59 protein-coding genes (2 of these 59 running past the window's edge) are annotated in these 56,403 nt (G+C 66.5%); 23 read left to right on the top strand and 36 right to left on the bottom strand.

The genetic code is table 11. The annotated features are described in order from the left end of the window. A protein-coding gene (locus AAHH99_RS18905; protein WP_418770053.1) for an MFS transporter crosses the window boundary here: on the top strand, positions 1–15 show its final stretch. 1,269 nt of this gene lie to the left of the window's left edge; 15 of the gene's 1,284 nt are visible here — the last part of the coding sequence; its start codon lies off the left edge, out of view; it ends in the stop codon at positions 13–15. A 13-nt stretch (positions 16–28) separates the two neighbouring features. Here AAHH99_RS18905 and AAHH99_RS18900 read toward each other — a convergent pair whose 3' ends face one another. Next, complete coding sequence (locus AAHH99_RS18900; protein WP_418770052.1) at positions 29–448, bottom strand: ChaB family protein; 420 nt, start codon at positions 446–448, stop codon at positions 29–31. Between the two features lie 57 nt (positions 449–505). On the opposite strand from AAHH99_RS18900, the gene AAHH99_RS18895 reads away from it, so the two are divergent. Continuing rightward, on the top strand, positions 506–1,237 hold the full coding sequence (locus AAHH99_RS18895; RefSeq protein WP_418770051.1) for an IspD/TarI family cytidylyltransferase: 732 nt from the start codon (positions 506–508) through the stop codon (positions 1,235–1,237). Here the strand turns inward: AAHH99_RS18895 and AAHH99_RS18890 are convergent. From AAHH99_RS18890 to AAHH99_RS18865, 6 genes are all read right to left on the bottom strand, one after another. Next, on the bottom strand, positions 1,215–1,904 hold the full coding sequence (locus AAHH99_RS18890) for an IspD/TarI family cytidylyltransferase (RefSeq protein ID WP_418770050.1): 690 nt from the start codon (positions 1,902–1,904) through the stop codon (positions 1,215–1,217). The two genes, AAHH99_RS18895 and AAHH99_RS18890, sit on opposite strands and share 23 nt — an antisense overlap. A 10-nt stretch (positions 1,905–1,914) precedes the next feature. Beyond that, positions 1,915–2,580, bottom strand: coding sequence for a hypothetical protein (locus tag AAHH99_RS18885; RefSeq protein WP_418770049.1), 666 nt, complete (start codon positions 2,578–2,580; stop codon positions 1,915–1,917). After that, complete coding sequence (locus tag AAHH99_RS18880) at positions 2,577–3,506, bottom strand: hypothetical protein (protein WP_418770048.1); 930 nt, start codon at positions 3,504–3,506, stop codon at positions 2,577–2,579. The genes AAHH99_RS18885 and AAHH99_RS18880 overlap by 4 nt, the downstream gene beginning before the upstream one ends. 139 nt (positions 3,507–3,645) lie before the next feature. Next, entirely contained in the window at positions 3,646–5,121 is a 1,476-nt protein-coding gene (locus AAHH99_RS18875; protein WP_418770047.1) for a FadD3 family acyl-CoA ligase, read from the bottom strand. Positions 5,122–5,224: 103 nt separating this feature from the next. Continuing rightward, complete coding sequence (locus tag AAHH99_RS18870) at positions 5,225–6,415, bottom strand: amidohydrolase family protein (RefSeq protein WP_418770046.1); 1,191 nt, start codon at positions 6,413–6,415, stop codon at positions 5,225–5,227. An 81-nt stretch (positions 6,416–6,496) separates the two neighbouring features. Continuing rightward, on the bottom strand, positions 6,497–8,077 hold the full coding sequence (locus tag AAHH99_RS18865; RefSeq protein WP_418770045.1) for an AMP-binding protein: 1,581 nt from the start codon (positions 8,075–8,077) through the stop codon (positions 6,497–6,499). Between the two features lie 90 nt (positions 8,078–8,167). Here AAHH99_RS18865 and AAHH99_RS18860 point away from each other — a divergent pair, with 90 nt between their 5' ends. After that, positions 8,168–8,884, top strand: a complete 717-nt coding sequence (locus AAHH99_RS18860; RefSeq protein ID WP_418770044.1) for an enoyl-CoA hydratase/isomerase family protein — start codon at positions 8,168–8,170, stop codon at positions 8,882–8,884. 17 nt (positions 8,885–8,901) lie between these two features. Here AAHH99_RS18860 and AAHH99_RS18855 read toward each other — a convergent pair whose 3' ends face one another. The 4 genes from AAHH99_RS18855 to AAHH99_RS18840 are packed head-to-tail and all read right to left on the bottom strand — an operon-like array spanning position 8,902 to position 11,672. Then, complete coding sequence (locus tag AAHH99_RS18855) at positions 8,902–9,432, bottom strand: VOC family protein (RefSeq protein ID WP_418770043.1); 531 nt, start codon at positions 9,430–9,432, stop codon at positions 8,902–8,904. Beyond that, a complete protein-coding gene (locus tag AAHH99_RS18850) occupies positions 9,432–10,451 on the bottom strand; it encodes a zinc-binding dehydrogenase (protein ID WP_418770042.1) in 1,020 nt (339 codons plus the stop codon). The genes AAHH99_RS18855 and AAHH99_RS18850 overlap by 1 nt, the downstream gene beginning before the upstream one ends. A 1-nt stretch (position 10,452) precedes the next feature. Then, positions 10,453–11,256, bottom strand: a complete 804-nt coding sequence (locus AAHH99_RS18845) for an SDR family NAD(P)-dependent oxidoreductase (RefSeq protein ID WP_418770041.1) — start codon at positions 11,254–11,256, stop codon at positions 10,453–10,455. Beyond that, positions 11,253–11,672, bottom strand: coding sequence for a nuclear transport factor 2 family protein (locus AAHH99_RS18840; RefSeq protein WP_064414693.1), 420 nt, complete (start codon positions 11,670–11,672; stop codon positions 11,253–11,255). Before AAHH99_RS18840 ends, AAHH99_RS18845 begins: the two co-directional genes overlap by 4 nt. Before the next feature lie 84 nt (positions 11,673–11,756). Between AAHH99_RS18840 and AAHH99_RS18835 the strand changes: the two genes are divergently transcribed. Genes AAHH99_RS18835 through AAHH99_RS18825 form a run of 3 tightly spaced genes read left to right on the top strand, consistent with a single transcriptional unit; the run spans position 11,757 to position 13,840 of the window. Continuing rightward, a complete protein-coding gene (locus tag AAHH99_RS18835) occupies positions 11,757–12,179 on the top strand; it encodes a Zn-ribbon domain-containing OB-fold protein (RefSeq protein ID WP_064414694.1) in 423 nt (140 codons plus the stop codon). A 16-nt stretch (positions 12,180–12,195) separates the two neighbouring features. Continuing rightward, positions 12,196–13,341: a thiolase family protein gene (locus tag AAHH99_RS18830; protein WP_064414695.1), complete on the top strand. Its 1,146-nt coding sequence runs from the start codon at positions 12,196–12,198 to the stop codon at positions 13,339–13,341. A gap of 52 nt (positions 13,342–13,393) precedes the next feature. After that, positions 13,394–13,840, top strand: a complete 447-nt coding sequence (locus AAHH99_RS18825) for a hypothetical protein (protein ID WP_064414696.1) — start codon at positions 13,394–13,396, stop codon at positions 13,838–13,840. 9 nt (positions 13,841–13,849) lie between these two features. On the opposite strand, the gene AAHH99_RS18820 is transcribed toward AAHH99_RS18825, so the two are convergent. Then, positions 13,850–14,458, bottom strand: a complete 609-nt coding sequence (locus AAHH99_RS18820) for a TetR/AcrR family transcriptional regulator (RefSeq protein WP_064414697.1) — start codon at positions 14,456–14,458, stop codon at positions 13,850–13,852. Positions 14,459–14,640: 182 nt separating this feature from the next. Between AAHH99_RS18820 and AAHH99_RS18815 the strand changes: the two genes are divergently transcribed. After that, positions 14,641–15,921 carry a cytochrome P450 gene (locus AAHH99_RS18815; protein WP_064414698.1) on the top strand — a complete coding sequence of 427 codons (1,281 nt, stop codon included), beginning with the start codon at positions 14,641–14,643 and terminating at the stop codon, positions 15,919–15,921. 90 nt (positions 15,922–16,011) lie between these two features. On the opposite strand, the gene AAHH99_RS18810 is transcribed toward AAHH99_RS18815, so the two are convergent. Then, the gene (locus AAHH99_RS18810; RefSeq protein ID WP_064414715.1) at positions 16,012–16,419 is read right to left on the bottom strand and encodes a hypothetical protein; all 408 of its coding nucleotides are present in this window, start codon (positions 16,417–16,419) and stop codon (positions 16,012–16,014) included. Between the two features lie 93 nt (positions 16,420–16,512). Here AAHH99_RS18810 and AAHH99_RS18805 point away from each other — a divergent pair, with 93 nt between their 5' ends. Beyond that, the gene (locus tag AAHH99_RS18805; RefSeq protein ID WP_231967455.1) at positions 16,513–17,037 is read left to right on the top strand and encodes a hypothetical protein; all 525 of its coding nucleotides are present in this window, start codon (positions 16,513–16,515) and stop codon (positions 17,035–17,037) included. 46 nt (positions 17,038–17,083) lie between these two features. Here AAHH99_RS18805 and AAHH99_RS18800 read toward each other — a convergent pair whose 3' ends face one another. Genes AAHH99_RS18800 through AAHH99_RS18745 form a run of 12 tightly spaced genes read right to left on the bottom strand, consistent with a single transcriptional unit; the run spans position 17,084 to position 31,673 of the window. Further along, positions 17,084–18,766: an MCE family protein gene (locus AAHH99_RS18800; protein WP_418770040.1), complete on the bottom strand. Its 1,683-nt coding sequence runs from the start codon at positions 18,764–18,766 to the stop codon at positions 17,084–17,086. After that, complete coding sequence (locus AAHH99_RS18795; RefSeq protein WP_067083614.1) at positions 18,766–20,100, bottom strand: MCE family protein; 1,335 nt, start codon at positions 20,098–20,100, stop codon at positions 18,766–18,768. The genes AAHH99_RS18800 and AAHH99_RS18795 overlap by 1 nt, the downstream gene beginning before the upstream one ends. Then, entirely contained in the window at positions 20,097–21,593 is a 1,497-nt protein-coding gene (locus tag AAHH99_RS18790; RefSeq protein ID WP_067083615.1) for an MCE family protein, read from the bottom strand. Before AAHH99_RS18790 ends, AAHH99_RS18795 begins: the two co-directional genes overlap by 4 nt. Beyond that, on the bottom strand, positions 21,577–22,680 hold the full coding sequence (locus AAHH99_RS18785; RefSeq protein ID WP_064414703.1) for an MCE family protein: 1,104 nt from the start codon (positions 22,678–22,680) through the stop codon (positions 21,577–21,579). Before AAHH99_RS18785 ends, AAHH99_RS18790 begins: the two co-directional genes overlap by 17 nt. Then, on the bottom strand, positions 22,680–23,705 hold the full coding sequence (locus tag AAHH99_RS18780; RefSeq protein ID WP_067083617.1) for an MCE family protein: 1,026 nt from the start codon (positions 23,703–23,705) through the stop codon (positions 22,680–22,682). Before AAHH99_RS18780 ends, AAHH99_RS18785 begins: the two co-directional genes overlap by 1 nt. Then, positions 23,702–24,898: an MCE family protein gene (locus AAHH99_RS18775; protein ID WP_067083619.1), complete on the bottom strand. Its 1,197-nt coding sequence runs from the start codon at positions 24,896–24,898 to the stop codon at positions 23,702–23,704. The genes AAHH99_RS18780 and AAHH99_RS18775 overlap by 4 nt, the downstream gene beginning before the upstream one ends. 10 nt (positions 24,899–24,908) lie before the next feature. Beyond that, a complete protein-coding gene (locus AAHH99_RS18770; RefSeq protein WP_064416749.1) occupies positions 24,909–25,766 on the bottom strand; it encodes an MlaE family ABC transporter permease in 858 nt (285 codons plus the stop codon). Between the two features lie 12 nt (positions 25,767–25,778). Further along, positions 25,779–26,591, bottom strand: coding sequence for an MlaE family ABC transporter permease (locus tag AAHH99_RS18765; RefSeq protein ID WP_064350307.1), 813 nt, complete (start codon positions 26,589–26,591; stop codon positions 25,779–25,781). Then, complete coding sequence (locus tag AAHH99_RS18760; RefSeq protein WP_064414652.1) at positions 26,578–27,747, bottom strand: thiolase C-terminal domain-containing protein; 1,170 nt, start codon at positions 27,745–27,747, stop codon at positions 26,578–26,580. Before AAHH99_RS18760 ends, AAHH99_RS18765 begins: the two co-directional genes overlap by 14 nt. Next, positions 27,744–28,922, bottom strand: a complete 1,179-nt coding sequence (locus AAHH99_RS18755; protein WP_064414651.1) for a Zn-ribbon domain-containing OB-fold protein — start codon at positions 28,920–28,922, stop codon at positions 27,744–27,746. The genes AAHH99_RS18760 and AAHH99_RS18755 overlap by 4 nt, the downstream gene beginning before the upstream one ends. Before the next feature lie 17 nt (positions 28,923–28,939). Next, positions 28,940–30,148, bottom strand: coding sequence for a CaiB/BaiF CoA transferase family protein (locus tag AAHH99_RS18750; RefSeq protein WP_418770039.1), 1,209 nt, complete (start codon positions 30,146–30,148; stop codon positions 28,940–28,942). 28 nt (positions 30,149–30,176) lie between these two features. Further along, a complete protein-coding gene (locus AAHH99_RS18745) occupies positions 30,177–31,673 on the bottom strand; it encodes an aldehyde dehydrogenase family protein (protein ID WP_418770038.1) in 1,497 nt (498 codons plus the stop codon). A gap of 290 nt (positions 31,674–31,963) precedes the next feature. Here AAHH99_RS18745 and AAHH99_RS18740 point away from each other — a divergent pair, with 290 nt between their 5' ends. From AAHH99_RS18740 to AAHH99_RS18720, 5 genes are all read left to right on the top strand, one after another. Then, complete coding sequence (locus tag AAHH99_RS18740) at positions 31,964–32,662, top strand: SDR family NAD(P)-dependent oxidoreductase (protein WP_064405178.1); 699 nt, start codon at positions 31,964–31,966, stop codon at positions 32,660–32,662. Between the two features lie 30 nt (positions 32,663–32,692). Next, positions 32,693–33,553, top strand: a complete 861-nt coding sequence (locus tag AAHH99_RS18735; RefSeq protein WP_418770037.1) for a mycofactocin-coupled SDR family oxidoreductase — start codon at positions 32,693–32,695, stop codon at positions 33,551–33,553. 17 nt (positions 33,554–33,570) lie between these two features. Then, positions 33,571–33,762 carry a ferredoxin gene (locus AAHH99_RS18730; RefSeq protein WP_064405182.1) on the top strand — a complete coding sequence of 64 codons (192 nt, stop codon included), beginning with the start codon at positions 33,571–33,573 and terminating at the stop codon, positions 33,760–33,762. A gap of 43 nt (positions 33,763–33,805) precedes the next feature. After that, the gene (locus AAHH99_RS18725; protein WP_235629935.1) at positions 33,806–35,188 is read left to right on the top strand and encodes a cytochrome P450; all 1,383 of its coding nucleotides are present in this window, start codon (positions 33,806–33,808) and stop codon (positions 35,186–35,188) included. 65 nt (positions 35,189–35,253) lie between these two features. Then, the gene (locus AAHH99_RS18720) at positions 35,254–35,694 is read left to right on the top strand and encodes a hypothetical protein (RefSeq protein WP_064414647.1); all 441 of its coding nucleotides are present in this window, start codon (positions 35,254–35,256) and stop codon (positions 35,692–35,694) included. 8 nt (positions 35,695–35,702) lie between these two features. On the opposite strand, the gene AAHH99_RS18715 is transcribed toward AAHH99_RS18720, so the two are convergent. From AAHH99_RS18715 to AAHH99_RS18670, 10 genes are all read right to left on the bottom strand, one after another. After that, positions 35,703–36,911, bottom strand: a complete 1,209-nt coding sequence (locus tag AAHH99_RS18715) for a DUF1214 domain-containing protein (protein ID WP_418770036.1) — start codon at positions 36,909–36,911, stop codon at positions 35,703–35,705. 9 nt (positions 36,912–36,920) lie between these two features. After that, positions 36,921–37,688, bottom strand: a complete 768-nt coding sequence (locus tag AAHH99_RS18710) for a sugar phosphate isomerase/epimerase family protein (RefSeq protein ID WP_418770035.1) — start codon at positions 37,686–37,688, stop codon at positions 36,921–36,923. Between the two features lies 1 nt (position 37,689). Next, on the bottom strand, positions 37,690–38,832 hold the full coding sequence (locus AAHH99_RS18705) for a sulfotransferase family protein (protein ID WP_418770273.1): 1,143 nt from the start codon (positions 38,830–38,832) through the stop codon (positions 37,690–37,692). A 23-nt stretch (positions 38,833–38,855) separates the two neighbouring features. Beyond that, entirely contained in the window at positions 38,856–39,983 is a 1,128-nt protein-coding gene (locus AAHH99_RS18700) for an LLM class flavin-dependent oxidoreductase (protein ID WP_418770034.1), read from the bottom strand. Positions 39,984–40,089: 106 nt separating this feature from the next. Next, positions 40,090–40,866 (bottom strand): SDR family NAD(P)-dependent oxidoreductase, encoded by a 777-nt coding sequence (locus AAHH99_RS18695; RefSeq protein ID WP_418770033.1) that lies wholly within the window; start codon positions 40,864–40,866, stop codon positions 40,090–40,092. Positions 40,867–40,883: 17 nt separating this feature from the next. Beyond that, complete coding sequence (locus AAHH99_RS18690) at positions 40,884–42,182, bottom strand: acyl-CoA dehydrogenase family protein (RefSeq protein WP_418770032.1); 1,299 nt, start codon at positions 42,180–42,182, stop codon at positions 40,884–40,886. Positions 42,183–42,204: 22 nt separating this feature from the next. Further along, positions 42,205–42,981 (bottom strand): enoyl-CoA hydratase/isomerase family protein, encoded by a 777-nt coding sequence (locus AAHH99_RS18685; RefSeq protein WP_418770031.1) that lies wholly within the window; start codon positions 42,979–42,981, stop codon positions 42,205–42,207. A gap of 1 nt (position 42,982) precedes the next feature. Next, on the bottom strand, positions 42,983–44,209 hold the full coding sequence (locus tag AAHH99_RS18680) for an acetyl-CoA C-acetyltransferase (protein ID WP_418770030.1): 1,227 nt from the start codon (positions 44,207–44,209) through the stop codon (positions 42,983–42,985). A 1-nt stretch (position 44,210) separates the two neighbouring features. Next, on the bottom strand, positions 44,211–45,386 hold the full coding sequence (locus AAHH99_RS18675) for an acyl-CoA dehydrogenase family protein (protein ID WP_418770029.1): 1,176 nt from the start codon (positions 45,384–45,386) through the stop codon (positions 44,211–44,213). Further along, positions 45,386–46,378, bottom strand: coding sequence for an acyl-CoA dehydrogenase family protein (locus tag AAHH99_RS18670; protein ID WP_418770028.1), 993 nt, complete (start codon positions 46,376–46,378; stop codon positions 45,386–45,388). Before AAHH99_RS18670 ends, AAHH99_RS18675 begins: the two co-directional genes overlap by 1 nt. 281 nt (positions 46,379–46,659) lie before the next feature. Here AAHH99_RS18670 and AAHH99_RS18665 point away from each other — a divergent pair, with 281 nt between their 5' ends. From AAHH99_RS18665 to AAHH99_RS18650, 4 genes are all read left to right on the top strand, one after another. Then, positions 46,660–47,742, top strand: a complete 1,083-nt coding sequence (locus AAHH99_RS18665) for an amidohydrolase family protein (RefSeq protein WP_418770272.1) — start codon at positions 46,660–46,662, stop codon at positions 47,740–47,742. 37 nt (positions 47,743–47,779) lie between these two features. Then, entirely contained in the window at positions 47,780–48,922 is a 1,143-nt protein-coding gene (locus AAHH99_RS18660) for an amidohydrolase family protein (protein WP_064414637.1), read from the top strand. A 1-nt stretch (position 48,923) separates the two neighbouring features. Continuing rightward, positions 48,924–49,316 carry a Rieske (2Fe-2S) protein gene (locus tag AAHH99_RS18655; RefSeq protein WP_064350287.1) on the top strand — a complete coding sequence of 131 codons (393 nt, stop codon included), beginning with the start codon at positions 48,924–48,926 and terminating at the stop codon, positions 49,314–49,316. Positions 49,317–49,407: 91 nt separating this feature from the next. Next, positions 49,408–50,316 carry an alpha/beta fold hydrolase gene (locus tag AAHH99_RS18650; RefSeq protein WP_418770027.1) on the top strand — a complete coding sequence of 303 codons (909 nt, stop codon included), beginning with the start codon at positions 49,408–49,410 and terminating at the stop codon, positions 50,314–50,316. A 109-nt stretch (positions 50,317–50,425) separates the two neighbouring features. Here the strand turns inward: AAHH99_RS18650 and AAHH99_RS18645 are convergent, their stop codons facing one another. Continuing rightward, positions 50,426–50,899 carry a hypothetical protein gene (locus AAHH99_RS18645; RefSeq protein WP_418770026.1) on the bottom strand — a complete coding sequence of 158 codons (474 nt, stop codon included), beginning with the start codon at positions 50,897–50,899 and terminating at the stop codon, positions 50,426–50,428. A gap of 36 nt (positions 50,900–50,935) precedes the next feature. Here AAHH99_RS18645 and AAHH99_RS18640 point away from each other — a divergent pair, with 36 nt between their 5' ends. The 6 genes from AAHH99_RS18640 to AAHH99_RS18615 form a co-directional block, all read left to right on the top strand. Further along, the gene (locus AAHH99_RS18640) at positions 50,936–52,237 is read left to right on the top strand and encodes an NADH-ubiquinone oxidoreductase-F iron-sulfur binding region domain-containing protein (RefSeq protein ID WP_418770025.1); all 1,302 of its coding nucleotides are present in this window, start codon (positions 50,936–50,938) and stop codon (positions 52,235–52,237) included. A gap of 8 nt (positions 52,238–52,245) precedes the next feature. After that, positions 52,246–52,545, top strand: a complete 300-nt coding sequence (locus tag AAHH99_RS18635) for a ferredoxin (protein WP_235629939.1) — start codon at positions 52,246–52,248, stop codon at positions 52,543–52,545. Then, complete coding sequence (locus tag AAHH99_RS18630) at positions 52,542–54,185, top strand: thiolase C-terminal domain-containing protein (RefSeq protein ID WP_418770024.1); 1,644 nt, start codon at positions 52,542–52,544, stop codon at positions 54,183–54,185. The genes AAHH99_RS18635 and AAHH99_RS18630 overlap by 4 nt, the downstream gene beginning before the upstream one ends. A 77-nt stretch (positions 54,186–54,262) precedes the next feature. Further along, positions 54,263–55,120, top strand: coding sequence for an alpha/beta fold hydrolase (locus AAHH99_RS18625; protein WP_418770271.1), 858 nt, complete (start codon positions 54,263–54,265; stop codon positions 55,118–55,120). Next, positions 55,120–55,938, top strand: coding sequence for an NAD(P)-dependent oxidoreductase (locus AAHH99_RS18620; RefSeq protein WP_418770023.1), 819 nt, complete (start codon positions 55,120–55,122; stop codon positions 55,936–55,938). The genes AAHH99_RS18625 and AAHH99_RS18620 overlap by 1 nt, the downstream gene beginning before the upstream one ends. Next, positions 55,935–56,403, top strand: partial view of an NAD(P)-dependent oxidoreductase gene (locus AAHH99_RS18615; protein ID WP_418770022.1) — the 5' portion only. The gene runs 326 nt beyond the window's last position; 469 of the gene's 795 nt are visible here — the first part of the coding sequence; the start codon lies at positions 55,935–55,937; its stop codon lies beyond the right edge, outside the window. The genes AAHH99_RS18620 and AAHH99_RS18615 overlap by 4 nt, the downstream gene beginning before the upstream one ends.

Below are 56,403 nucleotides of genomic sequence, written 5' to 3'. Positions count from 1 at the left end.
GGCGCAGGCGACTGAGCGAACCGATCCGTCAGCGGTTGCGGGCGGTCTCGCGGCGGTTGGCCTTCTTGATCGCCGAGACCAGCTCGTCCTTGTTCATCGACGACCGACCCGAAATATCAAGGTGTCGCGCGATTTCCATGAGGTGCTTCTTTGAGGAATTGGCATCCACGCCCTCGGCGGTGTCGCCCTTGGCGTTCGGGCCGCCGCTGCGCGCGCGCTCATCGGACGGACCCTTCTCGGACTTCGCCTCCCAGTGGTCGCCGACCTTCTCGTAGCTGTGCTTGAGCGCGCTGTAGGCGACGCGGTGCGCGCGCTCGCCCTCGCCGTACTCTTCGGCAGCGGCGTCATGGGCCTTGGCGAAGGTCCGCTGGGCCTTGGCGTCCGACTTCTGCAGTGTGCTGGGCAGTTCGCTCTTCCGGGCGCTGCCGCTCTTCGATGTCTTCGGCATGCAAAATGGCGTACCCGGGCCGTGGGGTGTCGAAACGGTCGGTGCCAAGATACGAGGGTGACCGTCGAGGAGCCCGAGACACCGCCGTGCGCCGTGGCCGTCGTGCTCGCGGCGGGCTTGGGCACCAGGGTCGGCGCCGACGGCAACAAGGCCTACCTCCCTGTCGCGGGTCGACCAATGGCGGTGTGGTCGCTGGAAACCCTGACGACGGTGCCAGACGTCGACCGCATCGTGCTGGTGCACCGAAAGGGTGAGTGGGCGCTGGCGCGGGACATGCTTGCACACGAATTGCCCACCGCCGATGTGGAACTCGTCGAGGGCGGCCACACCCGGCACGGTTCCGAACTCAACGTCCTACGCCATCTGCAAACCGACATCGAGTCCGGGCGCATCGACGTCGTGCTCATCCACGACGCCGCGCGACCGATGGCCAGCGCCGAGATGTTCAACCGCGCCCTCGCGCTCGCCCGCGAATCCGGTGGTGCGATACCGGCATTGCCCCTTCGCGACGTGGTGACCACCGCCCTGCGGCTGCCGGCCGACGGGTCCGCGCTGGTTCGGGTGCAGACACCGCAGGCCTTCCGTGCCGCACCACTGCTCGCCGCGTACCGCAGCTCGGAACGTCACCGCTTCGAGGGCACCGATACGTCGTCGTGCGTCGAGGCGTTCGCCGACGTTGCGGTGCAGACCTTTCCGGGCGAACCGCACAACATCAAGGTGACGTACGCCCGCGACATCGCGACCGCCGAACGTCTGTTGACACCACTCACCGGGCGCGGCTCGCGATGATGGCCTCGAGGAGCGTTCCGTCGTGCGGGAGGTCGACCGTGACGGCCTCCGCGTCACCGTCGACCGTGACAACCGGCACCGCCGAGCGGATGGCCTCGACGGCCTCGTCGAACTCCCCGCCCGACTCGGCGATCAGCCGGCCGAGGTGGTCGGCGGCGAAACCGCGGGGATATTGCACCGTCTGAAGCGTCGACCGATCCAGTGAGGCCGTGACGACACCGCGCTGGTCGACGACCTTCACACTGTCGGTGACCGGCAGGACAGGCAACACGACGGAAGCTCCCTGCCTCAGGCGCTCGACGACCCGAGCCTGCAGCTCCGACGGGGTCAGGGGCTGCGTGACGTCGTAGACGAGCACGTGTGATGCCGAAACAGGCTCGGCCGCAACCTTTTCGAGTGCGGCAGTCAGGCACTGTGCCCGTGTGGCGGTCCCGGCGACCACCACGAGGCCGACGGGTAATCGGTCGCCGGCGAGTAGCGCACGCGCGTCGTCGGCGAGCTGTTCGGCGACCGCCACCACGGCCCTGGCGGGATCGGTGACCGCTTTCAGACAGTCGTGCACGACGCGCGACAGGGGCGATCGGCCCGCCACCGGTTCGAGGGCAGCGCTTTCGGCGGCAGGCACCGTCACGACCGCCGCTAGGGATTGGCCGGTAAGCGCCGTCACGGCGGCGACGCTACACGGGGTCGAACTTGTTGATCAGCCAGCGGCCGTCGGACTTGGTCAAGCCGACCTTGACCGCGCTCGCCGCGAAAGCCCCGTCCGGATTCTCCTTGCTGACCGTCGTCTGGTTGACGAAGACCAACACCACGGCGGTGTCGGGCTGCATCTCGGCCACGCCGGCCTCCACCACAGCAGCGCTGGTCTTGACCTGCTTCTCCTTGACCGCCGGGGTCACGATCTGCTCGGTGAACTGCGTGTAGTAGTTCAGGAAGTCCCCCGTCAGATGCGACTTCGCGTTCGTGAAGTCCTGCTCCATCGAGTCAGGGGCATACGACAAGAGCGCCACGGTGCCCGACTTCGCCGCTTCCAGGGCGACCCTTTGGGCGTCGGGGTTGGTCTGCTGGTCGGCCCGGAACTGGAAGAAGTAAAGCCAGGCCGCTACACCCGCCGATATAACCAGCAGAATTGTCAGCAGAATCGCACCGAGATGCCTCCGCACGGCACTCAGGGATTTCGGCCTGCTCTTCTCGGCCGCTTCCGAGTTGTCGGCCGCTTCCGAGTTGTCGGCCGCTTGCGCCTCCTCGGCCGTCGTCGACTCCGGTTCGACGGCTGTCGATTCCGGTTCGTCGGAGGCCGCGGTCTTCACATTGGCCTCGTCGGGTTTGGTTTCGGCGCTCACGGTACGAACTCGACTTTCGACATTTTGATCTGATCACCCTCGCGGACCAGATCCACCTTCAACCGCCATGAGCGAGGCTCCTGATTGGCACCTGCGGTGTTGGTGACCCGCGAGGTGGCCGACACCAGCGCGGTGGCGTTGGTGTCGGTCATCGACGTCAGCGCGGCAGTGTTCACGGTGACCTCGGTGACCACCTTGGATTCCTTGGCGACCTGGGTGAAGTCCTCGGCCTGGGCCTCGAAGTCCTCCTTGAACTGACCCGTCGAGTTGTCGATGATGCGCTGCACATCTTCCTGGGCCCTGTTGAAGTCCAGCGACATCAGGGTCACGACGCTCTGCCGCGCGGCGGCGGTGAATTCGGCGGTGCGCTGCTGCTCCTCCTGGGCCAGCCGGTGCTGCCACACCATGTATGCGCTCGCGGCGCCGAACGCCAGGATCAGGACGACAGCCACCGCCGCGGCGACGATCTTCCACCTGATTCGCGGCATTCGCAGGCGACGGGACCGCTTCGTCGCCTCAGCGTTGTCGGGCTTCGCTGAGTCGTCGACCACGTCGGTGTCGGCCGCTTCATCGGTCTCGGCTGCCGACGCGTCGTCGGCCTCTGGCTGGGTGGCGTCGTCGGCCACGGTGTCGGTGGGGTCCGCCCCGGGCACCGTCTCCTCGACCGGCTCGGGAACCTCGTCGGCCTCCGAGTTCGGCGCCTTGGAGCCTTTGGCCTCGTCAGCCTGCCTGCGCAACCGGATGGCCTTCGCGCGAGCGCGGGCGGCGGCGGCCAGCGCCTCCGCCTCGGCCGCTTCGGCCTCCGCCTCCTCGGCAAGGCGAAGCGCCTCGTCCGAGTCCGCCGACCGCTGCTCAGGGTCGTCCTGCGACGGCTTTTCGACGCGGTCCGCGTCGATCACCGACTCGCGGCGCCTGAATGACGGCACAGCGCCCTCCTTGTCTGTTTCACCACTAGTGAGAATGCCATTATCGATTTTTGAGTATCGCCGCGACGATACCTGCGCAGGCATCGCCCGGCAAACACTGTCTTCCTGCGGAAATGCTATTTACGCGCTACGCATACGCTCAGCGGCGATTGTCCATAAGGCGGTCCTTCATCACCTTGCCGGTGGCGTTCAACGGCAGGCTGTCGAGGAACTCTACAGAGCGTGGCACCTTGAAACCCGCCATTCGTTCCCGGCTCCACGAAATGAGGTCCTCACCCGTGACGCCGTCGTGGCCGGCGCTGCGCACGATGAATGCCTTGCCCACCTGGCCCAACCTGTCGTCCGGAATCCCGATGACCGCGGCCTGAGCCACCGCGGGGTGTTCGAGCAGAAAGCCTTCGATCTCGGCGGGATAGGCGTTGAATCCGCCGACGATGAACATGTCCTTCTTACGCCCGACGATCCGCAGCCGGCCCGACTCGGTGAACTCGCCGAGATCACCGGTGTGCAGGAAGCCCTCGGAGTCGATCGCGTCGGCGGTCGCAGCGGGGTCGTCGAGATAGCCCTGCATCACGTTGTAGCCGCGCACCAACACCTCGCCGTCGTCGGCGATGCGGACCTCGACGTCCTCGCACGGCAGGCCCGCGGTCGTCGCGACGTCCTCGGGGGTGTCGCCCGGGCGGGACAACGTCACGTTGCCGGCTTCGGTGAGCCCGTAGCCGGTCATCAAGCTCTGAAACGGCAGCTCGTCGCGGATGCGGCGGATCAGCTCCACCGGGATGTCGGCCGCGCCGGTCACACCTGCCCGCAGGGATGCGAGCCGGTCCTTGTCGGCCACGGTCAGCAGCGAGTGGTACAGCGTGGGCGGGCCGGGCAACATCGTGATGCGCTCCCGCTCGACGAGGTCGACCACCGTATCGACGTCGAACGCGGCCACCGGAAGCATCGTGGCGCCCCGTAAGAACGAGGCGATGAGTCCGGCCTTGAGCCCGAACGTGTGGAAATAAGGGTTGATCATCAGGTAGCGATCACCCTCGCGGAGGTCGGCGAGCGTCGCCCACTCCTCGTATGCGCGCAGCGTCTGGAGGTGATTCATCATCGCGCCCTTGGGTCTGCCGGTGGTGCCCGAGGTGAAGATGACGTCGGCGATGTCGGTACCCGTCAGGTCGCCGACGCGGTCGTCGAACGGGGCGCCGGCGGACAGGAACCCCGAACCGAGGTCGATCACCGGCACATCGGTGCTCACCGAATAGTCCAGGCCGAGGAAGTCCTTCTGCACCAGTACGGCCTTCGCCCCGCTGCGGCCGATGACGTCGGCCGCCTCCTCCGGTTTGAACCGGGTGTTGACCGGAACGAGCACACCACCGGCGACCAGCAGACCAAACGCGGCGACGATCCAGTCGGCGGAGTTCGGCGCCCAGATCGCCAGCCGATCACCTTTGGCGATCCCAAAGTCGGCGAACGCGCCTGCCGCGCAACGTATCCGCTCGATCAGCTCGCCGAAGGACAAGCGCAACGGACCGTCGACGACCGCTTCTGCGTCGCCGAAACGGTCCGCTACGCTCAAGACCATCTCGGGGATGGTCTCCCAGGTGTTGATGGCGCTACTCCTCATCGGGCGCGGGGCGCCCTTGATCGTCGCAGCGCCCGTTTATGGCGCTACTCCTCATCGGGCGCGGGGCGCCCTTGATCGTCGCAGCGCGGGGCGTTTCGGTACGTCACACGGTGACGAGGCGACCCAGGTTGCCGCCCATGATCTTCGCCTGATCCTCGACCGAGAGGTGTTCGAGCGCGGTCACGTAGTGCGTCGGTTCGGCCAGGCCCTCGGGGTGCGGCCAGTCCGAGCCGTAGAGCACCTGATCCACGCCGATGAGGTTGATCAGGTCGTCGATGCCCTCCTCGTAGAACGGGCTGACGAAGATGCGGTTCTTGATCTCCTCGATCGGGTTGCCCATGAACGCCTCAGGGGCCTTCTTGTAGACCTCGGCCATCGAGTCCAGCAACGGGAACATCCACTTCGAACCGGCCTCGACGATGCCGACCTTGAGCTTCGGGTGCCGGAACAGCGCACCGTGGATGACCCACGACGCCACGGCGTCCTGGATCGGGCGCCACTCGTTGAGGATCGACATCGCGTTGGTCTGGAACGGCAGCATCTCCTGCGCGACGCCGTCCCACTCCGAGGTGTAGCGCGAGTAGCCGCTGTCCGAGGAGTGCATGCCGACGAAGATGTCGTGGTGGACGACGCGCTCCCAGAACGGGTCGAACTCCGGCAGTGCGAACGAACGCGGGCCGCGGAAACCGGGGACCGGCGCCGGACGGATCAGGATGGCGCGGGCGCCGCGCTCGACCGCCCACTCAAGCTCTTCGATCGCCTTCTCGACGATGGGCAGCGTGATCACCGGGGTGACGAAGATGCGGTTCTGGTAGTTGAAGCCCCACACCTCGTCCAGCCACTGGTTCAGCGAGTGGATGATCACGTGTATGGCGACCGGATCGTCGCGCAGGCGCTCCTCGATCAGGCTGGCCAGCGTCGGGAACATCAGCGACCGGTCCACACCCAGTTCGTTCATCAGCTCCAGCCGCGGAGCCGGTTCGAAGAACGCCGGGATCGAGCGCATCGGCTCACCGAACAGTTCGCGCTTGCTCTTGCCGTCGGGGTTGCCGAACTTGAAGTACTCCTCCCACGCGCCGGGCTTGGCGACGTGCGAGAAGGTCGGGTTCGGGATGTAGTTGCTGATCTGGCCCTTGATCGCGATCTTCGTGCGGCCGTTGACCTCGACGTACTGAACGATGTCCTTGTACTCCTTCGGGAGGTACTTGGTCATCGCCTCGGGTGGCTCGTAGAGATGGTTGTCCGCATCGAACAGCGGAAACGGGATGTCGACCCGGTGTGAAAGTTGTCCCATGGAACACTCCTTTTCTTCTCGCGAGAATCCTATTCTCATTGGTGTCCGGTTCGCAATGTGCTGACGGTCGTGCCGACGGACTTACCCCCGCGCCATGGTTCGCACCTGCTCCCGCAGGACGAACTTCTGAACCTTTCCGCTCGCCGTGCGCGGATAGTCCTCGCCCTCGGGCACCTCGTGCAGTTCCTCGGGCCACTTCTGGACCGCGACACCCGCGTGCTTGAAGTGGGCGCGCACCTCATCAAGCGATGGCATCGTGCTGCCCGGCCGGATGCGAAGCACCGCTGCGGTGCGCTCACCGAGCCGGTTGTCGGGCGCAGCGACCACGACGGCCTCGGCCACTCCGGGCATACCGAGCAGCACCTCCTCGACTTCGAGGGCGGAGATGTTCTCTCCCCCACGGATGATCACGTCGGCCTTGCGGTCGGTGATGGTGAGGTAGCCGTCCTCGTCGAGCACTCCGACGTCGCCGGTGTGGTACCAACCGTCGTCGTCGAACGCCCGCTCGGTCAACTCGTCGTCGGTGTAGCCCAGGCACAAATCCGGTCCGCGCGAGAGGATCTCACCGTCCTCGGTGAGCTTGATCTCCACGCCGGGACGCGGGTCGCCGTCGGTGTAGAGCCGTTTGTCCTCCGGCGCGCTGGGCCGCGAGCCCGTGATGGACGGATGCTCGGTGCTGCCGTAGGAGCGGAACACGAAGAACCCCATGTCGGCGAGCCGGCGCGTCACCGCCGCGGGGACGGTCGACCCGCCGAGACCAACGGTGGTGAACCGGGAACGGTGCGCGTCGGTGCAGTCCGGATGGTCGAGCAGGCTGGTGACGAAGTACGGCGGCCCGCCGCCGATCGACATCCCTTCGGTCTCCATGAGTTTGAGCACCTTGCCGGGATCCCACACGTCGCACAGATCGATCGGGGCGCCCTCGAGCACCGGGATCAGAAACGCACCGACCATGCCGATAAAATGACCGATCGGCGTTGCGGTCAACTGGCGGCCGCGGTCCTTCGGATAGTTCTCGAGCAGCTGACGGGTTTCGAAGCCCAGCGTCTGATGGCTGTGCACAACGCCTTTCGGGTTGCTCGTCGTCCCCGAGGTGAATGCGATCAGCGCCGGGCCCGCCGGATCGGTGGCCAATGTGCCCGCCATCGGGTCGTCGTCGAGGAGCTCGTCGAAACTGTAGACATGCTCCTCGCACAAGCGCTCGTCGGCGCCCACGAGCGCCACGATCGGGACGTCGGCGGCCAGGTCGGGCTGGAATTTCATCCGGCCGAATTCGCGCGTGGTGATGAAGACCTTCGGCCGCGCGGTGGGCAGGATGTGGGCGAGTTCCTTGCGACCATAGAAGTGCACGATCGGCACCACGACCGCACCCAGGAAGGTGGAGGCCCAGAACGCGACCGCGGCCTCCATCCAATTCGGCAGCTGCAGCGCGACGACGTCCCCGGGACCGACCCCGCGCTTGTGCAGGCCGGCCGCGAGGCGACGGGCCTGCAGTTCCACTTCGGCGAATGTGCCCGCGAACGGACGCACATCTGAGTGCACCCAGAAACCGGTATCCGGATTGGCCACCAGGTGCCGGGCCAACAGCTCACCGAGCGTGTCCCGGGTCCACCAGCCTTCCTCCTCGTAGCGTTTGGTCAGCTCGACCGGGATATTGCGCATGGACTCCCCACACTCAGGCGGCTGCTCCGACTCGAGGCGATGCTATTCTCTCAAACCGAGAATGCCAATATCGCAAATGGAGAACGATCGATGGTAGACCTCGAGTTGGAGGACGGCTTGGCGGTCGTCACCATCGACCGGCCGCAAGCGCGGAACGCCATCGCGCCGGAGACCATGGAGCAACTCGACGCCGCGCTCGACGGCGCAGAAGGCGCGACCGCGCTCGTGGTCAGGGGCGCAGGCGACCGGGCGTTCGTGTCCGGCGGCGACCTCAAACAACTGGCCACGCTGCGCACCGAGGCCGACGCGGCCGCCATGGCCAGGCGTATGCGTGCGGTGTGTGATCGCATCGCGTCCTTCCCCGGCGTCACCATCGCCGTGCTCAACGGCCATGCGCTGGGCGGCGGTGCCGAGTTCGCGGTCTCGGCCGACATCCGGCTGGCCGCCTCCGACATCAGGATCGGTTTCAACCAGGTGGCGCTGGAGATCATGCCCGCCTGGGGCGGCGCTGAGCGGTTGGTCGAAATCGTCGGATACAGCAAGGCACTGCTGCTGGCCGGCACCGGCACCATCCTCTCGGCCGAGGAGGCCGAACGCGTCGGCCTGGTCGATCAGGTATTGGCGCGGGAGTCGTTCGACGACGACTGGCGCGCGATCGCCCGCAAGCTCGCCCACCGACCGGCCGGCGAGATCAAGCGCGTGATGAAGGGCGCCTCGACCGACGAGGCCGTCGACGCATTCGCGCGGCTGTGGGTGTCCGACGAGCACTGGGCAGCCGCCGACAAGGCGATGAACCGCGCCAAGTAGTCCGGCGCCCGTCGCGACTACCCGCCCAGCACGCGGATCGGGTCGCTGCCGTCCCAGTTCGCGGCGGCGTCGCGGACGAACGCCGCCATACCGCTGGTGATCTCGGTCAGTTCCATGATCTCGATGATCTGTGCGACATGACCGGGAACGCCCGGTGGTTCGACGTAAGCGAAGCGGGTGCCGACGTCCTCGCCGCCCGACCACACCACCGGCCATCCCGCGTCAGCCACACTGCGCATGGTGGCATCGAAATCGCTTGCCCAGTACGCGAACTGGTGGAAGCCCTCGCCGTGGGCGTCGAGGAACTCGGTGAAGACGCTCGGCGCCTCGCTGTGCTGCTGGATCAGCTCCATCTGCATATCGCCGCTGTTGCTCAGCGCCAGCGACTGGGTGATCTCACACGGCTCGCCGCGGTAGCGGGCGCTCAGCGCCAGATTCCGCATGACGAACCAGGGCCCGACACCGAGCTCGAGCCAACTCGCGATCGCTCGGTCGATATCGGTGACGACATAACCGATCTGACGGATCGGACCGGGAAGAATCCTCATCACACCTCCGGATGAACCACAATGCGCGGCGGCCCGAGCCCTTTGCGCACCTGATCGATGGCCTCGGGCACCTCGTCGAGACCGATCGTCGCCCCGATGCTCGGCGATGGGTCGAGGCGGCCGTCGACGACCGCGTCGAGCGTGCCGTACCAGTCCTGCGGGTGGGGTCCCCCGCCGAACTGGATCGTCACGCCCTTGTGCGTGGCAGCGGTGCAGTCGATGGTGCCCGCGTCGTACCACCCGCCCGCGGCGTGCACTCGCGCCAGGAATTCGCAGTTGTCGACAATCGTCTGCATCAACCCGTGGGCGCCCACACACTCGAGGATCACCTGTGTGGTCTGAAAACTGTTGGCGCGAAACGTCTCCCGCCACACCTCGTAGGGGTCGCGCTGCGCCGGGTTGACGAGCACGTCGGCGCCGAATTCGGCGGCGTAGCGCAGACGGTCGTCGATGTAGTCCGACACCACGATCGGGGCGACGCCGCGCGCCTTGAGCGCGGCGACCGTGGACAGGCCGATGGCGCCCGCGCCGATGACCAGGGGAAGATCGCCCGGCCCCACACCCGAGCACCGTACGTAGTACTCCCCGACCGCGAACGCGTCGACCAGCGCGACCGCGTCGTTCGGCGCGCCGTCGGGCACGCGTCGCGACATCATCTCCGACACCACCATCAGCTCTCCGAACGCGCCGTGGGCGTCGGGATGGTGACCGATCACCAGTGGCTCCTGGCCCGCGCGGATCAGGATCGGCATGCTGGTGACCCGTGTTCCGACCGGGAAGTCGCCCGAGCAGTCGGGTCCGTGACCCACCACTTCACCGACGAATTCGTGGCCCATCACGGTGTCGCGGTCCGGATCCCATAGGAACCGGGGCGACGAATTCGGATGGTCCATGTAGTGCACATCCGAAGCGCAGATCGCCGCCGCCAGCGGTTTGATCAGCAGCTCCCCAGGGCCGGGTTCGGGATCGGCCGTCTCGCGGACGTCGAGCTTTCCGTCGCGCAACACCACCGCTCGCATCTCAGCCCTTTCTCTTGGCGGCGAAATCGGTTGAGGCCGCGCTGATCATCTCGACCAGAGTGCGCCGGTCGACCGTCCAGACCTGAGATGCCATGGCGCGGTTGTTCTCGCCGACGACGTAGGTGGGCCCGTTGCCGATGTTCGCGATGATCTCGGCGGCGACGTCCTGCGAGCGCATCTGCGTCTGCGGGTCGTACTCGACACCCATCCGGGCCAGCGCCGGGGTGTAGGTCATGCCGAGCGGCGTGCAGCAGACGTCCACGCCGTGCGGCCCCAGCTCCGCCCACAGTCCCTCGGCGAAGGTGTGTTGGAACGCCTTCACCGCCGAATACACGGCCAGCGTCGCCGATCCGGCCAGGCAGGCCAGTGACGCGACGATCACGATGCCGCCGCGGCCGCGCTCGGTCATGGCGGGTCCGAAGTGGCGGGCCAGCGCCATCGGCCCGACGCAGTCCAGCGCGACCTGTTTGAGCGAGTACTCGAGGTCGTTCTCCAGGAACGTCGTCGTGCGGTCCGAGGCGCCGGCGTTGTAGACGACCAGCCCCACCTCGAGGCCAGCGGTTGCGGTGGCGACCTTGGCCACCATGTCGGGGGCGGTCAGATCCTGCACGAGAACATGCACCTGGACGCCGTGCCGATCACGCGTCGCCGCGGCGACCTGGTCGAGCAGAGCCCCGTTGCGCGCGATCACGACGAGATTGAGCCCGCGCGAAGCCAATTGGTCCGCCATCTCGGCGCCGATGCCCTCCGACGCCCCCGCGATCACCGCCCACGGCCCATACCGCGCGGCGAACCCGGTGCTCACTGCGCCACGCCGGCCGCGCTCATCACTCGCGCGATGTTGGTGGTCCGCTTCACGATCCGCCAACCGTCCGGAGTCTGAACGAGCTCGTCGTCGTAGTGACCGAGCGCGTCTATCCAACTCCCGTCGTCGTCGGGCACGGCCTTGAGCACGGCGTGCACATAGGACCGCGCCGTGGCCCGGTCGGCCTTGATGTCGACGACGATGTTGGAGATGCGGTGATACGTCTGCCCCATGCCGCCGTGGATCTGCTCCATCAGCGTGGTGAAGGCGTCGGCGTCGGTGAAAGTCCCCAGATCGCCGTAGTCGATGTTGACCTCATCGGCCCAGCACGTGCGGAACAGCTTCCAGTCTTTGAAGTCGATTCCGGTGGCGTAACGAATCAGGATCTCGGCGATCTGCGCTTTGTCGGCGTCCACATCGGGGAGGCTAGCAGCGAGTTGACCGCTTGACGACCCCGGTTCTCTCTAGACGAGAACGTCATTTCCAGTTATCGTCGGCGCGTGCCGACACAGCAAGTGGCGCTCGCGCCCGAAATCTCGACCTGGCCCGATGACAACCCGCAGCTGATCGGAAGCCGGTGCGGCGCGTGCGGCGCCACCGCCTTCCCGGTTCAGCAGCGCTGCCCCAGGTGCAGTGCCGGCGACATGTCCGAGCTCAAGCTGCCCCGGCGCGGCACGCTCGTCGCGTGGACGACGCAGGGGTTCCCGCCCGGCGCGCCGTACAAGGGCCCCACGGGCAACGACTTCGTGCCGTTCGGCGTCGGGTTGGTCCAGCTCGAGGACGTCATCCGCGTCGAGGGCCGTCTCACCGAGAACGACCCCGCCAAGCTCGAGTTCGGCATGGAGGTCGAGCTGACGATGGTGCCGTTCACCACCGACGACGACGGCAACGAGGTCGTCACCTTCGCCTTCAAGCCCGTCTAGACACAGGAGCACCGGAATGACAAACGACGTGGCGATCATCGGCGTGGGACTGCACCCGTTCGGCCGATTCCCGAAGACCGCGATGGAGATGGGCGCTGAGGCGATCCAGTCCGCACTCACCGACGCCGGCGTGGAATGGAAGGACATCCAGTTCGGCTTCGGCGGCAGTTACGAGGTGTCCAACCCCGACGCGGTGACCCGGCTCGTCGGGCTGACGGGCATCACCTTCACCAACGTCTTCAACGCGTGCGCCACCGCCGCCAGTGCGATCCAGCAGACCGCGGACACCATTCGCCTCGGCAAGTACGACATCGGGATCGCGATCGGCCTGGACAAGCACCCGCGCGGTGCGTTCACCGACGATCCCGCGAAACTCGCGCTGCCGCAGTGGTATGCCGAGAACGGCCAGTTCGTCACCACCAAGTTCTTCGGGATGAAGGCCAACCACTACCTTCACAAGCACGGCATCTCGCAGGCCACCCTGGCCAAGGTCGCGGCCAAGAACTTCCGCAACGGCGCGTTGAACCCGAACGCGTTCCGACGCAAGCCGATCCCCGAAGAGGAGATCCTCAGCTCGACGGTGCTGAACTATCCGCTGACGCAATACATGTTCTGTGCGCCCGACGAGGGCGCCGCGGCGGTGATCATGTGCCGCGGCGACATCGCGCACCGCTTCACCAAGAAGCCGGTCTACGTGCGCGCCACCGAGATTCGCACCCGACGCTTCGGCGCCTACGAGGTTCACGCGACGTCGGCGCCGCTCGACGAGGATGCCTCCCCGACCGTTTATGCCGCCAAGGCGGCGTATGAGGCGGCGGGCCTGGGACCGGAGGACGTCGACGTCGCACAGCTTCAGGACACCGACGCGGGTGCCGAGGTCATCCACATGGCCGAGACCGGCCTGTGCGCCGACGGCGAGCAGGAGAAGCTGCTCGCCGACGGCGCCACCGAGATCCACGGTTCGATACCGATCAACACCGACGGCGGGCTCATCGCCAACGGTGAGCCGATCGGGGCCTCCGGGTTGCGGCAGGTGCATGAACTGGTCCGGCAGTTGCGCGGCGAGGCCGGCGACCGTCAGGTCCCCGGCGAGCCGAAAGTGGGCCTGGCGCAGGTGTATGGCGCACCGGGCACCGCATCGGCGACGATCCTGTCGGTCTGATGCGGTTGGCGATTCGCGACCTGGGTCGCGCTCATCGTTCTAAGATCCGGAAATGATCTTCGGTCGCTCGGCCCGTATCGCTTTGCCGGCCCTCGTGGCGGCAACCGTGGTGACCGCCGGTGGCGTGCTGTCGGTCAGCGCGCCCGCGGTGGCGCAGGATCCCCCACCGCCGGTGCTGCACAACGTCAAGTACTCGGTGTTCTCCGAGCAGCCGTTCTACGTCGACATCTACTACCGCGACGTCGATCCGCCGAACTGGGCCGCCTACAGCCACAACCCGTACCAGTTCAGCCCGAAGGTCGAGGCGCAGGTCGGCCCGGACCAGCAGTGGAACCTCGACGTCCAGCTCGCCGATCCCGACCGGTGGGCGATGGTCGCAGCGACCAGCGGTGCCGGCGAGGCGAGGCCGAACGTCCACTGCGTGCTCGCGGTGGACGGCGTGGTGGTCGCCACCCATCAAGGACCCAAGGGTGCGCTCTGCTCGATCCGGAACTGGTGAGCCTCGTTCTCACCCCGCCGTGAGCGGTTCGCCCTCCAGGCGGCGAATCCACTTCTCGCAGAAGGCGAATGTCTCCGCGTGCCCGGTGGTCATGCCGAGTGCCCGCTCGACCACCAGCGCTTGGGACACGCTCGTCGCGAACACCGTCCACACCACCGGCGGAACCTCCTCGGCGTCGGCGCCGTAGCGTTCGAGGACCGACGCGATGGCCTTGTTCTGCTCCTCGCGGAAACGTTCGGCGTAGTAGATGATCTCGGCCCGTAGCGCCTTGCGGTGATTGGCCAGGCCCATGAACTCCATCGTGAGCCGGGTGGCCTCCGGTTGCGTGCTGAACCGCCACAGCGCCCACAGCGGCTGGGGCGACGCGAGTGCCTCGGTGAGCGCCTTCAGACCCGCCTCGGCCATGCGCCGGAAGACGGCGAGGAAGAGGTCCTCCATTGTCCGGAAGTAGTAGTGCACGAGCTGCGGCTTGAGCCCCGCCTTGTCGGCGACGCGTCGCGATGTCACCGCGGCGTAGCCCTCCTCGAGCAGCAATTGCTCGGCGGCATCCAGCAGCACGCCCCGGTTTTTCGCGTCTGGGGCCCCGATACGCCGCGTGGGCCCAGAAACGCCAGTCATTCGATCACTTCTCTTCCCGCCCTTCCGACACGCCGATCGTAGTGGCGCCCCGCCGTCCGATCTTGACCACGACCTTAACCCCATGCTAAGCAAGTGCTCAGCATATTCAGCCAGATTCACGAGCGGCAGCGTCCGCTCTCCATCACGCGGGACAGCGTCGACCCCTGGAGGGCTCACACACCATGACCACAGATTTCGATTCGGTTGACTACTTCACCGATCCCTCCCTCATCCCTGACCCGCACCCGTACTACGACCACATCCGCTCGAAGGATCCCGTCTGTTGTCCGATCAACAACGGCGTGCTCGCCGTCACCGGTTGGGAGGCCGCGAACAGCGTCTACAAGGACAGCGAGAACTATTCGTCCTGCGTCGCGGTCATGGGTCCGTTCACGCCGATACCGTTCACGCCCGAGGGCGACGACATCTGCGAACAACTCGAGAAGCACCGCACCGAGATTCCGTTGTTCGAGCACATGGTCACGATGGACCCGCCGCAGCACACCGATGCGCGCTCGATCCTGGCCCGGCTGCTGACCCCCAAGCGCCTCAAGGAGAACGAGGACTTCATGTGGCGGCTGGCCGACCGCCACATCGACGAATTCATCGCCGACGGCAAGTGTGAGTTCCTCGCCGCGTACGCAAAGCCGTTCTCGCTGTTGGTGGTTGCCGACCTGCTCGGCGTTCCCGAGGAGGACCACGACGACTTCCGCGAGGCATTCGGCGCCGAGCGCCCGGGTACGAACATCGGCGGACTCGACCACGAGGTGATCGCGACCAATCCGCTCGAGTGGGCGGATGAGAAGTTCGCGCGCTACATCGAGGAACGTCGTGAGAACCCACGCGACGATGTGCTCACCTCGATCGCCATCGCGAAGTATCCGGACGGCTCCACGCCCGAGGTCGTCGATGTGGTGCGTACAGCGACCTTCCTGTTCGCCGCCGGCCAGGAGACCACCGCGAAGCTGCTCGGCGCCGCGATGCGGGTGCTGTCCGACCGGCCCGACATCCAGCAGCAGTTGCGCGACGACCGAAGCCTGATCCCGGTGTTCATCGAGGAGTGCCTGCGGATGGACAGCCCGGTCAAGAGCGTGTTCCGGATGGCCCGCAAGACAACAACACTCGGCGACACCCCGGTGCCGGCGGGCACGACTGTGATGGTCAGCCCCGGGGCGGCCAACCGCGATCCCGAGCGGTTCGACAATCCCCACGAGTTCCAGTTGGACCGCAAGAACGTCCGCGAGCACATCGCGTTCAGCCGCGGTATCCATTCCTGCCCTGGTGCACCGCTGGCGCGTGTGGAGGGCCGCGTCTCGATCGAACGACTCCTCGACCGGTTGGGCGACATCACGGTCGACGAGGAGAAGCACGGATCGATCGACGACCGCCGGTACGTCTATGAGCCGACATTCATCCTGCGCGGGCTCACCGAGATCAACATCGAGTTCAAGCCGATCGGCTGAGCGTCACCACGGTCGCCGAAACTGCGGAGCGATCACACGATCCGCAGGTTCGGCGTTCCGTGTGCAGTCTCGGGCAGTCGGCGCGAGACTCTACAGATCCCCGCGCTCCCAGTAGCTGCGCCCGTCCTTGGAGACGCAGGTGAGGAAGAGACCGTCCGGCGCCTGAGCGACCTCGCCGTCCATCGACGGGCACAGATCGTTCTCGAGCTTGACGCCGTGCATCTCCGGCGAGCGGAACCAGCGCGGCTCGTAGCGGCGCGGAGAACCGCAGAACACCAGCCGGCCCCACGACGTCACGCCGAACGCGTAGTACGTCGTGTTGTTGCAGTAGGACCCCAGCACGACGCCCGGCTGGATACCCGGTGTGCAGTTGGGGCTGTTGCATTCGGCGCCCGGCGGCGGCAGCGGCGGCAACGGCGGCTGCGCCTCGGCGGTCGGCGCCGTGAGCATCAACGCGGGGGTAGCCAGGGCAGCAAACACTGCGGCGAGGGAACGCACGGGCACATTGTTCCATACGCGCACAAGGAAATTCTCCCTTTCGGAGAGGGCGGCTACCGACCGCGATAAGCTGCATTCATGCGTGGATTTGGCGTGGCCGCCGGAGCGGTCGCAATCGCTGTGGCCGGAAGTCTGAGCACCGCGACAGCGGCGCACGCCGACGATTTCGCCGACGACTATCAAGTCGCGCTCAACGGCACCTTTCGGGTGATGTCGGACGGGCAATGGGCGAAACGCGGTATGCGACCTGGTGGCGCCGACGTCTTCATCAAGCAGCAGACGGTCGAGCAGACCTGGACGATCAGCACGAGTTGTATCAGCCCGATCGAATGCAGCGGCACCGTGCAGAGTGATCTCGGCTGGACCGCTCCGATCCGGCTCGACGACCTCTGGTACGTCGACCACGATATCCCCAACTGGTTGCCGTGCCCCGACGGCAGCTTCGCACCTGGTCACCAGAAATTCATTCTGGTGGGCTGGGACCCCACCATCAATCAGCGGGTCAACCATAACGCCACCTTCCTGATGGGCCGCGATCAGACAAAGAGCCCGAGCGGTGCGTGCGGCGCCAATCAGCCCCTCGTGATCGAGATGCCTGTCAAGGTCCAGAAAATCTGACGTCCACCCACCTTCACGGAGCTTCCTGACCGGGGCGCTCCCCCGGTCAGGTCGGCATCAGGTCCTTCCACGACTTCGGCTCGTTGCTGGCAAGATTCGTCTGCCGCGGCAGCAAGCCATCGGGTGTCATGTACTGACCCGTCTCCGGATCGTAGTGGGCGACGGCCACCGACGGTCCCCCGGAAGCGTTGCCGCTGTGCGCACTTGGCGCAACGGGGGTCGCCCCACCCGCTGCAGGCGGCGCCGGGATCGGTGTGCCGTTGATCGAGTTGCCGGGCGGCGGAGGCGGTGCCACCGGATCCTGGATCGGTGCCGGCGCAGCAGCGGGTGCCGACGCCGAGCCATGTGGGGTCCCGCCGGCCACCGGCAGCGGTGGCGGCGGCATACCCGGTGGCGTTCCCGCGGGGGCCGCACCGGGAGGCAGCGGAGTGCCCTCCACCGGTGCGTAAAGCCGCTCGGAGAAGTCCACCCGGTCGTCGGGCGGGATCCCCTGGGATATCAAATTCGGGTCGATCGGGTACGCACCGAGGGTGTGCTGACGCAAGGCCAACGGCTGATAGCCCTTGGGGTCGTTGCACAATTCGACGGTCGGCGCCCGTTTACCCGGATGCTCCATGCACGGGTAGTTGCGCGCACCACGCACCGCGATCGGCGAATCCTGCGGCAACTTGCAGTAGAGCCCGTCTGGGGTGTCGATGGACGTGGTGTCCTCCGGCGAGCGCCAACTCGACGGAGGCAGGAACCCGACGGTGCAGGGCGTTGGGTCGCTGATGGTGAGCGCGAAGTCGCCCATCGGGAGGCCGGTGGGGTTGTTCTGCGGAAGCCCGAACGACTGCTGTGCGGCGATGATGCCCGGGAAGATGACCAGCAATTGCTCCAGCGACGGATTGTAGGTGAGCAGAGTCTGGCCCACCGTGGTGAGATTCGCCAGCAGGATCGGCAGCGTCGGCTTGATCTGGTTCAGCAGCGTCGAAACCTCCTGCGCGAAGCCGGGCCCCTGCTGAAGCAGCGTCCGGATCTGCGGATCGTTCTGCTGAAGCTGACCGGTCACTCCCGCAAGGCTTTTCGCCCAGGTGCGGATCTGCTCGGTGGTCTCGGCCTGCGATTCCAGTAGCGGCCCGCTGTCATCGATGAGCCCGCGGGTCTGGTCGGAGACGGTGTTGGCCTCGGCGCTGATCTTGGCCGCAGAGTCCACCAGGGATTGGAAATCGGGACCGGCCCCGTTGAACGCCTTGAACGACTCGTCGAGCAGGTCGGCGATCCGGTCTGACGGGATGCTGCCGATCAGTCGGTTGAGTCCCTCCAGTACCGGGCCGATCTCTTGCGGAATGATGGTGTCCGCGACAGGAATTCGCGACCCGTTCTGCAAGTAAGGCCCGGAGTCGGTACGCGGCCGCAGGTCGACGTATTGCTCGCCGACGGCGGAGACACTGCGCACTTCGGCCTGTAAATCTGCGGGAACCTTCGGCGATGTGTCGAGCGACAGCGTGGCCTCGGCCCCGTTTTCGGTCAGGGCCACGTCGGTGACCTTGCCGATCTGCACACCGCGGTACGTGACGTTGCCGAAGCGATAGAGGCCACCCGCGGCGGGCAGTTCCATCTTCACCGTCAACCGGCCGACGCCGAGCAAGGTCGGCACCTGCATGTAGACGAACAGCATCACCGTCACACCCACGATCGACGCGATCGTGAAGATGATCAACTGGTTTCGTACGAAGCGCGTCAGCATCAGCCACCCCCTCCCGGGGTCGGTTGGGGTTGCACGGGCGGCGCCGCTGGGACCGGTGGCGTCGGGGCTTCAGCCCCGTACGGACCCGCGAAGACCTCCGATGTGGTGGTCGCCTGCGACAGCCACGGCGCTGCCGGCGGTGGCGGCGCCACCGGCAACAGCGGTTGCGCCACCGGAGGCGGCGCCGCGGGCGCGGGCGTGCCTTCGGCAGGCGGCCCGGTCGGCGGCGGGGCAACCCCGAGCGACATCGGGCTGTAGGAGTAATTGAGGTAGTACGGGTCCCCGGGGGCCGGTATCAATCTCGCGTTCTCGTCGCCCCACCGGGTGCCGAGCAGAAGCGTCCGCTTGAGCCGGGGGTACGTGAGATCGAAGCTCGCATAGAGGTTGATGTAATCCCCGCGGGTGATCCGATCGGCGAAGGTCGGACCGTACGGGAACGCGGTCGCCCACAGCAGTGCGAGATTCAGGTCGGGTCCGATGTCGGCAAGCGCGCCGAGCGCGGGCCCGAGGTTCTCCAGATCCTTGACCAGGTCGTCGCCGGCATCGTTGACCAGGCCGGCCGCGGTGTCCCCGAACTGGCCGAGCTTCTCCAGCGCGGCGGTCAGATTCGGCCGTTCCTTGATAAGGACGTCGAGCGCCGGCGGAATCTCTTTGAGTGCGCGGTCGATCTTGTCCCGCTGACCGGCGAATGTGCCCGCGACGCGGTTGAGTTGCTGGATCGAGGCGATGATGTTGTCGCGCTGGCTGTCGAGCACGCCGACGAAATTGTCGAGCCTGGTCAGCAATTCGCGAATCTGCGGTTCACGTCCGTTCAAGGCGGTGTTGAAGTTGTGGATGACGTCGCCGATCTGCCCGAGTCCGCCGCCGTTGACCACGGTGGCCAACGAGGACAGTGTCCGCTCGGTCGACGGATAGGTCGACGAGTCGCTCAGCGGGATCGTGGCACCGGCTGCGAGCCGGCCCTCCGGCTTTTCGCCCAGCGGCGGATTGAGGGCCAGGTGCATCGAGCCGAGCAGGCTTGTCTGCCCGACGGTGGCGACCGCGTTGGCCGGCACCGTCACGTCGGGTTTGACCGAGATCTCGACGTCGGCATGCCAGTTGTCGACCGTCATTTTGCGGACGCTGCCGACCACGACGTCGTCGATCAGCACCGGCGAGTTCGCCTCCAGCGTCGCGACATTCGCTACCTGGACATGGTAGGTAGCGGCGTCCGGGCCGCGGCCGACCGCGCCGGGCAGCGGCAGTGAATTCACACCTTGGAACGAGCAGCCGGTCACCAGTAGCGCCAGGGCGGACCCGGCGACCGACCATCTCTTCACGGTTCGGCGGATCATCGTGGCGGCGCCCCTTCTGCAGGCAACAGGGGTGTGTTCGGCGCGACCGGCGCGGGTGACGGCGGAAGCAGCATGCCCTCCACGGACTTCGGCGGTTCCGGTTGCGCGGGCAGGTTGCTCAACACGTTGGGCGGCCCGGGTATCGGCGCGCCGGGGAAAAGCGCCGGGGACGGGATCGCGGGCGCATCGGGCCCACCGCCGGTGTACAACCCCGGCGGGCCGGGCGGTTGGTTCCAGCCGGGAGGCGGCGGTACATCGCCCACACCGGTGTAGGCCGACACTGTGGGGGGCGGTTCTGGCGGGTCACCCGGGCCGGCGCCCCCTGGCGCGAGTTTCGGATCGGTGATGATCTGCCGGTCCGGGGTGACCGCGGGCCGCAGGTAGGCATTGATCGGCAATGGAACGTTGTTGACGTTGAGCAGTCGCAGCGCCGGGCCGAGGTATTGCGCGCACAGCTTCGCGGTCTCGGGTGCGGTGACGTTCGCGACTGCCCCGACCATGCCGCAGATCATCTGCACCGGGTTGTTGAAGTTGACCAACGCGAATGCACCGGTGACCGATCCGCCGTTGGGATAGAAGATGTTCTGGAAGTTCGCGATCGCGTTCGGTGTGATGTGCAGGACATTCTCGAACGCCAACTTGTGGTCGACCAGGATCTGAGTGAGGCTGCCGAGTCGCTGAATCTGCTCGGATGTCTGGTCCCGGGTGCCGACGACGAAGCGCTGCACCTCTCCGATCGCCGTCGAGAGATTCGACAGCGCCGCATCCAGGTCGGACCTACTGTTGTCGAGGACGCTGGAAAGCGTCGCCAACCGGTTCTCGAACATCACGATCTGCTGCTTGCTGTCGCGCAGCGCTGAGACGAAGGTCTGCAGATTCTTGATGATGTCGACGATGTTCCCGCTGCCTTCGGCGAAAGTCCTTGCCACACCAGATAGTTGGGCCAGCGTCTGACGCAGCTTGTCGCCGTTGCCGCCCATCGCGTTCGCCGCGCTGTCGATGAACCGCGACACCGAGGTATCCGACACACCGGTCTGCGGTCCCAATTCATCGGAAAGCCGCATCAACTGGGTCTTGACCTCGTCCCACTCCACGGGCACCGCGGTCCGGTCACTGGGGATGACCGCCCCGTTCTTCATCGTCGGCCCGTCGCCGTTGCGGTACGCCGGAGTGAGTTGCACGTAACGTGCCGCCACCAGATTCTGCGCAACGATCACGGCCTTGGCGTCGGCCGGAACCGGCACGCCACGATCGACTTTGAGGGTCATCTTGGTTTGGGTGCCCTCGGGTGTGATCGACTCGATGGTGCCGACCTGGACACCGGACACCCGCACCTCGTCGCCGGGGTAGATGGCGGTCGCGGTCGGAAAGTACGCGGTGATCGTGGTCGGCCCGAAGAACACCTGGCGCACCAGGAAGGCCGCGCCGGCGATCAGACCGATGGCCAGCAGGATCGCTGTGCTGACCACCAGGCGCTTACGGGTTGCCATCATCGGGAAGATCTCCTGGCTGCGGAATTCCGTTGAACGGGAACGGCAATTCGGCCCGCGGGCCGGCCTGGTCCGGCGGTTGGCCTGCATTCATGCCGCGCCGGAACCCGAATGCGTAATCGAGGAACGGCTGCAGAATCTGACCGAAGATCAGGTTGGGCACGAGCGCGTTGTAGTAGGCGCCGTTGGCGACGATCTCGCCCTGCGTGAGGTAGTACTTGGCCGCGCCGGGCAACATCTTGGCGAGGTTGTCTCGGTTCTTCTCCAGCATCGCTATGACCGTGTTCAAGTCCTTCAGCGCCGGCGCGAGTTCCGCCTCGTTGTCGGCCACGATGCCGGTCAGCTCCTGCGACACCGCCGAGGTGGCGCGCAGCAGGCTGGTGATCGCGTAGCGGCGCTCGTTGAGCACGGCGAGCAGATCGTTGGAGTTGAGGATCAGCTCGTTGACCTGCCGACTGCGCTCGGCGAAGATACCGGTGACGTCGCCGGCGGTCCGAAGGAGTTCGGCCAGGCTTTCGTTGCGGTTGTTCAACGACTTGGACACCCGTGACAGGCCGTCGAACGTCGGACCCAATTGCGGCGCAACCTGATCCAGGGTGGCCGCAAGGGTGTCCAACGACTGGTTGAGAGTCTGGGTGTTCGTGTCGGCGGTGTTGGCGGTCAGCTCGCTGACCGCGTCGGTCAACGAATACGGCGACGACGTTCGCGATGTGGGGATCGGCTTGGTGCGGTCCAGGTTGCCGCTTCCGTCGGACTCCAGCGCCAGCACGCGCTCACCGAGCAACGTCCCGGTGCGGATGTGGGCGGTGGTGTCGGAACCGAGCGCGTACTTCCCGTCGATGGTGAAGCCGACCAGCGCATCGCCGTTCACCAACTCCACCGACGAGACCGAACCCACCTTGATACCGGACACCGTGACGTCGTTACCGGTCGTGATCCCGCCCGCCTCGGTGAACAGCGCCTCGTAGCGCAGCGAGGTCGCCCAGGAGATGAGCCGTTCCGGCTGCAGGCCGATCGTGATGACGAGGACGATGAGGACAACGCCGATGAAACCCGCCCTCATCAGCTGCGCACCGCGGTACTTGAGCATTACTCGTCCACGCACCTTCCCGTTTCTTGGCGGATCCACGGGAACACCACGGTGCGGCCCTCCAGGTCGCTCGCCCGGAACGTGACACCGCAGATGTAGTACGGGAAGAACGCCCCGTACGAGCCGACGCGCGCGAGCTTGCGGTAGATCTCGGGCAGGCGCTGGATCGTCGCGTCGAGGCGATCCAGGTCGTTGTTGACGAACGGGGCCAACCGGGCCAACTGGTCGACCGTGTTGTTCAACGGTGCCCGCCCGCGGCTGAGAAGGTCTGCGAGCGAGGTGGTTCCGTTGTCCAGGGATTCGATCGCGGTGCCGATCGGGTCACGGTCGGCGGACAGTCCCTCGATGAGTTGGCTGAGCCTGTCGATCGCGCCGGTGAATTCGTCACCGTCCTTGGACAGGGTGTCGAGCGTGTCGCGCAGGCTGTCGATCAACTGCTCGACGATCTGATTGTTGTCCGCCAGAGAATTGGTGAACGACGACGACTTCGAAAGCAGTGATTCCAGGGTACCGCCCTGGCCTTGCAGGATCTGGATCAGCGAGTTGGTGAGCCCGTTGACATCCTCTGGATTCAGGCCCTGGATAACGGGTTTGAGGCCGCCGAGCAGCAAGTCGAGGTCGAGCGCGGGTGCGGTGCGGTCGGCCGGTATCTGGGCGCCGGCCGGCAGGATACGGGCCGAGTCAGGCGTATCGATCAGTTCCAGGTAGCGGTCGCCGACCAGGTTGAGATAGCGGATCGCAGCCTTGGTGCCGGTAGTGAGCTTGGTGTTGCGGTCGGCGTCGAACTTGACCAGGACCTTCCTGTCGGCCTGCAGCGACACGTTCTTCACCGTGCCGACCCTGATACCGGCGATCCGCACGCTGTCGCCCGCCTTCAGCCGCGACGCATCGACGAAGACGGCCGAATATCCGTCTGTCGAACCGGTTCTCGACTCGCTGAAGACCACGAACAAGAATGCGGTCAGCACCATCATGACCACTCCGAAGATGCTGAATTTGATCAGCGTGCCCGTTGAACGCGTCATCCTGGCATCCCAATCTGCGCGGTGTTGCGCGGCGGCCCGGGCAGCGGCCCGAACAGCCAGTTCTTGAGGCCCTCGGAGTTCAGCAGAATGCCCGCGTTGCCGTACTGGTTCGGGTTGGTTCCGACGTCACCGACGATCATCGGCGGCACGAACTCCGGCGGCAGTTCCGGCAGCCCCAATTCCGTGCAGTAGTCACGGCCCCCGCTCTTGGCGGCGACCTTCGGCAAGTCACGCGGATAGCGATAGCGCTCGACGCCGAGCGTCAAACCCGCGTTGACGATGACGCCGGAGTACTGCGGCCCGGACTTCGAGAACGGAACGAGTCCGCCGATTCCGCACCACAACGAGGCCTTGTTCCTGTTGAGCAGTTCGGCGGTCGGCACCAGGAGGTGTGTTACGTCGGTCAGGCCCTGCCGATTTCCACCGATCACGTCGTTGCCGATATCGGCCAAACCTATTGCGCTGATCAAGAACTCGTCGAGGTTGTCCTGCTGGTCGACGATCGAATTGCTGACCTCCGTCGTGTTCTCGATTGTCGACAGCAGGTCCTGGGACCCGTCACCGTACGCGGTGAACGCCGGCACCGCCGCCTCGATGTCGTGCGCAAGGTTCGGCAGGCTCGGTTCGATCTTCGCCAGCAGGGCGTTGAAATCCTCCAGCGTCTGACCGAACTTCTCGCCCCGCCCGTTGAAGGCGGACGCGATCGCACCGAGTGTCTGGTTGAGCTTGGCCGGGTCGATCTTGTCGAGGACCTGAACCAGTTGCTGGAACACGGTATTGACCTCGACGGTCACATGCTTGCTTTGGATGACCTGCCCGGCGCGAAGTCGGTCCGCCGACGGGTCCGTCGGCGCGTTCATCTGGACGAACTTCGCGCCGAAGACGGTCGTCGAGGTGATGTCTACGTCGACGTTGCCCGGTATGAGCCGCAGCGCGGACCGATCCATCGCCAGGTGAAGCGCGGCGGTGCCGTCGGGACGCTCCTCGATCTTCTCGACCTGACCAACCTGGACGCCCCGCATCTTCACCTTGGCGTCGGGGTTCATCACCAGGCCCGCGCGGTCCGAAATCACCGTCACCGGAACGGTATCGGCCCAGTCCCCGCGGAACAGGCTGATGGCCAGGGCGATGATCAGGCCGATGGCCACGATCAAGCCCAGACCCGTCAGGGGGCGAACGACACTGCTCTTCATCGGCGCGACCTTATCCCGACAGGTTGAAGTTGCCGTTGGAACCGTAGATGGACAGTGACACCAGCAAGGTGACCGACACGACGACCACCAGCGAGGTGCGCACCGCGTTACCGACCGCGACCCCCACACCCGAAGGACCGCCGGAGGCAAAGTAGCCGAAGTAGGTGTGAATCAACAAGATCGTGATCGCCATCAGCACCGCCTGAAGAAACGACCACAACAAATCGATCGGATTCAAAAACGTGTCGAAATAGTGGTCGTACAGCCCGCCGGACTGACCGAACAACACCACCGTGGTGAACTGGCTGGCCACAAAGCTCAAAATCACCGCAATCGAATACAGCGGGGTGATCGCCACCATGCCGGCCACGATGCGCGTGGACACCAGATACTCCACCGGCCGGATCGCCATCGACTCCAGCGCATCGATCTCCTCGTTGATGCGCATCGCGCCCAACTGCGCGGTCACCCCGGCCCCGAACGTGGCCGCCAACCCGATCCCGGCCACCACCGGTGCGGCGATACGCACGTTGATGAACGCGGCCAAAAACCCGGTCAACGCCTCGATACCGATATCGCCCAACGACGAATACCCCTGCACCGCCAACGTGCCACCGGCAGCCAACGTCAAAAACCCCACGATCGCGACCGTGCCACCGATCATCGCCAACGTGCCCGCACCCATCGAGATCTCGGCGATCAACCGCACGATCTCCTTGCGGAAATGCACCGCCGCATGCGGAACCCCCGCCAGCGCCCGCAGATAAAACAACATGTGATCGCCGATGCGACCCAAAAAGTCCACCGGACGACGCACCCCCCGCGTCAGCCGCGGATACGTACTACGAAGAACCTGAACCGTTCCCATCGCAGCCCCCCGCTAGCCCGTGGTCATCCGGATACCGATCGCGGTGACGACCACGTTGATCACGAACAACGCCATGAACGCATACACCACCGTCTCGTTGACCGCATTACCCACCGCCTTGGCCCCACCCCCGGTGATCGTCAACCCCCGAAAACACGCCACCAACCCCGCGATCAACCCGAACAACGCCGCCTTCACACACGAGATGATCACCTCAGGCACCCCGGTCAACAACGTGATCCCCGCAGCAAACGCACCCGGATTCACATCCTGGATGAACACCGAAAACGTGTAACCACCCAAAATCCCGATGATCACCACCAAACTGTTGAGCAACAACGCCACCAGACCCGAGGCCAACATGCGCGGGGTCACCAACCGCTGCACCGGGTTGATGCCCAACACCTCCATCGCATCGATCTCCTCACGGATCGTGCGCGACCCCAAATCCGCACACATCGCCGTCGCGCCCGCACCAGCCACGATCAACACCGTCACGATCGGGCCCACCTGGGTCACCGCACCAAACGCCGCCCCCGCCCCCGACAAATCCGCAGCACCCAACTCGCGCAACAAAATGTTGAGCGTGAACGACACCAACACCGTGAACGGAATCGCCACCAACAACGTCGGCGCCAACGACACCCGAGCAATGAACCAACACTGCTCCAAAAACTCCCGCCACTGAAACGGCCGGCGAAACACAAACCGCACCGCATCAGCCGACATCGCAAACAACGCCCCGACCGCCTGCATCGGCCCGGCCAAATTCCGCAACGGCGGCAGACCCGCCGACCATCTTTCCGGGCCACTAGCTTGCGCCATTGCCGTCTCCTTCCAGGATGGTCACCGCCGCCACCGCCGTTGGCCCGCCAATGTTATGGGCAAGGCCGATCCGAGCACCGTCCACCTGGTTCACGGCTTCGCCGCGAAGCTGTGCGAACAGCTCGACGCACTGCGCGACGCCTGTCGCGCCGGGCGGATGCCCCTTGGACTTCAGCCCTCCGCTCGGGTTCACGGGCAACCCCCCGCCGATGGTCGTCTCTTCCGCTTCGACGAGTTTGTGGCCCCCGAACCTCTCGGCGAATCCGAGATCTTCATAGCTGATCAATTCGATGCCCGTGAAGAAATCGTGAACTTCAGCCACATGAACATCGCCAGGAACAAGACTGGCCATCTCAAAAGCCTGTTTGGCGGCCCGGACGGTCGCGGGCATCGTGGTCATGTCCGCCTTGTGTTGGTGCATCACCGAATCGAGGCCGAGCCCGACTCCGCGAATCCATACCGGGCGGTTCGTGAATCGGTCGACGACGTCTTCGGACGCCAGTATCAGGGCGGCCGCGCCGTCGCTCTGCGGTGCGCAGTCATAGAGCCGGAACGGGGTCACGACGACGGGTGCGGCCATCGCCTGTTCGACGGTGATCTCGAATCGCAGTCGCGCCTTGGGGTTGTTCGCCCCGTGCCGGTGATTCTTCACGGCAACCATCGCCAAGTGTTCCTGTGTCGCCGGTGCCTCGTGCAGATAGCGGCGGACGTGTAGCGCGAATCCTGCGGGCGAGACCACCCCCAGCGGGTAGTCCCACGCCATGTCGCGGGCCATCGCCTCCCACTCCCACAACATGTCCCGCGACGTGGTGTCGCGCAACTTGTCGGCGCCCATCACCAGCGCTACGTCGAACGCCCCGGACGCGACGCCGAACAGGGCGTTGCGGATCGCGTCATTGCCTGTGGCGCACGAGTTCTCGACGCGGGTGACGGGGAGGTCCGGCAGGCCCAGCGTGTCGGCCAGGATGCCCGCCGGGAAACCGTCGGCGGTGCCCATCGCGCCGAACCACGCCGCCTGCAGGTCCGACTTCTTCAAGCCTTTGTCCACGCTGGCCGCGCACTCGGCGAAGGCCATCGGCAGAAGATCCTTGAGCCCAAGCGCGAAATGTTCGCCGAAGGCGGTCATCCCGGCGCCGACGATCGCGACCCGCCTCATGCGGCGGCCACCGATTCCGGCTCGAACATGTACCCGTAGTCGGGTACTCCGGACCGAATGGCGAGGCGGCGCAACGCGAGTCGCCCGCGCGTGCCGATGTCCACGGACCCAGGCTCGGCGCCGGTCACCTTTACCAGCGCCCGTACGCCGACACCGTCGAGCGAGACGATCACCAGCGAGTAGGGCGAGCGCAGACCGGGCACCGGGATGTGCACGGTGGTTTCGGTGTAGACGGTTCCGGTGCGCGGCAACGGAATCAGCTCATACCCGCTCGAAAGCGTGGCATTGTCGGCCAGCCGGTACCGGGGCGGGAAGTCGAGCTCGTCGGAACCCGGGTGACGGCCGGCCTCCCAGCGCACCTTGGCCTCGAACGCCCGCTCGTAGGCAGCGAGTGAGATGGGGATCTGGGCGTCGCCGACGATGGTGCCCGCCGGTTGGGGGCGCGCGGCCGGCTCGCGCCGGTTCAGCTCCGCGACGCCACCGGTGACCGTGATTCCGGACAGGCTCGCTTGTTCGACGGCGACCAGCGGGCCCGTCGTATTCCGTTCGGCCATACCGGCCAACGCGAACAACCCGGCGCTCGCGCCGGTGGTCGGCAGCGGGGGTGGATCCCCGATCGTCAGCTCGGCCGCCCACGAATGGTCGACACCAGCGACCGCCGCCGGGGTGTCCAGCCAAGCCGCCTCCAGAGAGGCGATGAGCCCACGCTCGTGCAGGAGCCGGGGGTCGCCGTAGTCGTGCACGTCACCGGTGGCCTTGCGGGTGCGCACCGGAAGGCTGCGCGCCACGCGGGCCGCGGTGCGCACCTGTAGCCCCCGCTCCGCGGTGAGTATCGCCGCCGCTCCGGCCGGATCGAGGTCGGTGCCGATGATCAACGTCCGCGGCCGCGCCGAACTGACCGCGTCGAGCGTCGCGGGTGCGCCACCGAGGCGCTCGTCGACCTCGAGTTCCGGGTCCAGCCCGAGCCCAGCCAGCAGGACCGCCGCATTGCTGCTGTCGAGCAGGGGCAGATCGCGGCTGACCAGCACCACGCGCTCGACCGCCCCGCTGGCGAGCAGCGCCGCGCGTCCCGCCTCGACGGCGAGGGTTATCGCGTCCTCGTCGTCACCGGGTTCGCGGTGTAGCGGCGCACCCCAGCACGGCAGGTATGTGCCGATCGAGGCGACGTAGGGCATGGGCTGTCTTTCGCGTTCTAGGTGACGGCGCCGGCCGTCTTCAGTTCGATGATGCGGTCCCAATCCAAGCCGAGTTCCAGCAATATTTCGTCGGTTTGCTCGGCGAACCCCGGGGCGGGTCCGCTCTGGGGTGCGCTGACATCGAACTGGACCGGATTGGCAACCAGTTCGAGTTCGCCGGCCTGCACCAGATAATCGTTGGCGCGGATCTGGGCATCTTCGGCCGCCTGCAGCGTGTCCTGCACCGGCGCCCACGGCCCGTGCAACGTCGCGAACCGTTCGCTCCACTCCGCGAGCGGACGCTTCGACATCGCCTCCTTGAGGATCTCGGCCGCCGCCTCGGTGTTCTCGGCGATCGACTCCGCTGTGGCAAAGCGCGGGTCATCGGCGAGTTCGTCGAGGCCCATGTGTTTGCAGACGTCGGCCCAGAACTTCGTGGGTTGCATCATCACGAACGAGATGTAGCGGTCGTCGGCCGTCGGGTACAGCCCCACGAGCGGGTTGATCGGCGAACCGTGCACACCCGGCGGGAAGGCCTCCATGCGCTGGCCGAGATGTTTGGTCAGCGCGACCGTGTGCCCGAGCGACCAGAGGCCACTTCCGAGCAGCGACACGTCGACCACCGACGGCTCGCCGGTGCGCTCGCGTTTGAGCAGTGCCGCGGCGATGCCGCCCGCAAGGTTCGTGCCCGAGATCGTGTCCCCGTAGGCGGGTCCCGGGGGGCCGACCATGCCCGGTGTGCCGGGTGGCGTGATGGTGGCCGCGGTGCCCGCGCGGCACCAGAATGCGGTCATGTCGTAACCGCCCTTGACGGATTCCTCGCCTCGCGGGCCGAGTGCGCTGCCCCTGGCGTAGATGATGGCGGGGTTGACCGCCCGGATGTCGTCGACGTCGATGCCGAACCGCTGCCGGTGCCCCGGCAGGAAGCTCGTCAGGAAGACGTCTGCCCGACGGGCAAGTTCGAGCAGGACTTCTTTGCCTTCGGGCACCGACATGTCGAGGCCGATGCTGCGCTTGCCGCGGTTGGCGTGTTCGATGTTCGGGTTGGGGTCGCCTTCGACGCGAAGCAGCCCGGTTTGCCGCAGCCCGCGCTGCGGGTCACCGGTCACCGCATGTTCGACCTTGACCACGTCGGCGCCCCACTCCCGCAGCACCGCACCCGCGGAGGGGACGAACCCGTACATCGCCACTTCCAGGACGCGGATGCCGTCCAACGGTCCACTCACAGCTGTCTCCTCCTCGCGCAAGCGCTCATCAGCCGCCGGTCACCACCGTTGCGAACGTCTTGGACTCCAGGAACTCCTCGAGACCCGCCCTGCCCATCTCGCGACCGATGCCGGACTGCTTGTAACCACCGAACGGGCTGTCGGGGCTGAAATAGTTGCCGCCGTTGATGGAGAACGTTCCCGTGCGGATGCGCCGGGCGACCGCGAGCGCGCGGTCCTCGCTGCCGAACACGGCGCCGGACAGGCCGTAGATGGAGTTGTTGGCGATTCGGACCGCATCATCGTCGTCGTCGTAGGCGATGACGACGAGCACCGGCCCGAACACCTCCTCCTGGGCGATCTCGCTGTCGGGGTCGACGTCGGTCAGCAGCGTGGGCGTATAGAAGTAGCCGGGGTCGACCTTCTCGCCGCCGGTCACCAGCTTGGCCCCGGCCTCGACCGCGCGCTTGACCATCCCGTCGACCTTGTCGCGCTGCTTCTCGCTGATCAGCGGCCCCATGTAGGTGCCCTGTTCGGCCGGGTCGCCGTAGCGGACCAGGCCGAAGTTGTTCTTGACCAGTTCGACGATCTCGTCGTGGTGCGTGCGCGGCACCAGCAGCCGCGAGGTCAGCGCGCAGCCCTGACCGGCGTGGGTGACCATGCTGAATGCGCTGAACAATGCGGCCATGTTGAAGTCGGCGTCGTCGAGCACGATCGCCGCCGACTTGCCGCCCAGCTCGAGGAAGACCTTCTTCAGGGTTTCGCTGGCGGCAGCCATGATCCGGCGCCCGGTCGGGGTCGACCCGGTGAACGTCACCATGTCGACGTCTCGGCTGGTGGTCAGAGCGGCGCCCACCTCCTGATCGGCGCCGCTGAGCACGTTCACCACACCGGCGGGGATGTCGGTGTGGTTGGCGATCAGCTCACCCAGAGCCAGCGTGACCAACGGAGTGTCCGGCGCCGACTTCAGAACCACCGTGCAGCCGGCGGCCAGCGCCGGTGCCAGCTTCGCCAGCGCGAGCTGATTGGGGTAGTTGTAGGCGATGATCGCGGCCACCACGCCCCCGGCTTCCTTCTCCACCCACCGGTGGTGCTGCATACCGCGGCTTTCGATGTTCCCGAGATCCTCGGTCATCGGATAGGTCTTGAGCAGCTCGGCGTAGTACCGCACGATCTCGATCGGCTGGTCCAGCTGCGCACCCTGACAGAGCGCTTCGGTGGCGCCGACTTCGGCGATCGTCAGCGCGGCGAGCTCGTCACGGTGCTCGACGAGCGCCCGGTGAAACTGCTCGAGGCACCGGACACGCAGGTCCACATCGGTCGACCACTCGGTCTCATCGAAGGCGCGACGCGCGGCTGCGACGGCCGCTTCGGCATCGGCCACGGTGGCATCCGGTGCGTGCCCGAGCACTTCGCCGGTGGCCGGGTTGATGGAGGGAAACGTCCGGGAGGTTTCGAGCAGCTGTCCGCCGATCAGCAACCGGCGATCGACGCCGACTGTTCCGGCGGCAGGTTCGGAGCTCGAGACGAGGGTCGCTTCCTGCATCATCCTCCTCAGACGTGGGGTTTTCGTAGTGTGATGGAAACTTCATTCTCATCCCCGGCGAATCATACATTCGCACGAAGAGAACTCAAGGAAATGATCGGAATCGCCACTGCCTGCGCATAACGGTGCGACAATCTTCCGTCGAACGTCTCACCAGTGCGAATCGCCACGCCCCCGTGTCTTGCGGAGTTGCAAGACGCGAGAGTACGGTTCTCATAATCGAAAGGACGATTCTTGATGGCGTCGCGCACGCACGCGGGGAGCGAAATGACACAAGCTCGGGCAATGGCATGAAGAACGCCGTCGTGACTGGGGGCGGTTCGGGAATCGGGCTGGCCGTCGCGCAGCGTCTGCGCGCCGACGGCATGCACGTCGCGACCATCGACATCAACCCGTCGGACGCCGACTTCGCCTATACCGCCGACGTCACCGACCGTGGCCAGGTCGAGGAGGCACTCAACGCCGTACGCGCGCAGCTCGGCCCGATCACGGTGCTCGTCAACGCCGCGGGGCTGGAGAAGTTCAAGCGCTTCACGGATCTGAAATTCGAGGATTGGCAGCGCGTCATCGACGTCAACCTCAACGGTGTCTTTCACTGCGTCCAGGCCGTCCTGCCCGACATGATCGAAGCCGGGTGGGGGCGCATCGTGAACATCTCGTCGTCCAGCACCCATTCCGGTCAGCCCTACATGGCGCCCTACGTGGCCGCCAAGTCCGCAGTCAACGGGCTCACCAAGTCGCTCGCGCTGGAGTACGGACCCAGCGGCATCACGGTCAACGCGGTACCGCCCGGGTTCATCGACACCCCGATGCTTCGCAAGTCCGAGGAGCGCGGCTACCTGGTGGTGCAACAGAACATCGACTCGACACCGGTGCGGCGCATCGGCAAGCCCGAGGACATCGCGGCGGCCTGCGCATTTCTGGTCTCCGAGGAGGCCGGATACATCACCGGACAGATCTTGGGCGTCAACGGCGGCCGAAACACGTAGCGGCGACAAGTAATAAGGAAAGGATCCTCAGTGGGACGCGTACAGGGAAAGGTCGCATTCGTCACCGGTGCGGCTCGTGGGCAGGGACGCAGCCATGCGGTACGGCTGGCTGAGGAGGGCGCCGACATCATCGCGGTCGACCTCTGCGAGAACATCGACACCATCGGCTATCCGATGGCCACGCCGGAGGATCTCGAGGAGACCGCGGCGTTCATCGAGAAGACCGGCCAGCGTGTGTACACGGCCAAGGCCGACGTGCGCGAGGCCGCACAGCTCAAGGCCGCGGTCGAGGAGGGCATCGCGCAACTCGGCGGGCTCGACATCGTCGTCGCGCAGGCCGGTGTCGCGGGCATGAAAGGTCAACCGCCCCTGCAGGCGTGGATCGACGTCATCAACACCAACCTCGTCGGGACGATCAACGCCATTCAGGTGTCGCTGCTGCACCTCAAGGAGGGCGCATCGATCATCGCGACCGGTTCCACCGCGGCGCTGATGGACACCCATCAGAAGAACGACCCGGGCAACGACCCCGGTGGCATGGCTTACGTGCACTCCAAGCGCGCGCTGTCGGCCTACGTGCACGACCTGGCCACCGAGCTCGCGCCCCGGGGGATCCGCGCCAACGTCGTGCATCCCACCAACTGCAACACCAACATGCTGCAGAGCGAGCCGATGTACCGGTCATTCAGGCCCGATCTGGAGAAGCCGGAACTCAAGGACGCCGAGCCGGTCTTCTACGTGCAGCAGGCCATGAAGGTGCCGTGGGTAGAGCCCGAGGACATCAGCAACGCGGTGCTCTGGCTGGCTTCCGACGAAGCCCGCTTCGTCACCGGCGCCCAGCTGCGCGTCGACGCCGGCGGCTACCTGAAGTGGTATGACTACCACAACTGAGCAAAGGAGTTGTGACAGTGAAGGTTTGGGTTGACGGAACACGCTGCCAGGGCCACACCCTGTGCGCGATGATCGCGCCCGACTCGTTCGAACTCGACGACGTCGACGGCCACGCTTCTGCGGTGAACGAAGTGGTTCCCCCGGACCAGGAGGATCTGGTGCGGGAGGCCGCCCACTCCTGCCCGGAACAGGCCATCGTCATCGAATGACGCGGGCCGCGTAGACCGTTGAAAAGCAATAGGAGACACCGCCGTGACTGTCCACAGCGATGAGCCGCTGGCGCGAAGAGCCACCGGAGACGACGACCGCAAGAAGAACAGATACCACTTCGACCGGCACACCCCCGAATACCGGCTGCAGTTCGAGAAGATCACCGAGGAGATGCACGCTCGGTGCCCGATGGCGTGGACGGACACCTACAACGGACACTGGGTCGCCGCGGACAGCAAGCACGTGTTCGAACTGGCCCGCTGCCCCGCGGTGTCCAACCACCACGACATCACCGGCGAAACGCCGTTTCAGGGCATCACCATCCCGAAGGCCAGTCGTGCCACCGTGGTTCGCGGCGGCATCCTGGAGATGGACGAACCCGAACACAGCGCCTACCGCGGTGCGCTGAACCCGTATCTGTCGCCTGCGGCCATCAAACGTTGGGAGCCGTTCGTCGACGAGATCACCCGCGCCGCACTCGATGAGCACATCGAGTCGGGCCGCATCGATTTCGTCGAGCACCTCGCCAACGTCGTGCCCGCGGTGTTCACGCTGGCGATGATGGGCATCGACCTCAAGAAGTGGAACGTCTACAGCGAGCCGACCCACGCCTCGGTGTACACGCCCGAACACGCTCCCGAACGGGAGAAGATCAACGAGCAGCACCGCGAGATGGGCATCGACCTCATCAACAACATGATGGAAATCCGGGAGAACCCGCGCCCGGGCCTGGTGAACGCACTGCTGCAGTTGCGCATCGACGGTGAACCGGCCCCGGACATGGAGATTCTGGGCAATCTGGGATTGATCATCGGCGGCGGTTTCGACACCACCACCGCACTGACCGCGCACGCCCTGGAATGGCTCGGCGAGCACCCCGATGAGCGGGAGCGCCTCAGCCGCGAACGCGACACGCTGTTGCACCCGGCCACCGAGGAGTTTCTGCGATTCTTCACGCCGGCGCCCGGTGACGGTCGGACGTTCTCCGAGGATGTCGAGGTCGAGGGCCAGCAGTTCAAGAAGTATGAGCGGCTGTGGCTGTCGTGGGCGATGGCCAACCGTGACCCCGCCGTGTTCGAGCAGCCGAACGAGGTGATGCTCGACCGGAAAGGCAACCGGCACTTCAGTTTCGGCATCGGTGTGCATCGCTGTGTGGGATCCAATGTGGCGCGGACGGTCTTCAAGTCGATGCTGACCGCCGTGTTGGACCGGATGCCGGATTACGTGTGCGATCCGGAGGGCACGGTTCATTACGACACGATCGGGGTGATCCAGGGCATGCGGAACCTGCCCGCCACTTTCACTCCGAGCAAGCCATTGGGACCGGGTCTCGACGAGACGTTGGAGAAGCTTCAGCGAATCTGCAATGAACAGGAACTGGCCCGGCCGATCACGGAACGCAAGGAAGCCGCAGTCATCTCCTGATCCGCGCTCACCACGGGCGCAAAGGTGATTTGATGGGCAGCGGGCGGGGACAGAGAGGAACGACGTTGAAGCGCTGGAAGGTCTTCGTCGCCGCGGCCGCGCTGGTGATGGCCGCGGGCACCATCGCGCCGCCGCCCGCCAACGCGATGATGACGCTGGGCAACTACGACCTGCTCACCAACAGGTACAACCGGGCGTCGTGGGTGTGGTTCATCACCGCCTGCCTGCCCGACAGACCCCTTGACTGTGTCTATGTGAGCGCGCGCCCGCGCCTGAAGTTCTACGCCTACTACGAGGGCCCCGCCCAACTGGTCGATGGCCGCTACACCATGACGGTCGACGTACCGGACGGTCTGCAATGTCCCGGCCAGGTGCTGCCCACCCGCGAGACGTACTCGTGGGACGAGGTGTCGCTGGTCGGCACCATCGAGTCCCACTACAACGTCGGCTGTTTCAACGGCCCGCCGGGCATGCAGTTCTGGACGTTCAAGCTGCAGCGGCTCTAGGCCCTGCCCTACCAACCGTAGCGTCGACGAATCCCGTTGAAACGGGCCCACATCTGTGCGGTGCGCTCGGCCGGTGTCACGACCGGGCAGTCCGACGGCAGCGCGTCGGCGAGGTCGGCGCGCTTGACCAGTTGGGTGCGCAACGGAACGGGATGCCCGTCGAGCATGTGCCGGTAGGTGAGGTTGCCTCGCTCGAAACCCTGCGTGTCCAGCCAGTTGTGGTAACCGGGGTCGTCGTGTGACAACACCAGACGCACCTTGCCGTCCGAATCGACCGTCGCGCGGCTCGGCGTGTAGCTCACCGGGCGGTAGACGTAATCCATGCTGGTGAAGAACGGCCCCATGTTGGTGAACATCCACAATCCGTCGTGGGCGTCGAACTCGACGATCAGCGATTCGTCGCGGGCCAGCCGCCAGTGCATGTTCACCGCCGCGCGACCGCGCCGGGCGTCGGCGCCGGCCGCGGCCATGTCGGGGAACCGGTTGGGGTGCTCGGCGTCGACGCCGCCGAGTGTGAACGGGAATTCGGGCCAGTCGGACATCATCTGGGTGAGGAAGTCACCCGCCCACTCCATGGCCGAGATCATCTCCGCAGGGTTCGGCACCGGCCTGGGCTCGGCCATGTCGACGCGTTCGATGCGCATGCGGGCCGGTCGCTCCTCCCAGCCGTCGAAGCCCTGGCGGATGAACAGCTTTCGAGACCCCGCGGTGGTGGGCAGCCAGTTCGGTCCCCGTCGCGACCCCCCGATGTAGATCTCGAAGCTTCCATCCTCCTCGGTAAGCAGTTGTGTCCCCGTCAGATTCGCTTCCGGCACGTCTCCGAACGGTTCGTGCAGGACACCGGGGCCGCCGGGGCGCGGTCCCTGCACCGTGATGTTGAGGAAGGGGGCGGTGCCGCGCTCGCCCACGATCCGGTACACCGACGTCCCGTCGATCCACGCCTGCTGGTACAGGAAGTCCGCGCAGTCGCCACCGAGCTTGCGACCTGGATGGCAGAACGTGTGGATCTCGGGATACCGGGTGTTGCGGGTCTCCAACGCGAGGTCGAACGCCTGCCCGAGGTTCTGAGTGAGAAACCGGAAACCGTCTGCCCGGTGGATCCCGGAAGCCGCATTGTGGTCCTTGAAGACGCGCTCCCCCGCCTGTTTCAGCCGATCGCAGAAGGCGTCCCACGCCGATCTCAGCGCGGCGTCATCCGGGCCGTCTCCGAACGCCATTCGGTTCCCCTAGCCGTCGAGTTCTTCCAGCATGGTCGATACCACGTCACAGGCGCGGCGTGCCGCTTCGAAGCGGCCTTCCTTCTCGATGCGCGGCCCGATCAGCTCCAGGTCGAAACCGTGCGGGTAGCCCGCGCCCAGTACCGCCGAGAGGAACGGCACGATCGGGATGGCGCCGTCGCCGGGTACGGCGCGTGCGGGCAGTGCACGATCGCCGAGGACGTAGTCGCTCAACTGGATCATCTGGGTTCGGGGCAGGGCCCGCTGCACCAGCGCAGTCAGGTCCGCCTCCGCCCAGCAGTGGAACAGGTCGATGCAGACGCCGAGTCCGGTCGCCTCGGCGAGGGTGATCGTGTCGCGCAGGGTGTGCGCGATGTGGATGTCGGCGTACAGGGCCGACGCGTTCTCGATCGCCAGAGCCACACCCGCGTGTTCGGCCACCTGGACGCAGGGCATCACGGCCTCGCCGAACCGGTCCGCCGCCTGTTCCCAGGTGAGGTCGCCGCGCCCGCCGGTCAGCATGTACACCGCCCGCGCACCCAGGGCGTGGGCCGCGTCGATCACCCGCAGCAGCGCGTCGCGCGACGAGAAGAGGTGGTACACCGTCTCCACCGAATAGCCCTCGCCGGCAACCACCGTCGGCAGCTCTGGTTCGGACAGCTGCGAGTCGATCAGGCTGAGCCGCCGCACTCCCAGCGCTCGCCAATGCTGCACCAGTTCGCTCAGCGGCGCCCCGTAGAACGTGACGCTGTGTACCGAGAGCCGCTCGTCGGGCACCTCAGCCCCGGTTCTCGATCGGCACGCCGAAACGTTCTCGGAACGGGCGGAACTCGTCGTGCAGGGCGCCGAGATCCTCACCGATGTCGGTGAGCAGCGCGGTGGAGTAGCGGAACTTGCCGTGCCGATCGCCCGGGTTGTCGGCCAGGTATCGCCGCATGGCGGCCTCGGCCTCGACGGTCAACTCTCGGCCACAGAACTCGTAGTAGCGGCGCACGGTGCCGACCTGGTCGGCGATGAAGTCGGCGTAGCGCACGTGCAGGATCCGAGGATCGTCGACCAGCGGATGGGCCATGGTGTTGGCGATGCTCTCGCGGGTCAGCGCCAAATGCATCTTTGCCGCGGCATGCAAGTCGACCGGTCCCACGATGCCTTCGAGGATGTCGGCCATCATCATCGTGCGCGACGCCGCGACCTGCACCGGATCGCGGTGCAGCCACATCAGCGTGGCGTCCGGATAGGCGTCGAAGAGTTCCTGGAGCCGAAAACCGTGAAACCCCTTGAGCACCCACCGTTTTCGGGGACGACGATACTGGAACTGCTGCAACATCGCCTTGTGGATGCGGTACTGCGCGGCGGGGTCGGTCGGCAGCCCTCCCACGACGGTCTGCATCGGCACACGCCACCACGCGGTCGGGGTCAGCACCCGGAAGTCGAAGGCCCAGGTCCGTTCGTCCTCGGGCAACCCGTCGCCCAACATGTCGTTGTACGGGTGGCTGTGCAGCCATTTCGGCAGCTTGGTGTTGATCTCGCGCCAGTCGGCATCGGCCCGAGCGCGACGCGGGTCGTCGCCCGCGACGGTGCCGGGCGGCGGGGACGGGTACATCACCTCCCAGAACCGCAGCGCGCGGGAGTCCGGGTCGACGGACATCAGCGCGTGCATCAGCGTGGTGCCCGACCGAGGCTCACCGGTGACGAACATCGGCCGCTCGATGGCCTCCTCGGCGACGGGGTGGCGCCGGCGGTCCTCGAAGAACTCCAGGCGCGAGGTGAGCAGCCAGTGGCAGACCTCGGCGGCGCGCCGCCTGCCGTCGTCATCCATCCCGATTGTGTTCAGGTGGTCGACGACCAACGAGAAGCGTTCCGGCAGAGTGTGATCGCCGTAGTCATGCAACCCGGTCTCGGCCTGCGCGCGGGCGAGCATGTCCTGTGCCACCAACCGCGCGGTCACCGGATGTCCCCGCACAGTGTCATCAGTTCGTCTTCGACCTCCCGCACGTTCTGCGCCGACTGGGCGGTGTACCGCAGGCCGGCCATGGCGCCGTAATCCATGATCTTGGGCACCCGCAGGCCGGCGTCGACGTAGTCCTTGATGACGCCGGCGAGTTGTTTGGGCGTACCGTGCGGGACCATCGCCAGGATCATCTCCGGTTCGACCCGATCCAGGAAGTCGACGATCCGCTCGCGGGTGAGCACCGCCGGGTCGACGTCCTGGTATCCGCGCCAGTTCTCCCCCATCGGATGCTCGAAGCCCACCTTGCGCAGAACCTCAGCCGACACCTGCAGCAGGAACGACTTCACCAGCGGCGCCTCGAGGATCTCGGCCAGCGCGGCGTCGTCGCGGCCCACCAGACACACCTGAATGAAGCACGGCGTGATCGCCGAGGGGTCGCGTCCGGCCTTGTCGGCGGAACGGCGGACAGCGGAGAGCTTTTCGGCATAGTCGTCCGGCGACCACGCGCCGGTCGGCCACCATCCGTCGGCGTAGCGGCCCACGATGTCCAGCGTGCGCGGACCGCTGCCGCCGATCCAGATCGACGGGAAGCGGCCCTCGTAGGGTTCGGTGTCGAGGCGGGCGTGGCGCAGCCGATAGAACCGGCCCTCGAAATCGACCGGGCCGTCGCTGTCCCACAACAGCCGGATCACCTGAAGTGCCTCTTCGAAGCGGCTGACCGGCGTCGTGAAGTCGAAGCCGTACGGCACGGTGTTCTCGGTCTCCCCGCTGCCCAGGCCGAGGACGAAGCGCCCCTTGGCCAGGTGGTCGATCGTCAGCGCGCTCTGCGCCAACGTCGACGGGTGCCGGCGCACGGTGTCGACGACACTGGTCACCAGCGGCACGTTCGTCGTCAGCACCGCGGCGGCCGCCGCGACGGCCATACCGTCGAGGTGGCGGTGCGGTGACGGCGAAACCGTTGCCAGGTCGGTGAACTCGGGCGTCCAGATCGAGTCGGGCCAGAAGCTGACCATGTGATCGGGCATCCAGATCGAGTGGTAGCGCCCGCTGTCGAGGTCATCGAGTACCGACAGGTCCAGCGGCAGCGTGGTCCGCAGGTACGCGGCGGGCTGAACCCTCACTCGCCGCCTCCTCCCTGTTGCGCCGAACGTGGGTTACCGTCACATCGAACCGCCGGATGGCGTGACACGATCCCACACCCGCGCGGCACCGGCGGACACCCGCGCGTCACGACCGGTCCGTCTCACGCAGGAACGACTGGGTGTTCGCGATGCGACCGGTCAACGACTTCGGATCGCCGGTGCACAAACGGAACGCGGTCTCGGTGATCAGCGAGATGTCTTCGGTGTCGCTCTTGGCCAGGTCGAGCGCGCCGGCGCCCTCGGTGGCGACCGGATTGGTGGGAGCGGCGGCGTTGACGGCGATACCGTCGTCGTACAGTTCGGCCGCAAGGCTTTTCGTCAGCCGGTTCAGCGCCGCCTTGACCGTGCCGTACACACCGAAACCGGCGGTGCGGTCGAACTCCGAAAAGGGCGGACCCTCGGGTAGATCCCCGCCGACCGAGGTCACGTTCAGCACCCAGCCGCGCCCGCGTTCGCGCATCGCCGGGATCGCCATCTGCGTGAGATGCAGTGGCGCCAGGACGTGCATCTCCACCATCAGCCGGACCCGTCGCTCGGGGAACTCGTCGAGGGGCCGCAGGAACGTGACGGCGGCATTGTTGACCAGGATGTCGGGCGCACCGATCCTGTCGACCACCTCGGCGAACAACCGGGCACGCTGCTCGCTGTCGGACAGATCCGCAGCCACCGCGATCGCCGATCCGCCCGCGGCTTCGATCTCCTCGAGGGTTTGTCGCAGCGAGCCTTGGTATTTCGGGTCGGGTTCGAGCGTGCGCGCGGTCAGCGCGACGGTCGCGCCCTCGCGCGCCAGTCGCTGCGCGATGGCCTTGCCGAGCCCCCGGCTGCAGCCGGTCACCAGGGCGATTCTGCCGTCACACGTCACTGTGGGACCTCCTGGCGTCAGCCTCGCGGAATGCCCGCGAGTTTGTCGGCGAATTTGGCTTCGGCGGCTTCGCGTAGCCGCAGCAGGTGTTCGGAGGGGAACACGTCCGGCGCCGGCTTGACGTCCTTGAGCAGCAGCCGCGCCAGCGTCACCTTGTGCACCTCGGTCGGGCCGTCGGCCAGCCCGAGCACGAACGACTCCGTCAGGTACTGCACGAACGGCATCTCGTGGGAGGTGCCGAGCGACCCGTGCAGCTGCAGCGCCCGCGCCGAAACGTCGTGCAGCACTTTCTGCATCATCGCCTTGACCGCCGAGATGTCCGCGCGCACCGCCTTGTAGTCGTTGTACTGGTCGATCTTCCAGGCGGTCTGCAAGGTCATCAGCCGGAATGCCTCGATCTCCATCCAGGAGTCCGCGATCATCTCCTGAACCATCTGTTTGTCGGCCAACATCGAACCCTGGGTGTAGCGCGAGACCGCGCGTTCGGTGAGCATGTCGAAGATCCGCCGCACCAGACCGACGGTCCGCATGGCGTGGTGAATCCGCCCGCCGCCGAGCCTGGTCTGGGCCACCACGAAGGCTCCGCCACGGGGGCCGAGCATGTGATCGTCGGGTACGCGGACGTTCTCGTAGCGGACGTATCCCTCGCGTCCACCGCCGCCGAGGGGTTGGTAGCCCAGGCCGACGTCGCGCAGCACGTTGATGCCGGGCGTGTCACCGGGTACGACGAACATCGAGTAACGCTGATACGGCGGCGCGTCGGGGTCGGTCATCGCCATCACGATGATGAACGACGCCATCGACGCGAACGACGAGTACCACTTCTCGCCGTTGATCACCCAGTGGTCGCCGTCGCGGGTGGCGGTGGTGGTGAACACCTTGGGATCGGCGCCGCCGTGGGGTTCGGTCATCGAGAAGCACGACACGATCCGGTTGTCCAGCAGCGGTTCCAGGTACCGCTGTTTGAGTTCGGGTGTGCCGTAGTGGGCGAGGATCTCGCTGTTACCGGAATCCGGTGCCTGCGAACCGAACACGATCGGTGCACATTCGGACCGGCCGAGGATCTCGTTGAGCAGTGCCAGCTTGACTTGGCCGTAGCCAGGGCCGCCGAGGTGCGCGCCCAGATGGGTGGCCCACAGCCCGCGTTCCTTGACGATCTGCTGCAGCGGCGGGATCAGCGCCTGGCGCACCGGATCGTTGAGATCGTGCGACTCCTTGACGACCAGATCGATGGGTTCGCATTCGCTGCGGACGAACTGCTCCACCCACGCCAGCTGTTCGGCCCACTCGGGGTCGGTCGAGAAATCCCAGGCCACTGTTCGTCCTTCCGTCCGCTTCTCAGCTATCCGACCACTTCCGCCGTCGTTGCGCGGCTTCCTCGGTGGCGTGGCTGAGCACCTGATTGCGGTTCTCCAGCTCCATCGCGGCCTCAAGACCGGAAGCGTCGGTGTTGGTCTGCAACGCCCGCTTCGTCAATTGCACACCCAGCGGGGAGAGGTCGGCGATGGACGCCGCGATCTCCAGAGCGCGCTCGGTCAACCGCTCCGGTGCGACGACCTCGCTGACCAGCCCGCGGCGGTCGGCCTCCTCGGCGCTGACCGTGCGGCCGGTCAACATCCAGTCCGCTGCGACGCTGGTGCCCACGATCCTGGGCAGGTGATAGCTCATGCCCATCTCGGCGCCCGAGAGGCCCAGCAGGATCGCGGCGTTGCCGAAAGTCGCGGCCGTCGAACAGATCCGGATGTCAGCAGCCAGGCACAGTGCGAGCCCGGCGCCGACGCACGGCCCGTTCAAGGCGGCGACGACCGGCTGCGGCAGCGCCCGGATCGCCTGCGGCAGCGCCGCCATCGCCTCCTGGAACCGCATCCGTTCGATCGCCGGGGCCGACGCCTCCATGGGTGACCCGAAGTTGCGTACGTCGATCCCGGCGCAGAACCCACGCCCGGCACCGGTCAGCACGACGACGTTGACCGAGGTGTCGACGCCGATCTCGGCGAAGGTGTGCGACAGTTCGTCGCGCATGACCTCGTTGATCGCGTTGAGCTGCTTAGGCCGGTTCAGTTGCAGGACAACGATGCCCGCGCGGTCCCGGTCGACGATCAACGTCTCGGTCATGTCAGACCCGCTCGATGATGGTGGCGGTGCCCATTCCTCCGCCGGTACACATCGTGACCAGGCCGGTAGCCAGGTCGCGGCGTTCGAGCTCGTCGAGCACCGTGCCGATGAGCATGGCACCCGTCGCCCCGATCGGGTGGCCGAGCGCGATCGCCCCGCCGTTGACGTTGACCCGGTCCGGATCGAGCCCGAGGTCGCGGATGGTCTTCAAGGGCACGGCCGCGAACGCCTCGTTGATCTCCCACAGATCGATGTCGGCCACGGCCATCCCGGCCTTGTCCATGCACCGCTGCGCGGCGGGTCCCGGCGCGGTGAGCATGATGACCGGCTCGCTGCCGATCGCCGCGGTGCACCGGATCTTCGCCCGCGCGGCAACGCCGTTGACGTCGAGCCATCGCCGCGACGCGACAACGGCCGCGGTGGCGCCGTCGACGACACCCGACGAGTTGCCCGCATGGTGGACGTGGTCGACGGCGGTCAACTCCGGATACCGGGCGAGGCAGATCTCGTCGAATGTGGCGGATTCACCCTCGACGCGCGCCGAGCCCATCTTCTCGAACGCCGGCGGCAACTTGGCCAGCTTCTCGGAAGTCGTGCCGGGCCGGGGGTGTTCGTCATGATCGAGGGCGACGTCACCGGCGGCATCGGTCACCGCGATGACCGAACGATCGAAGCGGCCCTCGGCGATCGCGTCGGCGGCGCGCCGTTGGCTCTCCACGGCGTACGCGTCGACGTCCTCGCGACCGAACTTCTCCAGCGTGGCGATCAGGTCCGCCGAAATACCCTGCGGCACCGTGGGATGCAGTTGACGGAACGCTGGGTTGTCGCCGTCGATCGTCGGCACCCCGACGCTGGCGTTCCACCGCGACATCGACTCGACACCGCCGGCGACCACCAGATCCTGCGCCCCGGCCGCCAAGCCGGTCGCCGCGACCGTGATCGCCTGCTGCCCCGAACCGCAGAACCGGTTGAGCGTCATGCCGGGCACGGTCTCGGGCCAGCCGGCGAGCAGCGCGGAAAGACGCGCGATGTCGTCGCCGTGCTCGCCGGCGAGGATCCCGTTGCCCGCGATCACGTCGTCGACGTCGGCTGGGTCGAAACCCGTTCTGGCACAGAGCGCCTGTAGACATTGCGCGAGGAGCGCCTGCGGGTGGATCCCGTGCAGCGCGCCGTCCGCTCGGCCACGGCCCCTCGGGGTGCGTACCGTGTCGACGATCCAGGCGTCCATGTCAGCGCCGCGGCAGCCCGAGCACCTGCGTGGCGATGATGTTGCGCTGGATCTCCGACGTACCGCCGGCGATGGTGCCGCCGAAGCTGCGCGCATAGCGCTCGAACCAGCTCGCGAAGTAGTGATCGAGATTCATGTGCTCGTACGGTCCCGAGGTCGAGGGGTGGATCAGCCCGTCGGCGCCTGCGGCGGCCAACGCGTTCTCCATGGCCTGGCGTTCGGCTTCGGAACCGAACAGTTTGAGCACCGACACCGAGGCGGTGTCCATCTCGCCGCGCGCGGCCCGCGCCAGCGCCGCCGAGCCCATCGCCCGCAAGGCCTGATAATCCATGAGCGTCGTGGCGTACTGGTCGCGTTCGAGTTCGGTACGAGGCCGGAAGTCGGCGATCATGTTGTCGATGCGGTCGGCGAAGCCGAGCCACATCATCGTGCGCTCATGGCCGAGTGAGCCGTTCGCGACGCCCCAGCCGCCGTTGAGCGGGCCGACGAGGTTCTCGGCGGGCACACGCGCGTCGGTGAAGAACACCTCGTTGAAGTCGAGGTTGTCCTCACCGGTCATGTCGGCGAACGGACGACACACGACACCGGGTGTGTCGGTGGGGATGATCAGCGCGCTGATGCCCTTGTGCTTGGGCGCGTCGGGATCGGTGCGCACGAACGTCAACAGGAAGTCGGCGTCGTGGGCGCCCGACGTCCAGACCTTCTGGCCGTTGACGACGAAGTGGTCGCCTTCTTTCACCGCGCGGGTCCGCAGCGACGCCAGATCGGACCCGGCGCTCGGTTCACTCATGCCCAGCGACGCGGTCATCTCGGCCTTCAGCACCGGCACCGCCCAGCGGTGCTTCTGTTCCTCGGTGCCGAACGTGATCAGCGACGCGGCAACGATGTTGACGCCCTGGGGGTTGAAGCTGTGGTAGATCCGCCGCCGACAGAGCTCGTCGAGGTGGACGAACTGCTGCACCACGGTCGCATTGCGGCCGCCGAACTCGGGCGGTTGCGCCGGAAGAAGCCAGCCGTTGTCGAACAGCAGGCGCTGCCAGTCGCGGGCCCACTGCGGCATGTGCGACACCGACTTCGGCCGATCCAGGGTCTGCGACTCGGGCGGCAGATGTTCGTCGAGGAACGCCGCGAACTCGGCGCGGAACTGTTCGACCTCGGAATCGAAAGTCAGCTGCATCAGTTGGTCCTGTACTCCGCGGCGATCACCGCGCGATGCTCGGCGGCGCCGCCGAGCAACAGCTCACCGGCCTTCGCCCGCTTCAGCGCGAATTGCAGGTCGTTCTCCCACGTGAAGCCCATGGCGCCGAACAGTTGCAGGCCGTGCCGGAACACCAGCGCCTGCGCCTCCCCCGCCGACGCCTTGGCCATAGCGGCGGCCAGGCGTCGGCGCGGATCGTCCTCGGCGATGGTCAGTGCGGCGAAATAGGCCAGGGCCCTGGCCCGTTCGATGGCGACATGCATGTCGACGGCCTTGTGCTGCACCGCTTGGAAGGAACCGATCGCGACACCGAACTGCTGGCGCTGTTTGACGTGCTCGAGCACCAGGTCCAGGATGCGCTGGCAGGCGCCGACCATGGTGATCGCCATACCGGTCAGCGCTACGTGGCGGGCCCGTTCGGCGTCCGCGGGCACCCGCGCCGTGTCCGGTACGCGTACGTCGACGAAGGACACCTCGGCGACGTGCAGCACCGGGTCGAAGATGGGACTGCGCCTCGACGTCACCTGATCGGCATCGACGACGAAGACACCGGCGTCGGTCACGACGGCGAAGCGCTCGGCGCGATCACCGTCGAGCACGTGGTGAGCGGTGCCGTCGAGTACCCACCCGTCGGCAACCCGGTAGGCGGACACACCGTCGTACACCGCCGTCCCGGCCTGTTGCGTATCGAAACGGTCGCCGACCAACGGCGCGAACTGGGTCAGTGTCGCCAGAAACGGCGTGGGGTCGGTGGCCCGGCCCAACTCCTCGAGCACGATCGCGAGTTCGACCGCGTTCTCCGGGTCGGCCAACTCGGTCCAACCGGCGTCGACGTAGGTCTTCCACAGCGGCGTCGGGTCGACCCCGTTCTCGGCGATGCCGCGGATCAGCGAGGCCGGGCACTGCTTGGTCACCGCGTCGCGCACGGTCTCCTGCCAGAGCCGCTGATCGGCGTCGAACTCCAGTAACACCAAGCCTCCCGGGGCTTCGAAGATGGGCAGCGCGTCGCTGCGAGAATAACATTCTCCAATCGAGGCGTAACCGTTCTCACGATGTGACTACCACGTTTCGCATAACGTACGTCATGCAGTTGACCAGCAGACACCCTGACCTGCGCAAAAGTAAGCGTTTTGTAGAGAACTAGATTCTTGCGATTGAAGAACAACGCTTTACACTGGGAGGTGTTCGGCGCTCGCGCAGCGCTCTTCCGCGCCTGCCGACGGCCGAATGACATCGGAGGACAGCCTTGGTGATGCAGAACCCGGACGGGACGCAAACCCCCGTCATCGATGCCAGCGTGCACATCTTCAGCAAGTCGAACAAGGACTTCCGCAGCTTCCTTCGTGAGCCCTTCAAAAGCCGCGGGTTCCCCGACTACGAGATGGACTGGTACGGCGCTCCCGGGGGTGAATACGCCCCCGGCACCGAGGGCGACCGCCGCTACCCCGGCTCGGACCCCGAATTCGTCGGCGGGCAGCTGTTCGATGAGCGCGGCGTCGACGTCGCGATCCTTCATCCGATGACCCGCGGCATCATGCCCGACCGGCATCTGGGGACCGCGATCGCGGCGGGGCACAACGAGATGCTGGTCAGCCGCTGGCTCGAGGACAACCCGTACGCCGAGAAGTTCCGCGGCACCATCCGGATCAACCCCGACGACGTCACCGGTTCGCTGCGCGAGATCGCCAAATACGCCGACCATCCCCGGGTCGTGCAGATCGGTGTGCCCCTGCAGTCGCGCGAGCTGTACGGCAAGCCGCAGTTCTGGCCGCTGTGGGAGGCCGCCAACGAGGCGAACCTGCCGGTCGCCGTGCACATCGAGGTGGGGGCGGGCGTCCAGTTCGCGCCGACGCCGTCCGGTGTGCCCAGGACGTATGAGAACTACGTCAGCTTCATGGCGCTGAACTACCTGTACCACCTGATGAATCTCATCGTCGAAGGGGTATTCGAAAGAATGCCGACGCTGAAATTCGTCTGGGCCGACGGGGCGGCGGACCTGTTGACGCCGTTCATCTGGCGGATGGACTGTTTCGGGCGCCCACATCTGGAGCAGACCCCGTGGGCGCCGCGGATGCCCAGCGACTACCTGCCCGGCCACACCTACTTCGTGCAGGGCGCGATGGACGGGCCCGGCGATGTGGACTACGCCGGTGAGTGGTTGAGCTTCACCGGCAAGGACGACATGGTGATGTACGGGTCGAGCTATCCGCACTGGCAGCTCAACGAGCTGACGGTGCCCTCCGCGTACTCCGACGAGCAGCGCGACAAACTGTGCTGGCGCAATGCCGCCGAGCTCTACGGCATAGACGTCGATGCCGCAGTGGGCGCACAGTGATAGGGCGTGAGACGCAGTTGAAAGGCAGGGAGCCACGATGACGGTGACAGTGACAGAGCGCAAGCCCGCAGCGGAGCGCGTCGCGGTGCGCTGCGTCGACTCCGACGTTCATCCGACGCCGAGGGCGGGTGAGCTGACGCCGTACATCCCGGAGCCGTGGCGCAGCAAATACTTCCTGACGCGGCGGATCGGCGACCAGATCTACTACGACGCACCCGACTACGCGCACGCTTACGCGATGCGGGTCGACACCTTCCCCTCGGACGGCAACTTCGCGGGCAGCGACCCCGAACTGGCGTTCAAGCAGCTGATCATGGAGGCCGGCGCCGACATCGCGATCCTGGAGCCCGCCGCCTACCCGGCGCGCTTTCCCGAGGTCAACCACGCGATGAGCGTCGCGCTCAACGACTGGCAGGCCAACCACTGGCTCGACAGCAAGAACAACTGGCACGAGCGGTGGCGCGGATCGATCTGCGTGGCGATCGAGGCGCCTGAGGATTCGGCCCGCGAGATCGAGCGCTGGGCCGGCCACCCCTACATGGGCCAGATCCTGATCAAGGCCGAACCCCGCCCGGCGTGGGGTGACCCCAAGTACAACCCGATCTGGGAGGCCGCGACCCGCAACGACATCACAGTGAGCTGCCACCTGTCGCGCAGCCATCACGAGGAGTTGCCGATCCCGCCGGTCGGATTCCCCAGCTACAACCACGATTTCATGGTCACCTATTCGCTACTGGCCGCGAACCAGGTGATGAGCATGGTTTTCGACGGGCTCTTCGATCGGTTCCCGACGCTGCGAATCGTGTTGGTGGAACACGCTTTCACGTGGATTCTGCCGCTGATGTGGCGGATGGACGCCATCTACGAGGCCCGCAAGTCGTGGTTGGACATCAAGCGCAAACCGTCCGAATACGTCAAGGATCACATCAAGTTCACCACCCAGCCGCTGGACTACCCCGAGGACAAGACGGAGCTCTCGCGAGCGTTCGAGTGGATGGAGTGCGAGAAGATCCTGCTCTACTCGTCGGACTACCCGCACTGGACGTTCGACGATCCGCGCTGGCTGGTCAAGCACCTGCCCGAGCACGCCCGCGAAGCGGTGATGTTCCGCAACGGCATCGCGACGTATCACCTTCCCGACACGGTTCCGGCCCTCGAGGGCCAGGTGCGGGTGTTCTGAGTTGAGCGAACAGGAGAAGACGCCCCGGCTGGCCCAGGGGCGTGAACACGTCGTCGCCACGGTCGACGAGATCCCGCCCGGCAAGCACAAACTGGTGCCGATCGGACGCCACGGCGTCGGTGTGTACAACGTCAACGGCACGTTCTACGCGATCGCGAACTACTGCCCGCATGAGGGCGGACCGCTGTGCTCCGGGCGCGCCCGCGGCCGCACGATCGTCGACGAGAGCGTCCCCGGTGACTCGGTGATGGTCCGCGATATGGAGTACATCTACTGCCCATGGCACCAGTGGGGTTTCGAACTGGCCACCGGCACCACGGCGGTCAAGCCCGAGTGGAGTATCCGGACCTACCCCGTGCGGGTGGTCGGCAACGAGGTGTTGGTACAGGCATGATCACGAGCCCCCTCATTGACGCGAATGTGCGTGTCTGCACCCGACACGCCGCGGAAAATCAGCACTTTGTGCACGTTCGCGGAGGCTCGCGATGACCACAACGGAGTCCGCGGGCCCCGAGCTCAAGGCCGGCGAGAAGACGATGGAGATCAACGGCGGCGACGTCGTCTACGAAATCCTCGGCAAGGAAGGCGATTTCATCGCGCTGACGCCCGGCGGCCGGTTCAGCAAGGACATTCCCGGTCTACGGCCACTGGCGGAGGCGCTGGCCTCGGGCGGTTACCGCGTGCTGCTGTGGGATCGGCCGAACTGCGGCAAGTCCGACGTGCAGTTCTACGGTAAGAGCGAATCTCACATGCGCGCCGAAACTCTGCACGCGCTGATCACCGGACTCGGCATCGAGCAGTGCATCATCGCCGGCGGATCGGGGGGCGCGCGCGACTCGATGCTGACCACCATGCTGTATCCGGAGATCGTGCGAAAGCTGGTGGTGTGGAACATCGTCGGCGGCGTCTACGGGTCCTTCGTGCTGGGCGGACACTACGTGGTGCCGAGCATCCTGGCCGCCCGCGGTGCGGGTATCGACGGCGTGCTGCACGTCGCCGAGTGGAAGGAGCGCATCGCCGAGAATCCTCGTAACGAGGAGCGGTTCAGAGCCCTTGACGTCGACGAGTTCCTGAAGGTGATGTTGCGCTGGCTCAACGCCTTCGTGCCCAAGCCCGGTCAGACGATTCCCGGTGTCGAAGACGAGATGTTCGACAACATCACGGTGCCGACCTTGATCATCCGCGGCGGCGAGAACGACTGGGACCATCCAAAGCGCACGTCGCTGGAGGTCAGCTGCCTGATCAAGGGCTCAACGCTGATCGACCCGCCCTGGCCCGAGGATGCCTGGGAGCGGGCCGGTGAGAAGTTCGCGGCCAGTGGCGGAAAGGACTTCTGCCTGTTCGACACCTGGGTGCAGGCGGCGCCCGCGATCCTGAAATTCCTGGACAGTTGATGGCCGAGTCCACCACAACCGCGTGGGCCCCCACATCAGTTGGGGACGCACATCCTTGTACGCCCGCTTCGGCGTGTCGCGTACACGAGCGCGCGCTCGTGGCGTCGGCTCACGTGGTGCGGATGTGGACCTCGCAGTTGAGCGAGGCCTCCAGCGCGGTGTGCACCCGACTCTCGGGCACGCGGTCGAGGTCGGCTCTGCGCAACGTCACATACACGACGTCCCATCCGTCGTCGCCGGGTACCCGTTCGATCTCCCCGGAGAGCCCGAGCCCGGCCAGCACACCGTGCGCATCGTCGTCGGTGCCGCGGCTGATGAACGTCACCACGCCGGGCACCGGAGTGGTGCCGAATGCGTTGCTGCACAGTTCGAGCGCGACCCGACGGAGCTGCTCGGGATCCTCGCCGATGATCAACAACTCGACCTCACGGCGTTTCGGCGGCAACCCGGCCAGATTGTTGGCCACCACCTCGATGCCGTGCGCAGCCGCCGAATCCCTCAGGCGAACAAGGCCGTCGTCGAGTTGGGCCGCACCGAGTTCGCCCGCCGAGTCGACACCGACGCGCACGACCGCAGTCCTCATGTCCGTCAGCCTATCCGCGGGCCGGAAGGACCAGCCATGACCTCTACTGCCACCGAACTCGCCGTTGCCGCCTGGCCGGATTGTGCGCCGCGCCTGTTGCGCCCCTCGGAGGCGGGAACGGAGAACTACGCCGAATACGCCCGGGCGGGCGGATATCGGCCGCTGATCGACGCCGATGCGCTGCTGACGCAGGTCGATCTGTCGGGCCTGCTGGGTCGCGGCGGCGCCGCGTTCCCGATCGGCACCAAACTACGCACCGTGCACAATGCCCACCAGCGCGGCTCGGAGACCGTCGTCGTGGCCAACGGCGAAGAAGGCGAACCCGCGTCGGTCAAAGACCGCTGGCTCCTGCGCAACCGGCCTCATCTCGTGCTCGACGGTCTGCGCTTGGCGACGGCCGTCGCAGGCGCCCGTCGGGCCTACGTCTACGTCTCCGACGGGCCCGCCGCGGACGCGGTCACGGCCGCGCTGGGCGAAGTGCCGTCGGAGACATTCGGCGCGACCGAGATCAGCGTCGTCACAGTCGAACCCGGATACGTGGCCGGTGAAGAGACCGCCGCGGTCCGGCGTATCAACGGCGGACCCGCCAAGCCGACCGACAAGCCGCCTCGGCCCTTCGAGGAAGGTGTTGACGGGGTTCCGACCATGGTCAGCAACGTCGAGACGCTGGCCAACCTGCCCTACATCCACGAGCACGGCGCCGAGAAGTTCCGGTCGGTCGGCACACCGATGTCACCGGGAACCTTCCTCGCGACCATCACCGGCGGCGGTCGACCCGCCGCGCTGTACGAAATCCCCCACGGCGCAGCGTTCGCCGATCTGCTGGCTCTGCACGGTCTGACCAACGAGGCGGTCACCGGCGTCTTGATGGGCGGTTACTTCGCCGGCCTGGTCAACACCGACATCCTCGATGCGACGCTCGACCACGAATCGGTTCGCCGACTCGGCAGCGGTCTGGGATGCGGGGCGGTCTCGATCCTCACCGACGACTGTCCCGTCGCCGTAGCGGCCGCTGTGATGTCGTACTTCGACCGGGAGAACGCGGGCCAGTGCGGATCCTGCTTCAACGGCACCGCCGCCATGGCTGCGGTCACGTCGGCGCTACGCGACGGCGTAGCCACCCAGGAGGACGTCACCCGCTTGGAACGTTGGTCGGTCGTGCTTCGCGGCCGCGGCGCGTGCGGCACCCTCGACGGCGCCACCAACGTCGCCGCGAGCCTGCTGCGACAGTTCCCCCAGGTGGTGTCCCGCCACCTCGCCAACGACTGCACGGCCTGTCGAACCGACGCATTCGCCGCCCTGCGGCCTTACGAAGTGGAGGCGGTGGCCCAATCATGAGTGACGGCTTGCGAATCCGGCTCGATCGGACGCTGTGCGACGGCTTCGGGATCTGCGCCAAGCACGCCCCGGGGTATTTCTCCCTGGACGACTGGGGTTACGCCTCTCTCATCGGTGACGGGACGGTACCGGAGAAGGACAGGGACGCGGTGATGCGCGCACTGTTGGACTGCCCCGTGCACGCGATCATTTACATGGGTGAACACCGGCCCTCCGACGACACCGCGGTGCATCAGGAGGCGCACGAGGTGCCCGAGCCGGAGCCCAGAACCGATGGCAACGAGGCGATCTCGGGATTCGTGCGGTGACCAGGCCACTACCCGAGCTGACGGTACTCAACGAGTTCTTCTGGACCGCCGGCGCCGACGGTGTCCTGCGCATCCAGGAGTGCCGTGACTGCACGGCGCTGATCCATCCGCCCCAACCGGTATGCCGGTATTGCCGGAGCCGCAACATGGGCGTTCGCGACGTCTCGGGCAAGGCCACGCTGTCGGCGTTCACCGTCAACCACCGGTTCGGCTTCCCGGACCTGCCGCCGCCGTACGTCGTGGCCCAGGTGGCGATCGTCGAGGATCCGCGAGTTCGACTGACCACCAACATCGTTGACTGCGACCCCGACGACCTGAAACTCGGTCAACTCGTCGAGGTGCAGTTCCAACAGCTCGCCGATGTGTGGCTGCCCGTCTTCAAACCCGGCAGCGACGGACAGAGCGGCCCGGCCGCCGAGGACGAGATCGCGCCCCAGGACTTCTCCCGTCACGTCAGCCAGCCGCTGAGTCGCCAACGGTTCGAAGAACATTCGGCGATCACCGGAATCGGCGCGTCTCGACTGGGTCGGCGACTGATGGTTCCGCCGCTGTCGCTGACCATCGAAGCGTGCGAGGCCGCCGTCGCCGATGCGGGTCTGACGTTCGACGACATCGACGGTCTCTCGACGTATCCCGGGTTGGACATCGCGGGCATGGGCGAAGGTGGCGTCGCCGCGCTCGAGGGCGCTCTCGGTCTCCGCCCGGTGTGGATCAACGGCGGCATGGACACATTCGGGCCCGGCGGCTCGGTCATCGCGGCGATGATGGCGGTGGCCACGGGTATGGCGCGCCATGTGCTGTGCTTTCGCACATTGTGGGAGGCGACGTTCCAGCAGCTGATGAAGGAGGGCAAGGCGTCACCGCCGGGCGGCGCGCGAACCTCGAGCTGGCAGATGCCCTTCGGTGCGATGTCGGCCGCTCACACGCTGGCGCTCAACGCCCAGCGCCACTTCGAGCGCTACGGCACCACGCGCGAGACACTCGGCTGGATCGCGCTCAACCAGCGGGCGAACGCGGCGCTGAACCCGACCGCCATCTACCGCGACCCCATGACGATGGACGACTATCTCAACGCGCGGATGATCACGACACCGTTCGGGCTGTACGACTGCGACGTTCCCTGTGACGGCGCCGTCGCGGTCATCGTGTCCGCCGTCGAAGCCGCCGAAGACATGCCGCACAAGCCGGTGCTGTTCGAGGCGGTCGGCACGCAGATCGTCGAACGCACCGACTGGGACCAGAGCACACTGACCCACGAACCCCAGGTGCTCGGCCAGGCCGCCCACCTGTGGACCCGGACCTCGTTGCGGCCCAAGGATGTCGATGTGGCCGAGCTGTATGACGGCTTCTCGTTCAACTGCCTGTCGTGGCTGGAGGCGCTCGGCTTCTGCGGTGTCGGCGAGGCCAAGGACTTCCTCGACGGCGGCAAGGCCATCGCCCGCGACGGGGTGATTCCGTTGAACACCCACGGCGGCCAGCTATCGCACGGCCGCACACACGGGATGGGTCTGATCCACGAAGCGGTCACGCAGCTTCGCGGCGACGCGGGCGAGCGGCAGGTGAAGGACGCCAAGGTCGCGGTGGTCAGCAGCGGCGGGCTCACACCCAGCGGGGCGATCCTGATGCGGACCGACGGGTGAGCGGGGCGGCTCCCGGCCCCAATGTCGCCGCCGGGGCGGCTCCCCGCCCCCGCGTCGTCCTCGTCGACGGCGTACCCATGTCCGGCCTGGTCGCCGAAGCCGACAATCCGGCGGCCGTCGTCGTTGCCTTCCACGGGGGCGCAAGCACCGCAGCGTATTTCGACTGCCCCGGTCATCCCGAGCTCTCGCTGTTACGCGCCGGCCCGGCCCGCGGTATCACGGTCGTGGCGCTGGACCGTCCCGGCTACGGCAGTTCGGCACCTTATCCCGACGCTATGCACCAACCCGAGCAGCGGGTGGCACTCGCCTATGGCGCCGTCGACAAGGTCCTGGGCCAAAACCCGCGCGGCGCAGGGTTGTTCCTGCTCGGCCACTCGGCGGGCTGTGAACTGGCCGTTCGCATGGCCGCCGACGCCCGTGCCGCGAAGGCGGGGGTGCTCGGACTCGGCCTGGCCGGCACCGGGTTACGGTACGCGGACGCCGCGGCCGAGATCTTGAAGACGACGACGCTCACCCGGCGACCGGTCGGACTGCGCGAACTTTTGTGGGAACCCGCGGATGCATATCCACCCGAGGTGCTCTCGGGCATCACGAATTCGTCAACGGGCGCGCCGTACGAGTCGGACGTGACGAAAAACTGGCCGCGGCGGGACTTTCCGGCGCTGGCCGCCCGGGTCGAGGTGCCGGTGCAGTTCACCGTCGCCGAACACGAACGGGTGTGGCGTACCGACCCCGAGTCGCTGGCCGACATCGCCGCGGCGTTCGCCGCCGCGCCCCGCTTCGTACTCAACGAACAGGCCGGCGCCGGTCACAACCTGTCACTGTCGTTCGCGGCCGCGGACTACCACGACAGGGTCTTGTCATTCGTCGAGCAATGCGTCGCGGCCCGACGAGACGCCGAAGAGAAGGCTGAGCAGAAAGTGGAGGCGGATTGATGCGCGTCGGATTCATCGGACTGGGCAGCCAGGGCGGCCCCATGGCCCGCAGGATCGTCGAGGGCGGATTCGAGACCACGCTGTGGGCACGGCGGGCAGCCAGCCTCGAACCGTACGCGGGCACGGCTGCGAAGACCGCGAGTACGCCTGCGGAGTTGGCCGCGGCCAGTGATCTGGTGTGCCTGTGCGTGGTCGGCGACGATGACGTGCGAGAAGTCCTCAACGGTGAGACCGGTGTGCTCGCCGGCCTTGCTTCCGGAGCGGTCATCGCCATTCACAGCACCGTGCATCCCGACACCTGTAAGGAGATCGCCGAAGTCGCGGCCAAACAAGGGGTTTCGGTCATCGACGCACCGGTGAGCGGCGGTGGGCCCGCCGTTGAGGAGGGCAAGCTGCTGGTGATGGTCGGCGGCGAGGAGGACGTCGTCGAACGCTGCCTCCCCGTGTTCGCGACCTACGCCGACCCGATCGTGCATCTCGGCCCCCTGGGCAGCGGACAGGTCACGAAAATCCTGAACAACCTGCTGTTCACCGCCAATCTCGGCAGCGCGCTGAGCACACTCGATCTCGGTGAGTCCCTGGGCATTCCGCGTGTGCGCCTGGCCGAGGTGCTCAACGGCGGTTCGGCCACCAGCAAGGCATTGGGCAGCATTGCAATATTCGGCGGCACGGTAGAAGGGCTGGCCCCGATCGCGGGTGCATTGCTGCAGAAGGACGTTCGGCATGCGGCCAGCATCGCGGCCACCGCATCGGTACCCGAGGGGTCGGTGTTCACCGTGGCCGATACGGCGTTGCGCAACATGGACCATCCGCGGTGACGCGTGTCGGCTTCGTTGGTGCGGGCCGGATGGGCGCGCCGATGGTGCGCCGTCTCGTCGATGCCGGTCACGAGGTGCGCGTGCTCGGCAGGACCGACGAGAAATGCGCCGCGCTACGCGATATCGGCGCGCAGCCGGTAACCCGTGCGGCGGATGTCGCCGACGGGGCCGACGTCGTGGTCGTCTGCGTGTTCACCGACGAGCAGGTCCAGCAGGTGTGCATGGACGACGGCCTGGCGGCGGGCATGCGGCCGGGCAGTGTGCTGATCATCCACACGACGGGCAGCCCGGCCACCGCCCGAAAGCTGGCGGCAGAGTTCGCCGACATCGACGTCGTCGACGCTCCGGTCAGCGGCGGCCCGCACAACATCGCGGCCGGCGAGGTGACGCTGTTCCTGGGCGGCACGCACGCCGCGGTTGACAAGGCCCGACCGGTGTTGGCCGGATACGGCGACCCGATCCTGC

It is taken from the genome of Mycobacterium neumannii (assembly GCF_048452905.1).
GTDB classification, from domain to species: Bacteria; Actinomycetota; Actinomycetes; order Mycobacteriales; family Mycobacteriaceae; genus Mycobacterium; species Mycobacterium neumannii_B.
This window is presented reverse-complemented; position numbering and strand designations above follow the sequence as displayed.

Bases quoted from the DNA above. Each gene is read 5' to 3' on its own strand.
- AAHH99_RS18900 (WP_418770052.1), bottom strand. From the start codon at position 448: ATGCCGAAGACATCGAAGAGCGGCAGCGCCCGGAAGAGCGAACTGCCC.
- AAHH99_RS18875 (WP_418770047.1), bottom strand. From the start codon at position 5,121: ATGAGGAGTAGCGCCATCAACACCTGGGAGACCATCCCCGAGATGGTC.
- AAHH99_RS18870 (WP_418770046.1), bottom strand. From the start codon at position 6,415: ATGGGACAACTTTCACACCGGGTCGACATCCCGTTTCCGCTGTTCGAT.
- AAHH99_RS18865 (WP_418770045.1), bottom strand. From the start codon at position 8,077: ATGCGCAATATCCCGGTCGAGCTGACCAAACGCTACGAGGAGGAAGGC.
- AAHH99_RS18860 (WP_418770044.1), top strand. From the start codon at position 8,168: ATGGTAGACCTCGAGTTGGAGGACGGCTTGGCGGTCGTCACCATCGAC.
- AAHH99_RS18855 (WP_418770043.1), bottom strand. From the start codon at position 9,432: ATGAGGATTCTTCCCGGTCCGATCCGTCAGATCGGTTATGTCGTCACC.
- AAHH99_RS18850 (WP_418770042.1), bottom strand. From the start codon at position 10,451: ATGCGAGCGGTGGTGTTGCGCGACGGAAAGCTCGACGTCCGCGAGACG.
- AAHH99_RS18830 (WP_064414695.1), top strand. From the start codon at position 12,196: ATGACAAACGACGTGGCGATCATCGGCGTGGGACTGCACCCGTTCGGC.
- AAHH99_RS18825 (WP_064414696.1), top strand. From the start codon at position 13,394: ATGATCTTCGGTCGCTCGGCCCGTATCGCTTTGCCGGCCCTCGTGGCG.
- AAHH99_RS18820 (WP_064414697.1), bottom strand. From the start codon at position 14,458: ATGACTGGCGTTTCTGGGCCCACGCGGCGTATCGGGGCCCCAGACGCG.
- AAHH99_RS18815 (WP_064414698.1), top strand. From the start codon at position 14,641: ATGACCACAGATTTCGATTCGGTTGACTACTTCACCGATCCCTCCCTC.
- AAHH99_RS18800 (WP_418770040.1), bottom strand. From the start codon at position 18,766: ATGCTGACGCGCTTCGTACGAAACCAGTTGATCATCTTCACGATCGCG.
- AAHH99_RS18795 (WP_067083614.1), bottom strand. From the start codon at position 20,100: ATGATCCGCCGAACCGTGAAGAGATGGTCGGTCGCCGGGTCCGCCCTG.
- AAHH99_RS18790 (WP_067083615.1), bottom strand. From the start codon at position 21,593: ATGATGGCAACCCGTAAGCGCCTGGTGGTCAGCACAGCGATCCTGCTG.
- AAHH99_RS18785 (WP_064414703.1), bottom strand. From the start codon at position 22,680: ATGCTCAAGTACCGCGGTGCGCAGCTGATGAGGGCGGGTTTCATCGGC.
- AAHH99_RS18780 (WP_067083617.1), bottom strand. From the start codon at position 23,705: ATGACGCGTTCAACGGGCACGCTGATCAAATTCAGCATCTTCGGAGTG.
- AAHH99_RS18775 (WP_067083619.1), bottom strand. From the start codon at position 24,898: ATGAAGAGCAGTGTCGTTCGCCCCCTGACGGGTCTGGGCTTGATCGTG.
- AAHH99_RS18770 (WP_064416749.1), bottom strand. From the start codon at position 25,766: ATGGGAACGGTTCAGGTTCTTCGTAGTACGTATCCGCGGCTGACGCGG.
- AAHH99_RS18765 (WP_064350307.1), bottom strand. From the start codon at position 26,591: ATGGCGCAAGCTAGTGGCCCGGAAAGATGGTCGGCGGGTCTGCCGCCG.
- AAHH99_RS18760 (WP_064414652.1), bottom strand. From the start codon at position 27,747: ATGAGGCGGGTCGCGATCGTCGGCGCCGGGATGACCGCCTTCGGCGAA.
- AAHH99_RS18755 (WP_064414651.1), bottom strand. From the start codon at position 28,922: ATGCCCTACGTCGCCTCGATCGGCACATACCTGCCGTGCTGGGGTGCG.
- AAHH99_RS18745 (WP_418770038.1), bottom strand. From the start codon at position 31,673: ATGCAGGAAGCGACCCTCGTCTCGAGCTCCGAACCTGCCGCCGGAACA.
- AAHH99_RS18740 (WP_064405178.1), top strand. From the start codon at position 31,964: ATGAAGAACGCCGTCGTGACTGGGGGCGGTTCGGGAATCGGGCTGGCC.
- AAHH99_RS18715 (WP_418770036.1), bottom strand. From the start codon at position 36,911: ATGGCGTTCGGAGACGGCCCGGATGACGCCGCGCTGAGATCGGCGTGG.
- AAHH99_RS18705 (WP_418770273.1), bottom strand. From the start codon at position 38,832: ATGCTCGCCCGCGCGCAGGCCGAGACCGGGTTGCATGACTACGGCGAT.
- AAHH99_RS18685 (WP_418770031.1), bottom strand. From the start codon at position 42,981: ATGACCGAGACGTTGATCGTCGACCGGGACCGCGCGGGCATCGTTGTC.
- AAHH99_RS18680 (WP_418770030.1), bottom strand. From the start codon at position 44,209: ATGGACGCCTGGATCGTCGACACGGTACGCACCCCGAGGGGCCGTGGC.
- AAHH99_RS18675 (WP_418770029.1), bottom strand. From the start codon at position 45,386: ATGCAGCTGACTTTCGATTCCGAGGTCGAACAGTTCCGCGCCGAGTTC.
- AAHH99_RS18665 (WP_418770272.1), top strand. From the start codon at position 46,660: ATGCAGAACCCGGACGGGACGCAAACCCCCGTCATCGATGCCAGCGTG.
- AAHH99_RS18660 (WP_064414637.1), top strand. From the start codon at position 47,780: ATGACGGTGACAGTGACAGAGCGCAAGCCCGCAGCGGAGCGCGTCGCG.
- AAHH99_RS18650 (WP_418770027.1), top strand. From the start codon at position 49,408: ATGACCACAACGGAGTCCGCGGGCCCCGAGCTCAAGGCCGGCGAGAAG.
- AAHH99_RS18645 (WP_418770026.1), bottom strand. From the start codon at position 50,899: ATGAGGACTGCGGTCGTGCGCGTCGGTGTCGACTCGGCGGGCGAACTC.
- AAHH99_RS18640 (WP_418770025.1), top strand. From the start codon at position 50,936: ATGACCTCTACTGCCACCGAACTCGCCGTTGCCGCCTGGCCGGATTGT.
- AAHH99_RS18625 (WP_418770271.1), top strand. From the start codon at position 54,263: ATGTCCGGCCTGGTCGCCGAAGCCGACAATCCGGCGGCCGTCGTCGTT.
- AAHH99_RS18620 (WP_418770023.1), top strand. From the start codon at position 55,120: ATGCGCGTCGGATTCATCGGACTGGGCAGCCAGGGCGGCCCCATGGCC.